Raw genomic sequence first — 56,362 nt, forward strand, 5'->3', positions numbered from 1 at the left:
CAGTGCCTGGTTCGCGGTGACGAAGGGGCGCAGGACGCGTTCGTAGGCGGCGAAGGCCACGGTGTGGTCCTCGTACGCGGCCAGGGAGTCGGCGAGCACGTAGGCGCCGGCCAGGGCGAGGCTCGACCCCTGACCGGTGAGGAACGAGGGCGCGTACGCGGCGTCGCCGACGAGCGCGACGCGCCCTCTCGACCAGTGGGGCATGCGGATCTGACCGGCCGTGTCGAAGAACGGGTCGGCCGTGGCGCGCAGCGCCTTGACCAGGCCGGGGACCTCCCACCCCGCGTCCGCGAACACCGCGGCGAACAGCTCCCGTCGGGCGCCGGGGCCCCGCAGGACGTCGCGCGGCGGCTCCGGCCGGTGGAAGACCAGGAAGGCGTGCAGCTCGTCGCAGGACCCGACGGCGTAGAGGGCCGCGGCCCGCCCCGGGGTGTTCCACATCACCAGCTCGTGGGAGAGCCCCAAGGCGTTCGGCAGGGTGAAGACGGCGAAGGCGTAGCCGAGATAGCGGTGGAACTGTTCCTCGGGGCCGAAGAGCATTTCCCGGGTCGCCGCATGCGTGCCGTCGGCGCCGACCACCAGGTCGAACGTGCGCTGACGCCCGCCGCGGAACGTCACGTCGACGCCGTGCCCGCTCTGGTCGAGGGTGTCCACGAACTCGCCGAACAGGAATTCCACGTCGTCGCGGACCGCCGCGTGGAGGATCGCGACCAGGTCGCCGCGCCGCACCTCCAGGTCCCGCCCCGCGACACCGCCGGCGACGGCGTGCGGGCCGAGCGAGGCCACTTCGCCGCCCTCGGCGTCGAGGAAGGTGAAGCGGCGCGAGTCGACGTGCGCGTCCTGGAGCCGCGGCAGTATCCCCATCCGCCGGACCACCTCGACCGCGCTGCCGCGGATGTCGACCGGGTAGCCGCCGTCGCGCGGGGCGTCCGCCTTCTCCACCACGGTGACCGCGTATCCGGACCGGTGCAGCCAGTACGCGAGGGCGGGCCCGGCGATACCGGCCCCGGAGATCAGCACGCTGCGCTTCGCGGTCGTACGCGTGTCCGCCGTCAGGCCTGGGGGCGTCATGTCCGGGTTCCCTTCTTCGTGAAACGGACTTTCGTGAAACGGACTTTCGTGGAACGGGTCTTCGTGGAACGGCGCTTCGTGAAACGGGCCTTCGTGGAGCGAACCTTCGTGAAACGGGCGACGAGCAGGGACAGCGCGGCGACGAGCCCGGCGACCGCGAAACCCGTGACGAAGGCCGACTCCGCGGGCAGGCCCGTCGCCGGGTCGGTCCCCGCGTCGAGGATCGCGCCGCCGGCCTGGACGCCCAGGGCGATCCCGATCACACGGGTCACCACGAGCAGGCCGGTGGCGATGCCGGTGTCCTCGGGGCCGACGGCGGTGGCGGCGCCGGCGAGCAACGCCGTGGTGGCGGCGCCCGCGGCGCCCGCGGTCAGCGCCTTCGCGACGACGAGCTGCCAGGCCGCGGTGGGCGAGGACGCCAGGGCGAGCGTCGCGGCCGCCATGACGAGGGTGCCCGCGACGGCCACCGCACGCGGCCGGAAGCGCCGCGTCGCGCTCCCGCCGGCCCAGTCGCCGACCGCCCCCGCGACGGCCCCGGGCAGCAGGAACAGCCCGATGTCGGTGGTGTCGGCGCCGAAGCCGTACCCGTCGGCCGGCACCGCGAACAGCTGCGGGAGCAGGAAGAGCACCATCCCGGAACTGGTGGTGATGATGAGGGTGAACACGCACGCGGTCCACATCGCGGGCCGTGCCAGCATGCGCAGATCGACCATCGGCGCGGCGGCCCCGCGCTCCACCGCGACCCATCCGGCGGCGAGTGCGGCCACGGCAAGGGCGAGGCCGCCGACCGCGAGCGGCGGCAGGTCGCCGCTCGTCACCTTCACGAGCCCGGTCATGAACGTGAGCAACGCGCCGCTCAGCAGGACCACGCCGGGCCAGTCGACCCCGCCGTCCGCCCGGGCCGGCTGATCGTGCGGCATCACCCGGGCCACGACCACCGTCGCCGCGGCGATCACGATCGTCGGCAGGGCGAACATCCACTTCCAGGACAGGCCTTCGGCGATCGGCCCCGCGAACAGCGTCCCCACCATGCCGCCGCCCGTGAACAGCGCCATGACCAGGCCGATCGCGACCTGTGCCGCCCCGGCCGGAAGGTGGGCGCGCACCAGGATGAAGGAGAGGGGCAGCGCGCCCACCATGACGCCCTGGAGGACCTGACCGAGGAGCAGCACCGGCAGGTTCGGCGCCAGACTGGCCAGCAGGCCACCGGCCGAGACCACGGCCATCAGCCGGACCAGCACCCGCTTGCCGCCGTGGCGGTCGCCGAGCTTGCCCGCGAGGGGCGCGACGACCGCACCCGTGACGAGCAAGGCGTTGGCGACCAGGGCCCCTTCACCGGGGCTCACCCCCAACTCCCGCTGGAGCAGCGGGAGCGCGGGGTCCAGGACCGACTGGAGGGCGCCCAGGGCGAGCGCCAGCACTCCGAGGGCGCCGAGGGCGCCGACCTTCCCGGCACGGGCGGTCCGCCCGCGTGGTGGAGCCGTGCCCGCGGTCTCGTCGTCGAGGAACGCCGCCACCTGTCACTCACTCCAGACACCGCTCGGGCCAGGGGAACCACGTGGGATCCACGCGGTTCCCCAGCCTTCCTTCCGGTGTCCGGCGGGGCATCGTCTCCCGCCGCCGTTCCGCCCTGGTGCGCGCGGACCAGCCGCCCGGGCACCCTGGTGCCCGCGCACTACGGCGGCGGCGCCGACCGGGCTAGTCGCGCTTGCCGCCGCCCGGCAGGAACTCCTGCACCTTCGCCTTCAGCCCCTGCTTCACCACCGAGCCCCGGTCGGCGTCGCCCTTGAGGAGCGCCTTCGCCGTGGACTCCAGCTGCTCCCAGGTGGCGTGCGGCGGGATCGGCGGCACCGCCGGGTCGGTCAGGAACTCCACGACGGCGGGGCCCTCCGCGTCGAGGCCCGCGCGCCACCCCGCGGCCACGTCCTCGGGCTTCTCCACCCGCACCCCCGTCAGCCCGATCGAGCGCGCGAAGTCCGCGTACGGCACGTCGGGCAGGGACTGCGAAGGCTCGAACGACGGGGCGCCGCCCATGGCCCGCAGCTCCCACGTCACCTGGTTGAGGTCCCGGTTGTTCCACACCCCGACGACGAGGCGCGGATCGTCCCAGCGGTGCCGGTACTTGGCCGCCGTGATCAGCTCGGCCATGCCGTTCATCTGCATCGCGCCGTCGCCGACGAGCGCGACGACCGGCCGGTTCGGGTGCGCGAACTTCGCGCCGATCGCGTACGGCACCCCGCAGCCCATCGTCGCGAGCGTGCCGGACAGCGAGGCCCGCATGTCGCCGCGCAGCGTCAGATGGCGCGCGTACCAGTTGGCCGTGGAGCCCGAGTCGGAGGTGACGACGGCGTCCGCGGGAAGCAGCGGATCCAGGGCCCGCGCCACGTGCTCCGGGTTGAGGGGGTCCGCGGCGAGGCCCGCGCGGTGCTCGAGGACGCCGCGCCACCGCTCCACGTTCGCCCGCACCTGGGCGTGCCAGTCGCGCCCGGCCGCCGCGCGCTCCTCGGAGATCATCGGGATCAGCTGCCGCAGTGTGGCGCGCGCGTCGCCGACCAGGTTCACCTCGTACGGGTAGCGCATGCCGACCATGTGCGGGTCGATGTCGATCTGCACGGCCCGGACCTTCCCGTACTCCGGCAGGAACTGCGAGTACGGGAAGCTGGAGCCGATCGTCAGGAGCGTGTCGCAGTCGCGCATCAGCTCGTACGAGGGGCGGGTGCCGAGCAGTCCGATCGCGCCCGTGACGTACGGCAGCTCGTCGCTCAGCGCGTCCTTGCCGAGCAGGGCCTTGGCGACGCCTGCGCCGAGCAGCTCCGCCAGCTCCTCGACCTCGGCGCGGGCCCCCGCCGCGCCCTGGCCGATCAGGACCGCCGTCCTGCTGCCTGAGTTCAGCACGTCCGCGGCCCGCTCCAGGGCGGTCGGCGAGGGCAGCGCCGTCCAGGCGCTGCGGTCCAGGCTGGAGGGCACCATCTTGAAGGCGTGCGTGGGCGGGCTGTAGTCCAGCTCCTGGACGTCACCGGGGATGATCACGGCGGTGGGGCAGCGGCGCGCGTACGCGGTGCGGATCGCGCGGTCGAGGACGTTCGGCAGCTGCTCGGGGACCGTCACGGTCTCCACGAAGTCGGAGGCCACGTCCTTGAACAGCGTGTGCAGGTCGACCTCCTGCTGGTACGAGCCGCCCATCGCGGAGCGGTGCGTCTGGCCGACCAGGGCGAGCACCGGCACGTGGTCCAGCTTCGCGTCGTACAGGCCGTTGAGGAGGTGGATGGCGCCCGGCCCCGAGGTCGCCGCGCACACGCCGAGCCGCCGGCCGAACTTGGCGTAGCCGACCGCCTCGAACGCCGCCATCTCCTCGTGCCGTGACTGGATGAAGCGCGGCCGGTCCTCGGCGCGGCCCCAGGCCGCGAGGAGGCCGTTGATGCCGTCGCCGGGGTAGCCGAAGACGCAGTCGACGTCCCAGGCCCGCAGCCTCTCCAGAATGTGGTCGGCGACCTTCGTGCTCATGACGGTGTCCTTCCGGTACCGGGCGCTGAATCCGTCCCGGCCGGGTTTCCTGCGGTGCCGGGCGAAAACCTTGGTCCCCCGACGTGGAGTTTGGTGCGCGAAGCGAGGGGCAGGCGGAAGAGCAGTGCTTCGGAACGGAGGCACGTCCGTGGGAGAGGCCTCACTCGCCCCGGGTGTGCCCTGACGCGGCACGTGCCCGCACTCCCACGGTGACCGTGCGAACCAAAGCACCGGCAAGGGAGTTGTGACGCACTATGCCAACGGACGCAGCACGTCCCGAGGAAGCCGCGGCGGTCGACGAGCAGACCTCGTCGGGTACGAAGCGCCGCGAGCGCCCGCACCACGGCCGACCCACCCAGCACACCCAGCGCGCGCAGCGCGTCGCGGCGCCCGCGCGCCTGTCCCCCAGGACGTCCCCCGCGCGGCACGAACCCGCCGCCCGCGACCGGTCCCCGGTACGCGCCGAGGCCGCCCCGCCCGCCCCGAGCCCCCGCACCAGGCGCTCGCGTTCCTCCCGGCACCCGCACGACGACGCCCCCGACACCGCCGCGGCCTTCGGCAGGCTGTGCGAACTCCCGCACGGGCCCGAGCGGGACGCCCTGCGCGAGGAGATCGTGCGGGCCTGGCTGCCGATGGCCGAACGGCTCGCGGGCCGCTTCCGCAACCGCGGCGAGTCCCTGGAGGACCTGCGCCAAGTCGCGGCCCTCGGCCTGGTGAAGGCCGTCGACCGCTACGACCCGGAGCGCGGCAACGCCTTCGAGAGCTACGCCGTGCCCACCGTCACCGGCGAGATCAAGCGCCACTTCCGCGACCACATGTGGACCCTGCACGTGCCCCGGCGCGTCCAGGACCTGCGCAACCGCGTGCGGTTCGCCTGCCAGGACCTCTCCCAGACCGTGTCCGGGCGGGCCCCCACCATCGCGGAGATCGCCGAGCGGGCCGGGATGAGCGAGGAGGACGCGGCCGCAGGACTTGAGGCCCTCGACAGCTTCACCGCGCTGTCCCTGGACGCCGAACTGCCCGGCAGCGACGACGGCTACGCGCTGCGCGACACGCTCGGCGGCCCCGACCCCGCGCTCGACGTCGTCGTGGACCGCGAGGCCGTCAAGCCGCGGCTCGCGGCCCTGCCCGAGCGCGAACGGGCCATCCTCTACATGCGGTTCTTCGGCGACATGACGCAGAGCCGCATCGCCGAGCACCTGGGGATCTCCCAGATGCACGTGTCCCGGCTCATCAGCCGCTGCTGCGGGCGGCTGCGGGACGAGATCACCCGCGACATGGCGCGGCACGCACCACGCCCGGTGCCCGCCGCGTCCGGTGAGATCACCCAGGACGCCGCATAGCGAGACCGATGTGACGGGACATCACATCCACGGCGCGCGCCTCCGCCATCGAGAAGGCGAGGCGCGCGCCGGTCCTGAACAGGCTGAGCACTCCCTCGGGCGGGCCCTCGGTGCCCGCCGTCAGCGGGACGCACAACAAGGACGTCACCTGGGCCCGCACGAGCACCGGCACGCCCGACGCGTCCTGGCCGAAGCCGTCCTCGGGGTGCGGCCGCACCTGGAAGGCGGGCGCCCCGCAGCGCACCGTCTCCATGACCAGCGGGCAGTCGGCGGGGTCCTGCGCGAGGACGTCCGCCACCGGCGCGCCCGGGGGCCCGAGGACCGTGACGCGGCGCGGCCCCGGGGAGCCCTCGTCGGCGATCACCCAGTCCGCGAACGTGCCGTGCAGCACCCCCGCGGCGCGCCGCAGCGCCTCGGCCGGTTCGCCCGGCGGGGACGCGAGCAGCGCCGTCGTCATCACGTCCGACAGTTCGAGCAGCTCGGCGTGGCGGGTCGCCTCGGCCAGGTCGGGGACGCGGCCCAGACGGGAGCCGAAGACGCCGTGCCCGTCGACGCGGGTGTCGTCCGTGCCCACGGGCTGGAGGACGACGAGCACGACCGTACGGGGCTCCGTGCCGGGCCGCAGCGCGGTCAGCGTCGCCCGCAGCGGCTGCTCGGGGCGCTGCTGGAGGCGCACCGTCAGGCTCCGGTCGCCCTCGCCGCGGGCGACCGCCGCGGCCTGCGAGCGGATCGCGATCCCGTCGGACGGCGTGAGGAACCCGGACAGCGGCCTGCCGGTCGCGTATCCGCCGCGCACGCCCGTCAGGCTCGTCGCCGCGACGTTCATGCGCCGCACCACGGTCTCGCCGTCGACGAGTACCACCGGTAGCGGGAGCCGCTGGAAGACCGCGCGCAGCAGCCGCTGCTCCTCACGGTCCGACGAGACGGCCGCCGCGGGGCCGTCCACCGCGAGCCGCTCGACCCCGGGCCACAACCGCTCGGCCGCGTGGTCCAGTTCGAACAGGGCCGCGTCGAGCATCGTGCCGAGGTCTCCCGACGGCACCGCGCGCGACGCCTTCAACTCCGCGACGCGGCGCACGAAGTCCGCGAGTTCCTCACCGAACTCCCCAGTCTGGGTCATGTGTCGAACGTAGCCGCTGTGCCCGTTTTCCGGAGGCTTCCGAGGGAAGCCGCACAGGTGGGAAGCAAGGAGGAGAGCGCCATGCCGATGCCGATCGGACCGGAAGGACCGGAATCCGCGCTGCCGCAGCGCAGGCTGTCCGAACTCGCCGAGCAGGCCGTGCGGTGCACCGCCGCGTGCTGCGGCGCGGGCACCACCGTCACCGACGGCGGCGACGAGCTGCCCACCGCCGTCACCCACCCCGACCTCGCCGGGCTCGTCTCCGTCCAGCTCCGCTCCGGCGAGGGGCCCATCCCGGCCGCGCAGGAGCGCGGCGCGCCGGTGGACGCGGCCGACCTGCTGCGCGACGAGCGCTGGCCCGAATACCGTGCCCTCGCCCTGGACTCCGGCGTCCGCGCGAGCGTGACGCTGCCGTTCCGGCGCTCCGGCCTCACCCTCACCCTCAGCCTGTTCAGCTTCCGCCCCGGCAGCCTGGACGACGTGCCCTGCGGCCCCGCGCAGGCGCTCGGCGACCTCGCGACGACCAGCCTGGTCCGTGACCGCCACTACCGCGCGGCCCTCACCGAGCTGGACCACCTGGGCGAGGCACTGCGCACCCGGCCCGTCGTCGACCAGGCGCGCGGCATCATCATGCATGTCCTCAGCTGCGACGCGGACCAGGCCTTCGGCCTGCTGCGGCGCATCTCGCAGACCACGAACCGCAAGCTCTCCGAGGTCTCGGCCGCCCTCGTGGACACGCGCGGCCGCGGTCTGGAACGGGAGCTGGCCAGCCTGGCGCGGGAGACCCGGACCGACTGAGGGCACCCGCGCGCGTCGCGCTTTAGCCCGTCCGGCGCGGGAGGACGAGCGCGAAGCGCGGCGGGCGGCTCGAATGTGTGCATGCGCACTTCCGCCCCCCTGACCCTCGCCCTCCCCCTGGCCCTGTACGCCCTCGCCGTCGCGCCGCCCGCCCACGCGGAGGGCGGCGCGGCCGCCGAGGTCACCCCGGCGCGCGCCGCCCCCGGCGAGCAGGTCACCGTCTCGGTCGCCTGCCCGGCCACCGGCACCGCGCCCCCGCAGACGATCGCCGCCGACTCCCAGGCCTTCGAGCAGGGCACCGTCACCCTCCAGCGCGTACCGGACCACCAGAAGCGGAACCCCGACGCCGTCGGCTACCAGGGCACCGCCCGCATCGCCCCCAGCAGCGGCTTCGAAGAGGACCGCCCGGACGCCGCGGGGCCCGCGCCGGAGTCGTCCGTGGACGGCGTCTGCCCCGGCGACGGCCAGTGGCAGGCGACGTTCACCGTGACAGGGGCCGCGCACACCGCGCCGGGCCCGTCGCACACGGCGCCCGCGCCCGCCGCGACGCACGGCGTGCGCGCGGGCCAGGGCGGCACGTTCACCGACTCACCCGCGGCCCTCGCCGCCGGCGGCGTCCTGGTGGCGGGCGCGTGCGCCGCCGCCGTCCACCGGCTGCGCCGCGACCGCGCCGCCACGCGCTGACCGCCGCACGGAGTAAACCTGACGGACCACCGCCCGCCCGACGATGGAGCGGCGCCGCCGTGGGTACGCACAGACCCGACAGCACGCGAACGGTCACACGGGTGGCCGGAGGAGCGCACGGAGGTGCCCATGCGGCGGACGGACCACGCGGGGCGCGGCCACGTCCGGTGGGGCCCGCCCCTGCCGGAGCCGGGCCTGCCGGTCCTGCCGGAGCTGGCCGCCGTGGTCGCGGCCGCGGCCGGCCACAGCCACGCGGCGCCGCCCGGCGGCGACCCGGCGCTGCGCGCGGCGGCGAGCGGCTACTGGCACCGCCGGGGCCTTCCGGCCGAGCCGGGGCACGTCGCCGCCGCGCCCGGCGCGGCGCCCCTGCTGCTCGCCGTCGCCGCGGCCCTCGGCGGCGACGTCCTGCTGCCCCGGCCGTGCGCCGCCTGGTGGGAGCCCCAGGTGCGGCTCCTGGGCCGTTCCGTCTACCACGTGCCGACGCCCGCCGAGTGCGGCGGCGTCCCCGACGCGTACGCCCTCCTGGAGACCGTCCGCCGCGTCCGCGACGAGGGCGGCGCGCCGCGTCTGCTCGTGCTGTCCGTCGCCGACGACCCGACCGCGACCGTGCCGCCGCCCGAGGCCGTGCACGAGGCCGTGGAGGCCGCGGCGGGCGAGGGCCTGCACCTCGTGAGCGACGAGACGTGGCGCGACACCCTGCACCGCCCGCACGACACCGTCCTGGTCGGCCCCGCCGAGATGGCCCCCGGCCGGGTCACCGTCGTCAGCGACCTCGCCGGTGCCTTCCTGCCGCCCGCCCTGCCCGCCGCCGTCGCCCGCTTCCCCGCGGACGGCCCGGGCGCCGCGCTGCGCGCCCGTGCCCTCGACGTGCTCACGGCCCTGGGCGCGACCCTGGCGGCGCCGGTCGCCGCCGCGGCGACGTACGCGCTCGGCGAGCCGGCCGAGGTCACCGCGCGCCTGGCCGCCGCGAACCGGCTGCACGCGCGCCTCGCCGCCGTCCTGCGCGAGACCGTCGTCGGCGCGGGCGCACTCGCCCGGCCACCGGCGGCGGGCCGGCACGTGTACGCCGACCTCGGCCCGCTGCGCGCCGGGCTCGCCGCGCGCGGCGTCACGGACGCGCAGGAGCTGGAGGACCACCTCCAGGAGCGGCTCGGCCTGCCCGCCCCCGGCGGCCACCGCTTCGGCGACGACATCGACGCGCTGCGCGTGCGCCTGTCCACAGGACCGCTCGTCGGGCCCGGCCCCGAGGGGCGGTCCGCCGCGCTCAGCGCCCCGGAGCCACAGGAATCGCCGCACGCGGAGCGGGTCCTCGCCCGGATCGGGTCGGTCTTCGACGACCTCCGCCTGGAAGCACAGCGATGGGAGCCTCCTCGGTGACGCAGACACAACAGCAGCCCCAGGGCACGGAGCGGGCACGACGGGGGGACGCCACGGAGACAGCGGCAACAGCGGCGACAGCGGCGACAGCGGAAACGGAGGACACAGAGGACACGGCGGACGCGGCGGACACGGCCGAGACGGCCGACGCGGCGGATCCAGAGGCGGCCGGCGCCGCGCGCGGGCGGACCGGCCCCGCCGCCCCACCCGGGCGCGGCCCCGCGACCGCCCTCTGCCCCGCCGCCCCGGCACGCGGGCCCGGCTCGCCGCGCCGGTGGCCCACGTCGTTCGCGGACCGGCTCACCGCGCCGCTGCCCGGCCTGCGCGCCTTCGCGCGGTTCGCCCGCGAAGGCGCCCTGCGGCCGGGGCCCGCGGGCCTCGCCGACATCCCCCGGCTGCCCTTCGCCCCCGGCCCGCTGCCGCGCGTCGACGCCCGTACGGTCGCCGTGACCTGGGCGGGCCACGCCAGCTGGGTCGTGCGGATCGGCGGCCTCACCGTGCTCACCGACCCCGTATGGTCCCGGCGGATCCTCGGCACCCCCGCCCGGGTCACCCCCGTCGGCGTGGCCTGGAACGCGCTGCCGCGCGTCGACGCCGTCGTCATCAGCCACAACCACTACGACCACCTCGACGCGCCCACCCTCAAGCGGCTGCCGCGCGACACCCCGCTGTTCGTGCCCGCCGGGCTCGGGCGGTGGTTCGCCCGGCGGCGCTTCACGCGCGTCACCGAACTCGACTGGTGGGAGAGCGCCGAACTCGATGGCGTCCGCCTCGGCTTCGTGCCCGCGCACCACTGGTCCAAGCGGGGGCTCCGGGACACGTGCCGGAGCCTGTGGGGCGGGTGGGTCCTCACCGACGGCGCGGGGCAGCGGGTGTACTTCGCCGGGGACACCGGCTACGGGCACTGGTTCGCGCGCATCGGGGAGCGCTACCCGGGGATCGACCTCGCCCTGCTGCCCATCGGCGCGTACGAGCCGCGGTGGTGGCTGCGGGACGTGCACTGCGACCCGGAGGAGGCGGTGCGGGCCGCGCGCGACGTCGGGGCGCGGCGGATGGCCCCCATGCACTGGGGCACGTTCCTGCTGTCGGCCGAGCCGGTGCTCGAACCCCTGGAGCGGGCCAGGGCCGCCTGGGCGGCGGCCGGGCTGGACCCGGGTGACCTCTGGGACCTGCCGGTGGGCGGGTCGCGGGTGCTGGGGCCCGGCTAGGGCCTGTCCGAGGCCTCCTGCGGGCGCAGCCGGCGCCAGGCCGCCGGTGCCGCGCTGATGACGACGGTGAGGCCCACGGCCAGGGCGACGCCCTGCCAGGGCTCCTTGAAGAGGGAGCCGCCGAGGATGCCGATGAGCTGGTAGGTGAGCGCCCAGGCGAGACACGCGGGGAGGTTGCCGCGGGCGAAGCGGCGCAGCGGCATCCGGGCGAGGAGACAGGCCAGCATGACGGGCAGCCGGCCCGCGGGCACGAGGCGGGACAGGACGAGGACCAGGACGCCGTGGTCGCGGAGCTTGTCCTGGGCGCGGGCGAGCCGCTCCTCGGGCGCGCGGTCGCGGATCGCCGCCAGCCAGCGCGACCCGTTCCTGGAGCGCATGCCGCGCTGCCCGAGCCAGTACAGGCCGACGTCCCCGGCGAACGCCGCGAGCGAGGCCACCCCGAACACGATGAGCAGCCCGAAGGGCGCCGTGTCGGTCCGGTGGAAGGCGACCACCGCCGCCGAGCTGACCAGCGCCCCCGTCGGCACCACCGGCACCAGCGCGCCGACCACCACCAGCAGGAACAGCGACGGGTAGCCGACCGCCTGCTGCGTGGAGTCCGGCGACACCTGGGCCGCCGCGGCCAGCATCACAGGGCGGCCTCGGGGCGGACGCTCTCGCCGTGCGCGAGGCGGTGCACCGCCACGTCCGGCGCCCGGCGCGCGGCCTGCCGCACGAACTCGTCGCCCGGCGTGTGGAACTCGTGCGGGCGCACCGCGTCCATGCCGATCGGCCAGTACGTGCCGTAGTGCACCGGCACCGCGCTGCGCGGCGCGATCCGGGCCAGGGCCTCGGCGGCGCGGACCGGATCGAGATGGCCGTGGCCGAGGTAAGGGCCCCAGCCGCCGACCGGGAGCAGGGCCACGTCGACGGGGCCGACCTCGTCGGCCATCGCGTCGAACAGGCCGGTGTCCCCGGCGAAGTACGTACGGGCCGCGCCCTGGACGACGTACCCGAGCGCGGGGGAGCGGCGCGGGCCCACCGGAAGGCGGCGCCCGTCGTGCAGGGCGGGCACCACCCGCACGACCACGCCGCCGTCCCCGACGGGCACCTCGTCACCCGGCGCGACCTCGGTGAACCGCAGGTGCGACAGGCGGCGCAGGCCCGGCACGGAACGCGAGGCGCCGCGCGGTATCAGGGCCCGGGTGCCGGGCGCGAGCCGGGCGAGGGACGGCACGTGCAGGTGGTCGGCGTGCAGATGGGAGAGCAGGACGACGTCGGCGACGGCGGCCTCGGGGGGTGGGAGCGCGCCACGGCGGCGGCGCAGGTGCGCGAGCCGGCGCGCGAAGAGGGGATCGGTCAGGACCCGTGTCCCGGAATCCTCGACCGTGCAGGTGGCATGGCCCCACCAAGTGACCGTGACGTCCGGCCGCACCCGTTCCTCCTTCGTGTGACTGTCTCCGAGCCTACGGCCAGGAGTAGTGTCGTCGGCTGACGCCAGAGGTCAGGGGGACGCCATGGGAAACACCTGCGGGGGGCCGGCCCGTGCGGTGCGGGTCGCCGCCATCGCCAGCCTGACGCCTCTGGAGGAGCTGGACAGCGATCCGTTCCTCGTCGACTCGCGCAGCCAGCACGCCATGTGCGCGCGCTGGGCCGCCGCCCACGGCTACGTGGTCACGCGCGAGCTGGTCGTGCGCGGCCTGCGCGCCGACCACGCCGTCTTCTGGAACGACGTCGACGCGGGCCTCGTCGACCTGTTCGTGGTCCCGTGCCGCCGCGTCCTGGAGCGGGCCCTGCGGTCCGCCGACGAGTTCACCGCGGAGTGCGCGCGGCGCGGCGTCCGCATCGAGACCGCGGGCTTCGAAGAGCCCTGCTACGACTCGCACATGAAGGCCCGCGTCCACCGCCGCCTCTCCATGCCGACGGCCGGCTACGACGGCTGCTGACCCCGCCCGCCTGCCCCGGCCCCCGCGCTGTGACAGGCTGAGGCGAAGGTCAGATCGTGAGGCGGGCGGAACGCGGTGCGTGGTGGTCGGTGGCGGACGGTGGGGCGCGGCCTCGGGCGGGTGATCGCCGTGTGGGCGGTGAGCACGCTCACGATGCTGGTCCTCGCCGGCATCCTGCCCGACTTCAAGCTCCAGTCCGACGACGGCGACAGCGCCACCCGCATCGCCGTGACCGCGGCCCTCGGCGCGGGCGCCTTCGGCCTCCTCTCCGCCCTGGTGTGGCCGCTGCTCGTGCGGGCCCTGCTGCTCGTGCCCGCCCTGGTCCTCGGCCTGCTCACCTTCTTCCTCAACGGGTCGCTGCTGCTGCTCGCGCTGCGGCTCATCCCCGACGGGCGCGGGGACGCGAACGCCGAGACCGCCGTCGTCGTCGCGGCCGTGATGTCGGCGGTGGCGTCCGCGACGGGCGGCGCGCTCGCCGTCCGCGACGACGACGCCTACCGGCGCCGCCTGTACCGCCTCGCGGACCGAAGACGCCGCCGTACCGAGGGGCCGCACGGCCCGAGCACCCCGGGCACGGTCTTCCTCCAGCTCGACGGCGTCGGCCACGACGTCCTGTGCCGCGCGGCCCGCAAGGGCGTGATGCCCACCGTCGCCCGCTGGCTCGGCGCCGACGACCGGCCCGGCGCGCGCGCCACGCACCGGCTCACGCCGTGGCGCACCGACTGGTCGAGCCAGACCGGCGCGAGCCAGCTCGGCATCCTGCACGGCAGCAACCACGACGTGCCCGCCTTCCGCTGGTACGAGAAGGACACCGGCGAGGTGATGGTGTCCAACCGCCCCGCGTCCGCCGTGGAGCTGCAGCGGCGCGCGATCGCCCGCACCGGCGACGGCGGACTGCTCACCCACGACGGGGCCAGCCGCGGCAACCTCTTCAGCGGCGGCGCCGAGCAGCTCGCGCTCGTCCTCTCCATGGCCGCGCGGCGCGGCAGACAGACCCGCTCGCGTGCCGGGTACTTCGCGTACTTCTCCGACCCCGCCAACGCCGTCCGCACCGCCCTGTCCTTCGTCGCCGAGGTCGGCCGCGAGATCGGCGAGTCCACCCGCGCCCGGATCCGCAGGCGCCGCCCGCGCGTGAGCCGGGGCGGCCTCTATCCCTTCATCCGCGCCTTCGCGACCGTCGTGGAGCGCGACGTCGTGGTCGCCGCCGTCATCGGGGACATGCTCGCCGGGCGGGCCGCCGTGTACGCCGACCTCGTGGCGTACGACGAGGTGGCGCACCACTCCGGGCCCACGAGCGGCGACGCCGAGCGGGTCCTCAGACGCCTCGACCGGTCCCTCGCGCTGCTCGCCCAGGTCACCGAGCACGCGCCCCGGCCCTACCGCCTCGTGCTGCTCTCCGACCACGGCCAGAGCCCCGGCGAGACCTTCCGCGCCCGCTACGGCCTCACCCTCGGCGACCTGGTGCGCGCGGGCTGCGGCCTGCCCGTGCCGCGCCGGGCCCATCGCACGCACAGCGGCGCCGAGGCCCGCGCGGCCGTCCGCGCCGCCCTGCGCAGGCCCGTCGAGGAGGGCACGGGTGAGCACCGGCCGCGCCGCCGCGCCGAGCCCGTCGTGCTCGCCTCGGGGAACCTGGGGCTCGTCTCCTTCCCCGACGTGCCCCACCGCATGACGCGTAAGGAGATCGACCGGCGCCACCCCGCGCTCCTGCCGACCCTCGCCAACCACCCGGGCATCGGCTTCCTGCTGGTGCGCGACGCCGACCGCGGGCCCCTCGTCCTGGGCGCGCGCGGCGCCGAGGTGTACCTGGACGAGCTGCCCGCCGACCCGGGCCCGGAGGACCTCGGGCCGCTCGTCGACTTCGGGCCCGGCGCCGTCGACGCCGTGCGGCGCACCGACGGCTTCCCGCACACCGCCGACATCATGGTCAACTCCGCCTACGACCCGCTGGACGGCGAGGTCCTCGCCTTCGAGGAGCAGATCGGCTCGCACGGCGGGCTCGGCGGCGCCCAGTCCCGGCCGTTCCTGCTCTCCCCGCTGGTGCTGTCGCCGCCCGTGGCCGAGGGCGCCGAACTCGTCGGCGCGGAGGCCGTGCACCGGGTCCTGCGGCGCTGGCTGCGCGAGGCGCACGGCCCGGAAGTGCCCCGCGTCACACCTGCGGATGATCGCCTTCCGGACCTTGCGGCACCGACAGCATTTCCGGCCCCCGACCCCGTCGTACAGGACAAAACGCAGTGATTTTGCGCCGTGCGGCCGGTGCCCGACCATGGGCCCGCGCCCGGTGATCCCGGGCGATCGGCACGACGAGAGGCGCACCACCCCATGCACGACACCGGAACCGCACCACCGTCGGCTCCGGCCCAGCGGCAGGACGCGGCTGCCGCGCCGCACACCGAAGGCAAGCACGCGCGCCGCTTCGGACTCCCCATCGCCACCTGCCTGGTCATGGGCAACATCATCGGCGGCGGCATCTTCCTGCTCCCGGCCTCCGTCGCGCCCTTCGGGACCGTCAGCCTCGTCGCGTTCGCCGTCCTGACCGCCGGAGCCATCGCGCTCGCCCTGGTCTTCGGCCGCCTCGCCGAGCGGGACCCGCGCACCGGCGGGCCGTACGTGTACGCGCGGGAGGCCTTCGGCGACTTCGCGGGCTTCCTCGCCGCCTGGTCGTACTGGATCACGACCTGGGTGTCGAACGCGGCGCTCGCCGTCGCCGCCGTCGGCTACCTCGACGTCCTGATGCCCGTGACCGACCACAAGTGGACCGCCTGCCTCGCCGCGCTCGTGCTGCAACTGCTGCCCGCGCTCGCCAACCTCGCCGGGACGCGGTACGTCGGCGCCGTGCAGCTCGTCGCCACCGTGCTCAAGTTCCTGCCGCTGCTCCTCGTCGCCTTCGGCGGGCTCTTCTTCTTCGACCCGGCGAACCTGGGGCCGTTCCGAGCCGGTGACGGCAGCGCAGTCGGCGCGGTGTCCGCGTCCGCCGCGATCCTGCTGTTCTCGTACCTGGGCGTGGAGTCCGCGGCCGTCAGCGCGGGCGAGGTGCGCGACCCGCGGCGCAACGTCGGCCGGGCCACCATCCTCGGCACGCTCGGCGCCGCCCTCGTCTACCTGCTCGGCACCCTCGCCGTCTTCGGCACCGTCGCGCACGACAAGCTCGTCGAGTCCACCGCGCCGTTCTCCGACGCCGTGAACGTGATGTTCGGCGGCTCCTGGGGCGGCACCGCCGTCGCGGTCGCCGCGCTCGTGTCCATGGTCGGCGCGCTCAACGGCTGGACGCTCCTGAGCGCCCAGACGCCGTACGCGGCGGCGAAGGACGGCCTGTTCCCGAGCGCGTTCGCCACCAAGCGGCGTGGCGTGCCCACCGTCGGCGTCCTCGTGACCGTCGTCCTCGCCTCGCTCCTGACCGTGTACAACTACACGGCGGGGCCTTCCGGGGTCTTCGAGGTCCTCGTGCTCGTCACGACGTTCACGGCCACCGTGCCCTATCTGCTCGCCACCGCCGCGCAGATCTACTTCCTGGTCTCCGGGCAGCGCGAGCGGGTGCGCCGCGGGCGCCTGGTGCGCGACGCCGTGCTGGCCTGCGCCGCGTTCGGCTTCTCGCTGTGGCTGGTCGCGGGGGCCGGGTACGCGGCCGTCTACCAGGGCGTCCTGTTCCTCTTCGCGGGCGTCCTCGTGTACGCGGTGATGGCGGCCCGCAGACAGCGGACCGCCGACCACGCTTCCGCATAGCTCCCCACCGCGCCGGCCACCGGCCGAGCCCCGCGTGCCCCGCCGGGACCGCTTCCGCGCGGCTCGTCGCCCTCGCGGGAGACGCCCGTACAGGGGCCGTCGGGCCCAGGTGCGCGGTGCGAGTCCGCCAGGTAACTGCCCTTGGTGAGGCGGAGCTTGACGGTTCCGGAGGGGTGGTGCGGTCAGGGGTCCCGCCCCTTGTCGTGCCGTCGACCGCGCCGCCGGGCCGGGTGTCCGCGACGAGGGTTCCCCGTGGGACGGCGGGGCGCGGTCGGCGGGGCCCCGCCCGGGTGATCCTTCTTACGGTGGCGTACTGCCCCCGTACGCCGCGATTTCCCCCGGAGTGTGATCGGATGGAGGCCACGGAACTTCACTGAAGGGATTTGGCATCGTGGCTACCACGCGCTCCGCACACACGGTCTGGGAAGGCAGCCTGACCGAGGGCTCCGGCACGGTGACCTTCGACTCCTCGGGCATCGGGCAGCAGGCCGTGTCCTGGCCGTCCCGCGCCGAGGAGGCGAACGGCAAGACCAGCCCGGAGGAGCTGATCGCCGCCGCGCACTCCAGCTGCTTCTCGATGGCCCTCTCGCACGGCCTGACCGGTGCCGGCACCCCGCCCACCAAGCTCGTCACGTCCGCCGACGTGACCTTCCAGCCGGGCACGGGCATCACCGGCATCCACCTCACCGTCGAGGGCGAGGTGCCGGGCCTCGACGAGGCGGCCTTCACCGCCGCCGCCGAGAACGCCAAGGCCAACTGCCCGGTCAGCCAGGCGCTCACGGGCACCACGATCACGCTGTCGGCCAAGCTGGCCTGACCCGCCGCCGGCACCACGGCGAAGCCGCCGACCCCGCGCGCCGGGGCGGCGGCTTCGTCGTGTCCGCAGCGCCCCGCCCCGCCGCGCCCCGCAGCGCCCGCGCGAGCCCCGGCACCGTACGCGGCATTGACAAGGGACCGCTCAAGTTTTGTGCTGGAGGACGGAGTATCACCGCGTCGGAAGGGGTTGTTGGACATGGCACGTGCGGTCGGCATCGATCTCGGCACGACCAACTCCGTGGTCGCCGTCCTGGAGGGCGGCGAGCCCACCGTCATCGCGAACGCGGAGGGCGCCCGCACCACGCCCTCGGTCGTCGCCTTCGCCAAGAGCGGCGACGTGCTCGTCGGCGAGGTCGCCAAGCGCCAGGCGGTGACGAACGTGGAGCGCACCGCGCGCTCCGTCAAACGCCACATGGGCGACCCGGGCTGGCACTTCCCGGAGAGCGGCGCGGTCGACGGCCACCGGTACACCGCGCAGGAACTGTCCGCGCGCGTCCTGCAGAAGCTCAAGCGGGACGCCGAGTCCTACCTCGGCGAGGACGTCACCGACGCCGTGGTCACCGTGCCCGCGTACTTCGACGACGCCCAGCGCCAGGCCACCAAGGAGGCGGGGGAGATCGCGGGCCTGAACGTCCTGCGGATCGTCAACGAGCCGACGGCCGCCGCGCTCGCCTACGGCCTCGACAAGGGCGACGACCAGACCGTCCTCGTCTTCGACCTCGGCGGCGGCACCTTCGACGTGTCGCTCCTGGAGATGGGCGAGGGCGTCATCGAGGTCAAGGCCACCAACGGCGACACGCGGCTCGGCGGCGACGACTGGGACCAGCGGATCGTCGACTACCTCGTACGACAGTTCAAGAACGCGTACGGCATCGACCTGGCCCAGGACAAGATGGCCCTGCAACGCCTGCGCGAGGGCGCCGAGAAGGCGAAGATCGAGCTGTCCTCCTCCAGCGAGACCGACATCAACCTGCCCTACATCACCGCCTCCGCGGAAGGGCCGCTGCACCTCGCGGAGAAGCTCACCCGGGCCCAGTTGCAGGAACTCACCGCGGATCTGCTCGACCGCTGCAAGGGCCCCTTCCACCAGGCGGTCAAGGACGCCGGTGTCCCGCTCACCGCGATCGACCACGTCATCCTCGTGGGTGGCTCCACCCGCATGCCCGCGGTCACCGACCTGGTCAGGGAGCTGACCGGCAGGGACCCGCACAAGGGCGTCAACCCCGACGAGGTCGTCGCCGTCGGCGCGACCCTCCAGGCGGGGGTGATCCGCGGCGACGTCAAGGACGTCCTGCTGCTCGACGTGACCCCGCTGTCGCTCGGCATCGAGACCAAGGGCGGCATCATGACCAAGCTCATCGAGCGCAACACGACCATCCCCACGCGCCGCTCGGAGACCTTCTCCACCGCCGAGGACAACCAGCCCTCGGTCGGCATCCAGGTCTTCCAGGGGGAGCGCGAGATCGCCGCGTACAACAAGAAGCTCGGTGTCTTCGACCTGACCGGGCTTCCGCCCGCGCCGCGCGGTGTGCCCAAGATCGAGGTCACCTTCGACATCGACGCCGACGGGATCATGCACGTGTCGGCGAAGGACGAGGCCACCGGGCGCGAGCAGCGCATGACGGTCACGGGCGGCTCCGCGCTGCCCAAGGACGACATCGACCGGATGGTCCGCGAGGCCGAGCAGTACGCGGAGGAGGACCGCAAGCGGCGCGAGGCCGCCGAGTCCCGCAACCAGGCCGAGCAGCTCGTCCACCAGACCGAGCGGTTCCTGCGCGAGCACGGCGACCGGATCCCCGCCGACACCAGGACCGAGGTGGAGGCGGCGGCCGCCGAGGTGAAGAGCGCCCTCGACGGCGGCGAGACGCAGGTCGTCCGCGCCGCCGCCGAGAAGCTTGCCACGGTCAGCCAGAAGATGGGGCAGGCCATGTACGCGGCCGCGGACGCCGCCGGGGCCGGGGCGCGGCCGGAGGACTCCGGCGAACGGGGGCCGGCCGACGAGGGCGTGGTAGAAGCGGAGATCGTCGACGACGAGGAGAACGGCGGGAAACGGCAGGAAGGGACCGGCTAGCCCTGGCCCTGAAGGTACTTGACCGTCGCCGGGTCGGCGGGCAGCAGGGTCTCGACGGCCAGCTCGGCGACGGTCACGTCCATCGGCGTGTTGAACGTCGAGATCGAGGAGATGAAGGACAGCACCCGGCCCTCGTGCTCGATCCTGAGCGGCAGCGCGAAGTGCGGCACCTGTCCGTCCGCCGCCGTGTCCTCACCCGGGTCCGCCACCGGGTAGGCCGCCACCTCCTCGTACAGCGCACGCAGCGCGCGCGACCGCTGGAGCGCGATCTGACGCTCCATCTGGTGCAGCAGATGGCCGCGCCACTCCCGCAGATTACGGATCTTCGGGGCGAGCCCCTCGGGGTGCAGCACGATCCGCATCGCGTTCAGGGGCGGCGCGAGCAGCTGCTCGGGCAGGCCGTCCAGGAGCGCGGCTATGCCCCGGTTCGCGGCGACCACGTCGTACGTCGCGTCGACGACCAGCGCCGGATACGGCTCGTAGCCCTGAAGGAGCTGTTCGAGGCCCGTGCGCAGCGCGGCCATCGACGGGTCGTCGAGCGGGGTCTGCCGGAAGCGCGGCGCGTACCCGGCCGCGAGAAGCAGTGCGTTGCGCTCGCGCACGGGTACGTCCAGGTGCTCGGCGAGCTTCAGGACGAACTCCTCGCTGGGCTTCGAGCGGCCGGTCTCCACGAAGCTGATGTGCCGCGCCGACGACTCGGCGCGCAGCGCGAGTTCCAGCTGGCTGACGCGCCGCTCCTCGCGCCAGCCGCGCAGCAGCGCGCCCACCTCGGACGGCGTGCCCGCGCGCGGGGCCCCGCCTTTGCCGTTCCGCTTGCCAGGAGCGAGAGTTGTCATACCCCTGACGGTAATCGAGGAGCCCCGCATGGCGAACGCGAACGAGAGTGGTGCGTGACGGAGATGAACAACCCGTGGGACCCGCTGTCCTGGGAGGCCGCAGCCGGTTACCGCGCGCGGGTGCGCGGCTGTCTGCTGGGCGGCGCGGTCGGCGACGCGCTCGGCTACGCGGTCGAGTTCGACTCGCTCGCGGCCATCCGCGCCGCCCACGGCCCGCGCGGCGTGACCGGGCCGCTGCCTGACGCCGAGGGCGTGTGCCGGGTCAGCGACGACACGCAGATGACGCTGTTCACCGTCGAGGCCCTGGAGCTCGCCCACGCCAGGGAGCGCCGCAAGGGCATCGGCGGCGCCGCGCCCCGGCTCGTCCTGGAGGCGTATCTGCGCTGGCTGGACACGCAGAACCGGCCGGGCCCCGCGCCGGACGCCCGCGGCGGCCTCGCCGCGCAGCCCTGGCTCTACGCCCAGCGCGCGCCCGGCGACGCCTGCCTCAGCGGCCTGGCCCGGGCCCACGCCCCCGACCCGGGCGCCCCGCTCGGGCCGCCGGGACCGGTCAACCCCGAGTCCAAGGGCTGCGGCACCGTCATGCGCTCGGCGCCCTTCGGGCTCACCCGCGCCCCCGCGGGGCGGGCCTTCGAGCTGGCCGCGCGCTGCGCGCAGATCACGCACGGCCACCCCACAGGGCACTACGCCGCGGGCGCGCTCGCCGCGGTCGTGGCGCACCTGGTCGCGGGGGACTCGCTGGAGGGCGCGGTCCTGCGCGTCCTGCGGCTGCTCGCCCGCTACCCCGGGCACGAGGAGACGTCCACCGCGCTCGCCCGCGCCGTCGACCTGGCCGCCGCGGGGGACCCCGACGCGGCCACGGTGGAGTCCCTGGGCGCGGGCTGGGTCGCCGAGGAGGCCCTCGCGATCGCGGTGTACGCGGCCCTGGCCGCGCCCCGGGTCGAGGACGCCCTGACCCTCGCCGTGAACCACTCGGGTGACAGCGACTCGACCGGCGCGGTCTGCGGCAACCTGCTCGGGGCCCTGCACGGCGACCACGGCCTTCCGGGCGACTGGCTGAGGGTCACCGAGGGCCGGGCGGTGATCGCGGCGCTCGCGGACGATCTCGCGACGGAATGCGCGCGCCGCTGAGTGCCGCCCCCGCGAGGTGCTGTGGCAGGCTGACAGGAGACCCCCGGCACGAACGAAGGAGCGCGGCCATGCCTCTCGAACCGCTGTCGCAGAAGGAGATCGAGGACCGGCTCGCCGAGCTGCCCGGCTGGTCCGTCACCGAGCCCACCGAGCCCACCGGGACCACTGCGCGCACAGCCGCTTCAGGGGGCGGCCTGACCCGCTCCTACCGCCTCGGCTCGCACTACGCGGCCACCGCGTTCGTCGTCCACATCTCCCAGGCGCAGCAGGAGCTGGACCACCACGCGGAGATCACCCTCGGCTACGACACGGTGGCGCTCGCCGTGCGGACCCACAGCGCGGGCGGCGCCCTCACCGAGCGCGACTTCGAACTCGCCCGCAGGGTCGAGGAGCTGGCCCCCGGCCACGGTGCCGCGTGACCTCGGGCCCGTGCGAGGGCGTGATGCTCGACTACGGCGAGGAGGCCGTCCGGTACGACGCGTCGCGCGGCGGCGAGCCACGGGCCGCCGCCGCTGCCGCCGCGGTCCTGTCGCTGCTTGAGCCGGGCACCCGCACCCTGCTCGACGTGGCGTGCGGCACGGGCCTCGTCACCCGGCATTTCGCCGGCCGGCCGGGCCTCGGCGTGACCGGCGTCGACGTGACGTACGCGATGGCGCGCATGGCCGCCGACCGGGTCCCGGGCGCCGTCGTGCTGGCCGACAGCCGCCGGCTGCCCTTCCCCGACGCCACGTTCGACGCGGTGGCCACGGTGTGGCTGCTGCACCTGTTCGCCGAGCCGGCGGTGGCCGGGGCGGTGGTGGCGGAGTGCGCCCGGGTCCTCAGGCCCGGCGGCCGCTTCGTCACCACCGTCGACAAGGCCGCGTCCCACGACGTGGGCAGCGACATCGACGCCGCCCTGGCGGGCCGCCCCGTCCGCACGCCCGTGGACGGGGCGGCCCGCGTCGAGGGCTACGCCGCGGCGTGCGGGCTCGCGCCCGCGGGCCGCGCCCGCTTCACCGGCCACGGCCAGGGGCGCAGCCCGCGCAGCACGACCGAGGACCTGTTCCGCGGCTGGTTCACCAGCGTTCCCCGGGACAGCGCGATGGCGCGGGGGTACGCGGCGCGGCTCGCGGAGCTGCCGGACCAGGACGTGCCGCGGCCCGACCCGGAGTTCACGCTGCGCGCGTTCACGAAGACCGCGGCGGGGTGAGCGCGACCGGGGCGGCGTCGCCGAAACGACGTCTGCCGAAACAGTGTTTGCCGAAACGGCAAGGGAAGTGGCCGCCCCGGGAAAGCCGACGCAAGCTGGCAGCGTTCGCGAAGACCAGCTGAGAGGGCGGCGGAACGATGACGGCGTACGAGACCGAGACCGGCGCGCACGGCCATGACCACGGCCACGGCTCCGGCAAGGGGCACGGCCACGGCCACGGGCACGGGCACGGTGATCACGACATCGACTGGGCCGACATGGCCCCCGTCCTGGAGCAGAACGCCGAGGTCACGGCCCCGGTGTACCAGCAGGTCGCCGCGTGGCTGCGGGAGCTGCGCGCCGAGGGCGCCGAGCCGTCCCTGGTCGTCGACGCGGGCAGCGGCCCGGGCGTGGTCACGTGTCTGCTCGCGGAGGCGTTCCCCAAGGCCGAGGTGGTCGCGGCGGACCCGGAGCGGGCCCTGCTCGACCGGGCCGAGGCGCGCGCGGCCCGGCTGGGCCTGGCGGGCCGGGTGCGCGCGCACCGGGCGGAACTGCCCGACGGCCTGGGCGCGTTGCCGCCCGCCGACCTGATCTGGGCGGCGCGCTCGGTGCACCACGTGGGCGACCAGGTGGCCGCGCTCACCGCGCTCGGGGAGCGGCTCGCGCCGGGCGGCGCGCTCGCGGTCCTCGAAGGCGGCCTGCCGCCGCGCAGCCTGCCGCGTGACATCGGCGTGGGCCGCCCCGGCCTCCAGGCCCGCCTGGACGCGGCCAACGAGGAGTGGTTCTCGGGCATGCGCGCCGCCCTGCCGGGCGCGGCGGAGGTCACCGAGGACTGGGCCGCGCTGCTCGCGGCGGCGGGCCTGCGCCACGTGGCCACCCGCTCGTTCCTGCTCGACCTGCCCGCGCCCCTGGACGAGCGGGCCCGGGCGCACGTCATCTCCACCTTCGAGCGCTACCGCGACCTGGCGAACACCGAGGGACGAGAGGGACTCGCGGCGGACGACGCGGCCGTCCTGAACCGGCTGCTCGACCCCGAGGACGCACAGAGCCTGCACCGCCGAGGGGACGTCTTCCTCCTCGTCGCGCACACGGTGCACGTGGCGGTGAAGGAGGGCTGAGCCGGGGCCCCGCCCGCCCCGGAGCCCGCCCGCCCCGGAGCCCGCCCGCCCCGGGGCCCCGCGCCCGCCCTACGACCGCAGCTCTCCGAGGCGCGCCACCGCGTCGCGCACCAACTCCCGCTCCTCCTCGGTGAGTTCGTCGGCCCCGCCCCCGGCGGCGTCGTCGACCTCGATCCCCGCGGCCTGCTTCAGGAGGCGCTCCGCCAGCGCGTCGTCCCCCTGCCGCTGGGCGATGTCCCCGCGCAGCACGAGCAGCCGCAGGTGCTGCGCGGGCGTGGGCCGCTCGTCCTCCCGGGTCAGGGCCCGGTCGATGACCTTGGCGGCGCCCGTCAGGTCCTGCTTGGCGTCGACGAAGAGGTCGGCGATGTGCAGCGCCCGCGCGAAGGTCTCCTTCGGCACGGGCCGGTGGCTCTGGTCCTCACGGGTCTGCTGCCCGACGCGGACGCAGTTGCCCGCGGGGTCGGTCACCAGGAACTGCCGCACGCCGTACGACATGTCCTTCAGCGGCCCGATCCGGGGCAGCCCCCGCCGCGGCACCTTCCCGTACGCGGCCTTGAGCCCGGCCCGGAACGCCGCGTACAGCGTGTCCACGTCGTCCGTGAAGACGTAGCACCCCGAGTAGGACTCGGCGGGGTCGTACTGCCTCATGCCGAAGAAGTGGAGTTCCACGGAGCCGCGTTCGACGACGGCGTACGCGTATGGGCTCTTCTGGAGGAAGGTCGTCTCGAACCCGAGCGCGGTGTAGAAGTCGACGACCGGCTGGAGGGACTGACAGGGCAGCATCGGAACGGTTTTCTCAGCCATCCCGCCATTCTAGTCAAACTTGAGTAGCTGGGGTGAGGGGAGGCGTATCCCCTGCGCGCCGACGGACGTAGATTTCCCTGTGGCGGGAGTTCCTGGAGCTGCGTACGCTCACCCTCCGCGGAGGGGCTGCCCGACGCGATCAACGCGTACGGCGAGGCACTGCGGCGCAGCCGCGAGGTGCTCGGCGAGGCCGCCCCGGAGACCTGGGAGTCGTGGACCGGGCTCTGCCGATGTTCGAGAACGCGCTGCTGGCGCGGCAGGCGCGGTGGGGGGACAGCTACCTCGGTTACACGCACCTGGAGGCGGGGGAGTACAGGCGCGCCGCCGCGACGTACCGGACCGCGCTGCGCCGGTGCGCCGAGCTGTTCGGCGACGACGACGCGCGCACGGTGGCGATGACCAGGAACCTCGTCGAGGCGTACACCGCCGGGGGCCAGGTCCCGCGGGCCGTGGAGGTGCTGGAGGCGGCGGTGGCGGTGGCGCGTCTCGCCCCCGCGCTGGGCCCCGCGCACCGCGGCGTCCGGGCCTTCGAGGACGACCTGGCCCGCCTGGGCCGCCACCGGCGGACCGGTGGCGGCGCGGGCGGGCCGTGAGGCGCCCGGGGAGTCCCGGGCGGGTGATTGCGCTCAGGCGACGTGGAAGTCCGCCGGGTCGGGGCCGAGCCGGCGGTCCTCGTTCAGCGCGCTGATCGCCGCCATGTCCTCCGGGTCAAGGTCGAAGTCGAACACCGCGATGTTCTCCTCGATGCGGGACGGGGTCACCGACTTGGGGATGACCACGTTGCCCAGCTGGAGGTGCCAGCGCAGGACGACCTGCGCCGGGGTGCGGCCGTGCTTCTGGGCGATCGCGACGATCGCCGGGACCTCCAGGAGGCCCTTGCCCTGGCCGAGCGGCGACCAGGCCTCGGTGGCGATGCCCTGCTGCGCGTGGTACTCACGGGCCGCGCGCTGCTGGAGGTGCGGGTGCAGCTCGATCTGGTTCACCGCCGGGATGACCGAGGTGGCGTCGATGAGGCGCTCCAGGTGCTCCGGCAGGAAGTTGGAGACGCCGATCGACTTGGCGCGGCCGTCCGCGAGGATCTTCTCGAAGGCCTTGTACGTGTCGACGTACGTGCCCTTGTCCGGCATCGGCCAGTGGATCAGGTACAGATCGACGTAGTCGAGGCCGAGCTTGCCGAGGGAGTCGTCGAACGCACGGAGCGTCGAGTCGTACCCCTGCGCGCTGTTCCAGAGCTTCGTCGTGACGAACAGCTCCTCGCGGGCGACGCCGGAGGCCGCGATGGCCTTGCCGGTGCCCGTCTCGTTCTCGTAGACGGCCGCCGTGTCGATGCTGCGGTACCCGGACTCCAGGGCCTTCGCGACCGCCCGCTCCGCCTCGTCGTCCGGCACCTGCCAGACGCCGAAGCCGAGCTGGGGCATCTCGATGCCGTTGTTCAGGATGATCGGGGGGACCTTGCTCACGAGCTCTCGATCCTTATGGTCGTCGGGTGGTACGTCCATGGTCAACGATCAGAGGCCGTGCCGCATTCCTGGGGGGCCCGGGCCGCACGGAAATAGGCACAGCGCCTGGAGATTGGCCGGATATGGCTCCGACCTCATCGGTCCGAACCATTGACCGCGTCCCGTCAGGCCGCGACTCTGTTGCACGTCACTGAACGCAGGCCATCCATGTGAACACCCTCCACACACCCATGGTGGTGTATCCCAGTGGCTCCTGAACCCCCACTTCTTCAGGAAGGCAGGACATGCCCATGAACAGCCACGACCCTGAGACGTCGGAGCTTTCCCCGGGCCCGGTCGACCCCACGGCCTGGCAGACACCCGAGTACACGGTCGTCGAGACCTCGCTGGAGGTCACCGCGTACCGCCTCGCCGACCGATAAGCACCGGCCGTGCTGCTGCACGTGCTCGGCACCGCGGCGGGCGGCGGGCTGCCCCAGTGGAACTGCGCGTGCCCCGGCTGCGCCGGGGCACGCGCCCACCCGGGGCGCCGCCGGCGCCACGCCTCGCTCGCCGTCGGCGCGGGCCCGGGCCGCTGGTACCTCGTCAACGCCACCCCCGACATCGGGGAGCAGATCGAGGCCTGCCCCGAACTGCTGCCCGACCCCGGGGCCGACGTCCGCGGCTCCCCGGTCGCGGGCGTCCTGCTCACCGACGCGGAACTCGACCACACCCTCGGGATCGCCCGGCTGCGGGAGGCCCGCGACGGCGTGGACGTGTTCGCCACCGCGCCGGTGCTCCGCGCCGTCCGTGAGGGGCTCGGCCTCGGGGCCGTCCTCGGCCCCTACACCTCGCTCCGCTGGCGCGAACTGACCGGCGCGGGCACGCCCCTGGACGAGGGCGGCGGGATCGAGGCCGGGGCGGTGCCCGTTTCGGCCAAGCGCCCGCGCTACGCGGCCGACGCCACCGGTCCGGCGGCCGACGCCACCGGTCCCGCGGCCGACGGGGACGCCTGGTCCGTCGCCCTGCGCCTGCGAGACACCGGCACCGGCGCCACCGTCCTGTACGCCCCGGCCCTCGCCGCCTGGACCGACGCCTTCGAGGACGCCGCCCGCGAGGCCGACGTGGTCCTCGTCGACGGCACCTTCTGGGACGACGACGAGCCGCTGCGGGCCGGGTTCTCGCGCACCACCGCCACCGGGATGGGCCATCTGCCGATCACCGGTCCGGGTGGTACCGCGCACCGGCTCGCCCGCCTGCCGGGCCGCTGTCTGTACACGCATCTGAACAATACGAACCCCCTCGGGGACCCCGGCGCCGAGCAGCACGAGCAGCTCGCCGCGTGGGGCCTCGACGTCGCGGCGGAGCGGATGGTGATCGAGCTGTGAGGACAGCCACCCTGGACGGCACGGTGCCCGGCGAGCGCGAGCCGTGGACGCCCGACGAACTCACCGAGCGGCTGCGGGCCGTCTCCGCCGAGCGCTACCACGACCGCCACCCCTTCAACGTCCGGATGCACGAGGGCGCCCTCAGCCCCGGCGAGCTGCGCCGCTGGATCGCCAACCGGTTCCACTACCAGCGCCACATCCCCGTCAAGGACGCTTTGATCCTGGCCAAGTTCGACGACCCCGCGCTGCGCCGCGGCTGGCTGCGGCGGATCCGGGACCACGACGGCGAGCGCCCCGGCGAGGGCGGCATCGAGCGCTGGCTGCGGCTCGGCGAGGCGGCGGGCCTCGGCCGCGACGAGCTGGGGGACGCGTCCCGGGTGCTGCCGGGGGTGCGGCTCGCCGTCGAGGGATACGTCAACTTCTGCCGGCTGCGGCCCGCCCTCGACGCCGTGGCGGCCTCGCTCACCGAGCTGTCGGCCCCGGACCTGATGCGCACGCGGATCGCCGCGTTCGAGAGGCACTACCCGTGGATCGACGCCGAAGGACTCGCCTACTTCCGCGGCCGGGTGGAACAGGGCGGCCGCGACGGACAGGAGGCGCTCGGCCTGGTCCGCGCCTGGGCCCGCACCCGCGAGCAGCAGGAGCGGGCCGTGGCCGCGCTGGCCTTCAAGTGCGACGTGCTGTGGACACTCCTCGACGCCGTCGACCGAGGCCCCGCCGGGGCCGCAGCGAAGGGGTGAGTCCCGTGACCGACCTCGTACGACTCGACTGGCGGCCCGTGCTCGCCCGCTCGGTGATGCTCCGGCACGACCGGGTGCGCGGTGTCGACCTGCTCGTCCTGCCCGAGCGGGTGGTGGTCCTGCGCGGCGCCGCGGGCGGCATCGTGGCGCTGTGCGACGGCGAGCGCGACGTGGAGGAGATCGTCGCGGACCTCTCGCGGCGCCACCCGGGAGCCCCGGTCGCGGCCGAAGTGCCGGTGTTCCTGGAGAAGTTGCGCGACGAGGGGTGGCTGCGATGACCACCGCCCCACCGCCGCCGGAGCCGCCCCCGCCTCCGGAGCCGCCGCCGGAGCCGCCCCCTCCGGAGCCTCCCTGGGCGCTGCTCGCCGAGCTGACGCACGGCTGCCCGCTGCGCTGCTCCTACTGCTCCAACCCGACCGAACTGGTCGGCCGGTCAGCCGAGTTGTCCGGTGAGGAGTGGGCCGACGTCTTCCGCCAGGCCGGTGACCTGGGCGTCGTCCAGACCCATCTGTCCGGCGGCGAGCCGCTGCTGCGCCGCGACCTGCCGGACATCGTGGCCGCCGCCGACGGCGCCGGGATCCACACCCAGCTCGTCACGAGCGGCGTCGGCCTGCACGAGGCCCGGCTCGCCGCCCTCGTGGCCGCGGGCCTGCGGAGCGTCCAGCTGTCCGTGCAGCACACCGACCCGCGCGCCGCCCAGCGCATCGCCGGGGCGCGGGCGACCGCGGCCAAGGAGCGGGCGGCGCGCCTCGTCCGCGACGCCGGGCTGCCGCTCGGCCTGAACGTGGTCCTGCACCGCGCCAACCTGGACGCGCTCGACGCCCTCGTGGAACTCGGCCTCGCCTGGGGCGCGGAGCGCATCGAGCTGGCCAACACCCAGTTCTACGGCTGGGCCCTGCGCAACCGCGACGCCCTGCTCCCGCACCCCGGGCAGGTGGCCCGCGCCCGCGCCGCCGTCGAGCGGTGGCGGTCCTGCCTCGCCGGGCGCATGGAACTGGTGTGGGTGGTGCCCGACTACGTCGACGCCACCGCCAAGCCGTGCATGGGCGGCTGGGGCGCGGTGTCCCTGACCGTCGCGCCCGACGGCACGGTCCTGCCCTGCCCGGCCGCCGCCGGACTCCTCGGCACCGCCGCCCCCAGCGTGCGGGACCGGCGGCTCGACTGGATCTGGCGGTCGTCGCCCGCCTTCACGCGCTACCGCGGCGAGGCCTGGATGCCCGAGCCCTGCCGCTCCTGCGAGCTGCGGACGGTCGACTTCGGCGGCTGCCGCTGCCAGGCGTACGCCCTGACGGGTGACGCCGCCCGCACGGACCCGGCCTGCCACCGCTCGCCCGACCACGGGGTCGTGCGCGCCCTCGTCGACGCCGCGCGGCAGCCCGCGCGGGCCAAGGGCGGCTACGCCTACCGCGAAGGAGGATCATGAGACGTCCCGGCACAGCCCTGGCGGCGTGCGCCCTCGCCCTGGCGGGACTCGTGGGGGCGGCCCCCGCGGCCCCCGCGACCCCGGCCGCCGCCTCACCGACACCTGCCGCCGACGACTGGTCCGTGGCCCTCGTCGAGTCCACCATGGCCCGCCACACGCCGACGTCCATCGGCGGCTGGTCGTACCCCGTCGGGCTCTACCTCTACGGCCAGTACCGCACCTATCTGCGCACCGGCGACGAGCGCTCTCTGACGTACATCAAGGAATACGTCGACCGGTTCGTCGACAAGGACGGGAACACCGCGCAGAAGTACAACAGCCTCGACAGCGTGCAGGCGGGGCGCCTCCTGGTGATCCTGCACCACGAGACGGGCGAGGACCGCTACCGGATCGCCGCGGCGAAGATCCGGGAGCGCCTGAAGACCTACCCGCGCACGTCCGACGGCGGCTTCTGGCACGCCGACACCGCGAGCCGCGCGCACCAGCTCTGGTCGGACGGCGTCTACATGGTGACCCCGTTCCTCGTCGAGTACGGCGCGGAGTTCGACGACGAGGCGTACACCGACCGGGAGGCCGTCGAGCAGCTGAACACCTACGCCCGCCACCTCCAGGCGGACAACGGCCTGTTCCAGCACGCCTTCGACGAGTCGCGCGCCGCCGCCTGGGCCGACAAGGAGACCGGGCGCGCCCCCGAGCAGTGGTGCCGGGCCATCGGCTGGTACGCGATGGCGGCCGTCGACGTCCTCGACGCCACCGCGAAGGACCGGCCGGGCCGCGACCGGCTCATCGGCGTCGTACGCAAGCTCGCGGCGGGCATCGCGCGCGCCCAGGACCCGGCCACCGGCCGCTGGTTCCAGGTCGCCGACCAGGGCGGCCGGGAGGGGAACTGGACCGAGACGTCCTGCTCCAGCATGTTCACCTACGCCCTCGCGCGCGCCGCGGAGAAGGGCTACGTCTCCGCGGCGTACCGCGAGGTCGCCCGGCGCGGTCACCGGGGCGTCCTGGAGAAGATCTCACGCGGCCCCGACGGCCTGACCGACCTCACCGACATCTCCGTCGGCACGAACGTCGGCGACTACGCCTTCTACGTCAACCGGCCCCGGCGGACCAACGACCTCCACGGGCTCGGCGCCTTCCTGCTCATGAACGAACAGCTGCGGAAACAGAGGTGAGCCGGGCATGACCCCGTCGCGAAGGGCCGTACTGGGCGCGGCACTCGGCGCCGCCGCCACGGCCGCTGGAGCACCGCCCGCCGGGGCGGCGACCGCCGCCGGATGGCAGCTGCGCTGGGCGCCGTCCGCCCGTGAGGTCGGGACCCGGGCCTTCGAGACCCTGGAGGACGACCGCGCGGGCTCGCACCCGGAGGCCAGGCCGCACATCCGCGCCGACGGGGACACCTTCCGGTTCGACATCCACACCGTCGACCGGGACACCAGCACCGACCGCCAGCGCCAGGAGGTCACCGGCTGCCGCACCGGCGACACCTATCTGACGTGGCGCAAGGGCCAGACCTGGCGGCTCACCTACCGCATGTACCTGCCGAGTTCACTGATGGCCACCACGACGTTCACGCACATCATGCAGATGAAGCAGCCCGGCACGGGCAGCGCGCCGATCGTCGTGCAGTCCCTGCGCCGCACCGGCGGCAGACAGACCGTCGAGCTGAAGGTCTTCGAGCGGGACGTCCTGGTCGGCCGCACGGACCTGGAGCCGCTGCACGACCGGTGGACCGACGTCGACTTCCGGATCACGATCGGCGACGGTTCGGCGGGCTCCGTGCGCTGGATCCTGACGAGCGGCGGTACGACGGTCATCGACCGGGAGGCGTCCGGCGTGGACACCTTCCTCGCCGACCGGGTGCGGCCCAAGTGGGGCATCTACCGCTCCCTCGGCGACACCTCCGGCTCGCTCCGGGACACCTACATGCGCCTGTCCGACCTGCGCGCCTACCAGCTCGTCTGACGCGTCGTACCGGTATCTCCCACCCCCCCAGCCCAGGAGGCACCCATGCACGGCACCAGCAGGCCGACCGCCCGGAGGGTGGCCCTCGCGGCCACCGCCGTCCTCACCGCGGGACTCCTGACCCACGCCCCCGGGGCGGCGGCCGCGCCGCCCGCCCCGGCAGGCGAGCCCACCGGCGTCAAGACCCTCTCCAGCGGCTGGACCATACCGTGGGGCACCTCCTGGCTGCCCGACGGCAAGTCCGCGCTCGTCACCGAGCGGGACGACTTCCGCCTCTGGTCGGTGTCGGCGGACGGCACCGCGAAGAAGCAGGTCGGCACGGTACCGGAGGCGCAGACCACCGGCGGCGAGGGCGGCCTCATGGGCGTCGCCGTCGACCCGCGGTGGGCCGCCAACCACTACGTGTACGTCATGCACACCGCGGCCGAGGGCAACCGCATCGCCCGCATGACCTACGACGGCTCCTCGCTCAGCGGCTACACGATCCTGGTCAAGGGCATCAAGAAGGCCAAGTACCACAACGGCGGCCGTCTCGCATTCGGCCCCGACGGCTTCCTGTACGCCACCACGGGCGACGCCCAGGACCGCGGCCTCGCCCAGGACAAGAACTCCCTCAACGGCAAGGTCCTGCGCCTGACCCGCGACGGCGATCCCGCCCCCGGCAACCCCTTCGGCACGCTCGTCTACAGCCTGGGCCACCGCAATCCGCAGGGCATCGCCTTCGACCCGCAGGGCCGCCTGTGGGAGGCCGAGCTGGGCGACGCCACCAGGGACGAGCTGAACCTCGTCAAGCCCGGCAAGAACTACGGCTGGCCCACCTGCGAGGGGCACTGCGACGTGTCAGGGATGACCAACCCGAAGAAGACCTGGGGCGTCGCCGAGGCCTCACCGAGCGGCATCGCCGTCGTGGACGGGGCGGTCTACATGGCGGCCCTCAAGGGCGAGCGCCTGTGGCGCGTGCCCCTCAACGCCGACAGCGAGAACGTGGGCTCCGCCAAGGCGTTCTACGTCGGCCGGTACGGCCGCCTGCGGGCCGTGACGGCCGTGCCGGGCGCGAAGGCGCTGTGGCTGACCACCACCAACGCCGACAACAACGGCGGCGAACCCGACGGCGCGGACAAGATCCTGCGCGTCTCGATCGGCTAGCCCGCGCGTCACCGGCGGGCCGCCACGGGCCCACCGTCCCGTCCGAGGCGGACACCGTCCCGTCCGAGGCGGACACCGGCCCGTCCGAGGCGAACACCGGCCCGTCAGGGGTACAGCGCCGCGACCTCGTCCGCGTACGCCTGCTCGATGGCCTTGCGCTTCAGCTTGAGCGAGGGCGTGAGCAGGCCGTGCTCCTCGGTGAACTGGTGCGCCAGGATCCGGAACGTACGGATCGACTCGGCCTGGGAGACCAGGGTGTTGGCGGCGATGACCGCGCGCCGCACCTCGGTCTCCAGGTCCGGGTCGCGCACCAGGTCGGCGGGGGAGAGCGGGGGCTTGTCGCGCATGGCGAGCCAGTGGTCGACGGCCTCCGCGTCCAGGGTGACGAGCGCCGCGACATAGGGGCGGTCGTCGCCGACGACGATGCACTGCGCGACAAGCGGATGGTCGCGCACCCGCTCCTCCAGCCGGCCGGGGGACACGCTCTTGCCGCCGGAGGTCACCAGGATCTCCTTCTTGCGGCCGGTGATCGTGAGGTAGCCGTCCTCGTCGAGGGCGCCCAGGTCGCCGGTGGCGAGCCAGCCGTCGTGCAGGGCCGCGTCGGTGGCCTTGGGGTCGTTGAGGTAGCCCTGGAAGACGTGGGGGCCGCGCAGCCACACCTCGCCGTCGTCCGCGATGTGCACGGTCGTGCCGGGGACGGCCTGGCCGACCGTGCCGTAGCGGGTGCGCTCGGGCGGGTTGGCGGTCGCGGCGGCCGAGGACTCGGTGAGGCCGTAGCCCTCGAAGACGGTGACGCCCGCGCCCGCGAAGAACAGGCCGAGGCGCCGGTCCATGCCCGAGCCGCCGGACATCGCGTGCCGCACCCGGCCGCCCATCGCCTCGCGCACCTTGGCGTACACCAGCTTGTCGAAGAGCTGGTGCTGCATCCGCAGGCCCGCCGAGGGGCCGGGCCCCGTGCCGAAGGCCCTGGCCTCCATCGCGTCGGCGTACTTCACGGCCACGTCCACGGCCTTGTCGAAGGGGCCCGCCCTGCCCTCCCGTTCGGCCTTGCGCCGGGCCGCGTTGAAGACCTTCTCGAAGATGTAGGGCACGGCGAGGAAGAACGTGGGCCGGAACGCGGCCAGGTCCGGGAGCAGTTCCGCCGCGCTCAGGCTCGGCTGGTGCCCGAGCTTGACCCGGCCGCGCACCGCGGCCACCTGCACCATGCGGCCGAAGACGTGCGCGAGCGGCAGGAAGAGCAGCGTCGAGGCCTCGTCGCCGCGCTTGGAGTGGAACACCGGCTCCCAGCGCCGGATGACCGTGTCCACCTCGAACATGAAGTTCGCGTGGGTGAGCACACAGCCCTTGGGGCGGCCCGTGGTGCCGGATGTGTAGATCACCGTGGCGACGGAGTCGGGCGTGACCGCGCGGCGGTGGCGGTGCACCACCTCGTCGTCCAGGTCGCGGCCCGCCTCGCCGAGGTCGCGCACCGCGTCCTCGTCGAGCTGCCACAGGCAGCGCAGCAGCGGAAGGCGGTCCACGACCGAGCCGATCGTCATCGCGTGGTCCTCGTGCTCGACCATGGCCGCCGTGACCTGCGCGTCGTGCAGCATCCAGAGGACCTGCTCGGCCGACGACGTCGGGTAGACCGGCACGACCTGCGCGCCCACCGTCCACAGGGCGAAGTCGAACAGCGTCCACTCGTAGCGGGTGCGACACATGACGGCGACCCGGTCGCCGAAGCGTACGCCCCGGGCGAGCAGGCCTTTGGCGAGCGCGAGGACCTCGTCGCGGAACTGTGCCGAGGTCACGTCCCGCCAGCGGCCGTCGGGGCCCTTGCGCCCCAGCGCGACGCGGAGCGGATCCTCCAGGGCATGGTCGAAGACGGCGTCGGCAAGGCCGCCCACCCTCGGAGCCGACGCCAGGGGAGGGTTCGTGAACTCGCGCAATGGTGCTCCTTGTGGCGCTCCGCACAGCGCCGGTGACGGTACCCCACCCCGGTCCCTTGCGGGAGGGGGGTGGGGAACGGGCCGATGGGCACGATCGTCACAGGTCAGCCGGTGAAATGCGGCCACAAGGGGAAGGGCCGGACAGTTTCCTGACGGATGAGTAAGTTCCGGTGGTGTGATCTCCACCGAATCTGTACGCGGAAGTTACGCCTGGAGCTGCTTCTCGGGCGTGCTCCCGGCCGCGCTTCCGGGCGTGCGTTCGAGCCCGGCGGCCTCTTGACCCGCGTCGGCCGCCCGCTTGGTCCGGACCATCACGAGGACGGCGACCCCGGCCACGAGGCCGGTGATGCCCGCCGTGAGCGAGGCACCGTTGAGCCCGGCCGCGAACGCCTCGCGCACGCTGTGCTCCGTTATCGCGCCTCGCACGGCGTCCGCCCCGCCGCCCGCCACGGTGTGCGCCGCGTCGTGGCCGAGGGTGTCCTGCATCCGGGAGGTGAGGACCGTGCCGAAGACGGCGACGCCGAGGGCGTAGCCGAGCTGCCGGAAGGTGTTCACCGCGCCGCCCGCCATGCCCGCGTCGCGCGGCGGCACCGCGGCGAGCGCGGCGCCCGCGAGCCCCGGCGAGACCAGGCCGATGCCCACGCCCGCGATGGCGAGGCCCGGCACGAGCGCGCCCCAGGACGAGCCCGCGTCGAGCACCGCCGTCGTGAGGCCGCCCGCGCCGATGAGCAGCAGGCCGACGCCGATGACGTACCGCCCCGGCACCCCGTGCAGCAGGCGCCCGCAGACCGCCGCCACCACGAACGACGTGAGCGAGAGCGGCAGCAGGACCAGGCTGCCGCGCACCGGGCTCATGCCGAGCACCGTCTGCAACCAGATCGAGAAGTACGGGATCACGCCGAACGCGGCCGCGTTGTAGCCGATCGCGCCGATCAGGACGCCCGTGAACGCGGGCTTGCGCAGCAGCCGCAGATCGAGCAGCGGATGCGCGGCCCTGCGCTCCACCACCACGAAGGCGAGCAGCGCGAGCGCCGCCACCGCGAGCGTCACACCGGTGCGCGCCGAGGCCCAGCCGACCGTCGACGCCCGCACCACGCCGAAGGTGAGCGCGCCCGCGAAGAGCACGAACGTCGCCGTGCCCGCCCAGTCCACGCGCCGCTCCGCGCGCCCCCGCGACGGCGGCACCGCGCGCAGCGTGAGCCACACCGCGGCCACGCTCACCGGCAGGTTGACGTAGAAGATCCAGCGCCAGCCGGGACCCTCGGTGAGCAGCCCGCCGGCGATCGGCCCGAGCGCGGCGGCGGCACCGCTCACCGCGCCCCACACGCCGAGCGCCATCGAGCGCTCCTTGCCCTGGTAGGCGGCGCCGAGCAGCGGCAGCGTCGTGGCGAACATCGCGGCGGCCCCAAGGCCCTGCACGGCGCGCGCCGCCACGAGCAGTTCCGCGTTCGCCGCGAGCCCGCAGCCCAGCGACGCCAGTGCGAAGACGACCGTGCCCGCGACCTGCACGCGCCGGTGGCCGATCACGTCGGCGGCGGCGCCGACGCCGAGCAGCAGCGCGGCGAGCGCGAGCGCGTAGCCGTCGATGACCCACTGCAGATCGCTGAGCGAGGCGTCGAGGGCCCGAGCCATGTCGGGCAGCGCCACGACCACGATCGTCACGTCGAGCAGCAGCATGAAGGTACCCAGGCACACCGCGGTCAGCGGCCCCCATGAGCGCATGGTGTCTCTCCCGTTTCCTGATCCGTCTGATCCGTACGCCACCGGGCGGTGGCTCCGATGTCGTACGATCCGTGGGCGCCGGACGATCGTGATGGTTGATCATCTTCTGGCGGTGGAATTCGACATCTCAGGGGCGTGCAGCGATGGAATCCTCCACTCTCGACGACTTGGACCGGAAGCTGCTCCAGGCTCTGGAGACCGACGGGCGCGCCCCGTTCAGCAAGTTCGCCGCGGTGCTCGGCGTCTCGGACCAGACCGTCGCGCGCCGCTTCCGGCGGCTCACCGCCGAGGCCGGCCTCAGGGTCGTCGTGCTGCGCAACGCCGAGCGGCTCGGCCAGGACCACTGGATGCTCCGCCTTCGCTGCGCGCCGGACGGCGCGCAGACCATCGCGCACGCGCTCGCCCGCCGCCCCGACACGTTCTGGGTCGGCCTGGCCTCCGGCGGCACGGAGGTCCTGTGCATGACCAAGCCCCGCACCCAGGGCGATCACGACCTGCTCCTCGGCAAGCTGCCGCGCACCCCGCACATCGTGGACATCCGCGCCCACCAGCTCCTGCACACCTTCTTCGGCGGGCCGTGCGGCTGGCTGGGCAAGCTCGCGCCGCTGAGCGCGGCCGAACTGGCGGCGCTGACGCCGAAGCTCCCCGCGCGCCCCGACGGGCCGGTCCACATCGCGCCGGAGGACGAGCCCCTGGTGGCCGCGCTCGAAGCCGACGGCCGCGCCGGATACCCCGAACTCCAGCGCGCCACCGGCCTCTCGGAGTCCACGGTCAAGCGCCGCCTGACCGCGCTCCTGGAGTCCCGGGCGGTCTACGTCGACATCGAGTACAGCGCCGAGGCCCTCGGCTACCACACGGGCGCGCTCCTGTGGATCACCGCGGCGCCCGCCGCCCTGACGTCCGTCGGCAAGGCCCTGGCCGGGCACCACGAGATCGCCTACGCCGCCGCGACGGCCGGCCCCTCCAACCTGGTGGCGACGGCCGTCGCCAAGGACACGGCGGGCCTGTACGCCTACCTCAGCGAGAAGCTCGGCCGCCTGGAGGGCGTCCAGCACGTAGAGACGACGCCGTTCCTGCGCCGGGTGAAGCAGCTGACGTACCAGCCCACGCGCTAGCCGCGACCGCGCTGCAACCGGTCCCCGCCCGCCAGGATCGCCGCCGCGAGGGCGTCCGCAGCCGCGTGGGCGCCGGGCCCGGCCGGGCGCCGCTCGCCGTGCCTGAGGACGAAGTCCACCGCGCCCAGCTCCGGCAGGCCGAGCCGGTCGGAGACCCGCACCAGGCCCGGCGGGATCAGGCCGCGCGAGTGCGCCATCACGCCGAGCCCGGCGCGCGCGGCGGCCACCAGGCCGTTCAGGCTGCCGCTGGTGCAGGCGATCCGCCAGGGCCTGCCGCTGCGCTCCAGGGCCCGCAGGGCGAGCGCGCGTGTGATGCCCGGCGGCGGGTACACGATGAGCGGCACCGGGCGCCCCGGCTCCAGGCGCAGGCGCGGCGCGCCGATCCACACCAGGCCGTCGTGCCAGACCAGTTCGCCGCGCGGGTCCTCCGGGCGCCGCTTGGCGAGGACGAGGTCGAGCTGGCCCGCGTCCAGGCGCTCGTGCAGCGTGCCGGACAGCTCGACCGTCAGCTCCAGGTCGACCTCCGGATGGCCGCGCCGGAAGGACTCCAGGATGTCGGTGAGACGGGTCAGGACGAAGTCCTCGGACGCGCCGAAGCGCAGCCGCCCGCCGAGCCGGGCACCGGTGAAGTGCGCCGTCGCCTGCTCGTGCGCCTCCAGGATGCGGCGCGCGAAGCCGAGCATCGCCTCGCCGTCCTCGGTCAGCTCCACGCTGTGCGTGTCCCGCGCGAACAGCGGCCGCCCGGTCGCGTCCTCCAGGCGGCGCACGTGCTGGCTGACGGTCGACTGGCGCAGGCCGAGACGGCGCGCGGCCTGCGTGAAGCTCAACGTCTGGGCCACCGCGAGGAACGTACGCAGCTGAGCGGGGTCGTACACCGCGCCAGGTTATCGCGGTACGTGATGACAGTCAGAGCGGTGTACGGGATTCCCGATCGCGCCGAGGAGGAGGACCATGGAGAGGGCACGTACCGGGCCCGGCCCGTGGACGGGCCCGAGGAACCGAGACCCCCGAGAGCACGGAGCACTGTGAAACGCCCGTCCTGGCCGTCGTGGATGCCGGTCGACCCCTTCATCGCGGTGCTGCTCGGCACCGTCGGCCTCGCCGCGCTCCTGCCCGCCCGCGGCACCGCGGCCGACGTGGCGTCCGGGGCCTCCACCACGGCCGTCGCGCTGCTCTTCTTCCTCTACGGCGCCCGCCTCTCGACCCGGGAGGCCCTCGACGGGCTGCGGCACTGGCGGCTGCACCTCACCGTGCTGCTCTGCACGTTCCTGGTGTTCCCGCTGCTCGGCCTCGCCGCCAAGGGTCTTGTGCCGCACGTCCTGACGCCCGCGCTGTACAGCGGCTTCCTGTTCCTGACCCTGGTGCCGTCGACGATCCAGTCCTCGATCGCCTTCACCTCCCTCGCGCGCGGGAACGTCCCGGCGGCGATCTGCGCGGGCACCTTCTCCTCGCTCGCCGGGGTGGTGCTCACGCCGCTGCTCGTGGCCTGGCTGCTCGCGGACACCGGCGGCGGCTTCTCCGCCGACGCGTTCCTGAAGATCGTGCTCCAGCTGCTCGTGCCGTTCCTCGCCGGGCAGCTGCTGCGGCGCTGCGGAGAATGGAGGAGCCGCGCGAAGCGCGTCAGGCAGGGTGGTGGCGGGCGACGGGAGGGATTCGTCGCCCGGCACAAGAAGGTCCTGAGCCTCGTCGACCGCTGCTCGATCCTGCTCGTCGTCTACACCGCGTTCAGCCAGGGCATGGTGCGCGGCATCTGGAGCCAGGTCACCCCGGCCCGGCTCGCCGCGCTGCTCGGCGTGGAGGCGGCGCTGCTCGCGCTGATGCTCACGCTGACCTGGTACGGCGCGAAGCGGCTCGGCTTCGGCCGCGCCGACCGGGTCGCGATCCAGTTCGCCGGGTCGAAGAAGTCCCTGGCGGCGGGGCTGCCCATGGCCAGCGTCCTGTTCGGCGCGCAGGCCTCGCTCGCGGTCCTGCCCCTGATGCTCTTCCACCAGATGCAGCTCATGGTGGGCGCGGTGATCGCCAAGCGCCGCTCCCACGACCCGGAGGAGTTCACCCCGGCCGCGAGAGCCGCAGCGTCACGAACCGCGGCCGGTACAGCTCCACGTTCCGGTTGACGTTCGCCTGCCCGCCCGCCGTCGCCGTGGCGTCCGGCGCGTTCACGTCGTAACTCAGGACGAGGCGCCCGCCGCCGCTCAGGGCGGGGTGCGCCTGCGGGTTGTACGCGGCCGCGTCCGCGGGCAGCGGCGGCGAGAAGCCCTTGGCGGGGCCGTGCCAGGGCCCGCTCGGCGCGCACGCCCAGTACGACGTGACGGTGGTCAGGCCCCGCGCGCCCGCGGCCATCGTGAACAGCACGTACGTGCCGCCGTCCCGGACCACGGTGAACGCGCTGCCGACGCCTACCTCGTCGTTGTTGCCGAGGACCGAGCGCGGCCTCGCGCCGCCGCCCGACCACCGGGAGCCGTCCCAGTAGCGCCAGGCCGAGGGGTTCCCGAGGCCGCCGTGCGGGACGCGGGCGACGTAGGCGTGCGAGGAGGGGCGCGAGGCGGTCTGCGCGTCGTTGCCGCCGAAGACGTACGTCCAGCCGTCGTCGTCGACCGTGGTGGTGCCGTACAGCACCCGCCGCTCGGGGTCGGGGACACCGCGCTGGTCGGAGATCTGCGTGATGCCTTCGAGGGCGAGGTCGGGCAGGGTGAGCGTGGCGACCTCGGTGGCGGCGGGCACCCCGAAGATCCACGGCTTGGGGCCGGCGGCACGGGTCCACAGCAGGACCCGCACGACCTTCTCGCCGCCGCCCGGCGTGCGCGGCTCGACCTTCGCGGCGACCGGCCAGCGCCACTGCCCGGGCCCCGGGTCGTGGAACAGGGGCGTGGGCAGGGTCCTCTCCAGGGCTCCCGAACGGGACCGCACCACGCCGGAGTTGCGGACCATCGGAGCGCCGCCGTCGCGCCACTTGTGCGGCTGGCCCTGCTGGTTGGGCGGCGGGTGCACCCGGCCGAGGAAGGTGTCGGAGAACAGCCACAGGACGCGCCCGTCGGGCAGCTCCACCGAGTGGGTGCCGTCGCCGCCGCTCCAGTCGTCGTCGCGCGCCGCGTCGTCGCCGTACGCGGCGAAAGCGCGGGTCAGGTCGTCCTCGGGCTGCCAGGAGTCCACGCCGCGCGCGGTGCACGCCGCAGGGCCCCTCCGGTCGTCCTCGTCGTCCGGAAGGGCCCTCAGGAGCACGGCGGCGCAGACGAGCACCAGCAGCAGGGCGACCCACAGCACGGGTGAACCGGGGCCGCCCCGCTGCCGGTTCGCCTCCGTCGGACCGGTGAGCGGGCGTGTGGCTTGGGACACGCCCGGGACGCTAGTTCCTCGGGCGCACGCGGTCCATGGGGAGCCAGGCGACGGTGTCCGGTGTCACAGCGGAACGGCCGGTCCGCCCCCGGCCCGACCCGCCGGGCGAACCCAGCTCGTCGACCTCCGTGTCGGACAGGGCCCGCTTGAAGACCCGCACCTCGTCGATGGATCCGGCGAAGTGGGCGCGGCTGTCCATGCGCTGCCCGATGTGCACGCCGAACGGCGAGTTGCGGCTGACCGTCCCCGGCACGTCGGGGCGGGACTGCGCGGTGCCGTCCACGACCAGCGTGAGCGTCCCGGCGCCGCGCCGCAGCACGGCGTGGTGCCAGGCGCCGTCGTTGTACGCGCCCTGGGTGCTCAGGGAGGCCGAGCGGGGCGGCGTACCGCCGTCGCGGGTGGTGATCAGGCCGGTGACGCGGTTGGCGGCGGGTTCGCCGCGCAGCCACACCTGGGGCTGGTTCGTGCCGACGCCGCCCATCCACAGCATGGGCTGCTCCCCGCTGGTGGCGGAGTAACGGAACCACAGGGACAGGGTGAAGTCCCGGGTGCCGAGCGGAAGCTGGGGGCGGTAGCGCAGACGGACCGCGTCGTCGGTGCCGTCGAAGGCGAGCGCGTCACCGGTGACGCCGTCCGTGGAGCGCGCGCCCCCGAGCACCGCGGCGCCGGGTGCGCCGGGTGCCCAGTCGCTCGTGTGCGGGTCGGGTCCGCGCCGCGGCTTCAGCCAGTCCTCGGTGAAGCGCGCGAAGCGGATCTCGTCGCGGGCGTCGACCGGGCCGCCCTCGTACATCAGGCCCACGTGGTCGGCGTCGGCGTGCACCATGTCCGAGTAGCCGGACCAGTCGGTGGAGACGACGGTGCCGCGGTCGAAGCTGTCCCAGGTGCGGCCGCCGTCGTAGGAGGACCGGACGGTCATGGTGCGGCGCCGGTCGGGGTCGCCCGGGCTGGCGAGCAGGAGCCGGTCGCCGAGCCGCAGGGTCGAGCCCTGCACCTGGGGCGTGTACAGGTCGGGCTGGGGGCGGAAGGGCGCGATGAAGCTGTCGCCGCCGTCGCGGCTGACGGTGTGGGAGCGGTGCCCGAGGTCGGTGCCGTCCTGCTCGCGCCCGCTGACGTAGATCGAGCCGTCCTTGCGCTCGGTGACGGTCATCTCCGACGGCTTCTGCCTAAACGTTCCGTCGGTGGCGTCGACGGGGTAGGAGTCGGTGGCGCCGAGCCGCCAGTCGTCGCCGCCGTCGTCGCTGACGACGAGCGCGGCGTGGTTGGCCGTGACCCGGCCGTCGCTCCACGTCTCGGCGTTCACGGCGAAGACGAGGCGGCCCTCGTGGCGGCCCCGGGTCAGCTGCAAGCCGTGCACGGGCCCCGTCGCGTACCAGGAGTTCCAGTGCGCGGGCAGGATCTCCTTGCTCAGGTCCCGCGGCTTCGACCAGGTCACGCCGTCGTCGTCGCTGTACTGGAGGTGCGGGGTGCGGTCGCACGGCGCCTCGCAGTTCTTGCCGTCCGTGCGTCCCGTGTTGTAGGTCTCCGCGAGCACGACCCGGCCCGTCTTCCGGTCCACGATCGGCGTCGGGTTGCCGTGGGTGTCCCCGTCGCCCTCGTTGATGACCCGCATGGGCCCCCAGGTGCGCCCGCCGTCGTGGGACCGCTTGAGGACGAGGTCGATGTCGCCCGCGTCGCTGCAGTCGTTGACACGGCCCTCGGCGAAGGCGAGCAGCGTCCCCTTCGTCGTCCTCACGACGGCCGGTATACGGAAGCACGTGTACCCGGGATCCTGGGAAGCCTTGAAGAGGACCTGCTGCTCGAAGGAGGCCACGGCCTTGTCCCCGGCCGCGGCCGGCCCGCCGAGGGCCGCGGGCAGGGCCAGCGCGGTGACGGTGGCGGTGGTCAGCGCGGCGACGGCGCGCCGGGGCGCGCGCGGGCGGGCAGGGTGGGCGCAGGGAGCGAGCCGGGCAGGTCCGGGGCGTGCGCGGTGTCTCAGCGGCATACGGCGGGCCCTTCGTAGTGACCATATAGACCGGACATATGGACATCCCATGTCCAAGGTGCGGGGCGCTGACGCTACTTGGGCCGCTGGGAGCGCACAAGAACCGTGCGGGAACCTGAAGCCATACGGGCGAGCGGGCCCGGAATCAACCCTCCCAACGGGTGAGAACGCCGCCGGGGCGGCCACCCGATCGGCCGCTACGGGACGAGGACGACCTTGCCGAGGTTGACGCGGGACTCGATGGCCTCGTGCGCCCCTGCCGCGTCCTCCAGGGGGAACGCGGCGTGCACGGCGGGCCGCAGCGCGCCCGTCCCGAAAAGGCGCCACAGCTCCTGGCGCCACGCCTCGTAGGTCTCCGGGTGGTCCCGGGCGATGAGTGCCATCTGAAATCCCGTCACGGACTTCGCGCCGACCAGCAGGTCGTACGCCGGCACGGTGCCGCCGCCGGAGCTGTACGCGACGAGGCGGCCGCAGGGGGCGAGCGCGGCCAGGGCCGGGGTGAGCAGCTCGCCGCCCACCGCGTCCAGGCAGTAGTCGACCGGCTCGCCCCAGCCCCGCCGGTCGTACGTGACCACGTCGGTGGCGCCCAGGGAGCGCACGAACTCGGCCTTGGCCGGGTCCGACACCGCGCCCACGACCCGCCCGGCGCCGCCCAGCGCGGCCAGCTGCACCGCCAGATGGCCCACACCGCTCGCCGCCCCCGTGATCAGCGCGGCCTCGCCCGGCGCGGGCCGTGCCGCCCGGAGCGCACCGAAGGCGACCAGGCCGCTGCGGACCAGGGCCACCGCCTCGGTCGCGCTCGCGCCGTCCGGCACGGGGGAGGCCATGGCGGTGCGCAGCAGGGCGTAGTCGGCGTAGCCGTGCCCGAAGACCAGGCCGGTGACGCGGTCACCGGGCGCGAAGCCGGTGACGCCCGGGCCGAGCCCGGCCACCTCGCCCGCGACCTCACCGCCGAGCGGGATCGGCTCGGGGGACTCGCGCACCTTGCGTACGACGGGCAGCGTCACACCGACCGCGGCGACGCGCACGAGCAGCTCACCGGGGCCCGGCTCGGGCACCGGGACCTCTTCGAGCCGCAGGACCTCCGGGCCACCGCTGTGGTCGTACCGAACGCGACGCATGTGTGCCTCCTCAAGGCAAAACCGTGGGTGGCCCCAACGATAATCACCATTTCATTGGGAAGTCCAACGGTTCTTCGGTACGCTCCTGCCATGCCCGAGACCCCGAGCGCTCCCTCCACCATCCGCACCCTGCCGAGCTGGCTGCTCGGCCGCGCCGCCGCCCGCGGGCGGGCCCTGGTCGCCGACGCCCTCGCGGCCGAGGGCCTGCGGATGTGGCACCACGTCGTCCTGTCCGCCGTCGCCGACCTCGGCCCCGTCGCCCAGGCGGAGCTGGGCCGCAGCGTGTCGCTCGACCCCAAGGACATGGTGGGCGTCCTCAACGACCTCCAGGACGCGGGCCTGGTCGACCGCACGCCGGACCCCGGGGACCGCCGCAAGAACGCGGTGACGATCACGGACGAGGGCCGCCGCGTGGTCCGGCGCTGCGCCCGCGCGGCCCAGCGGGCCAACGCCGAACTCCTGGCCCCGCTGTCGCCGGAGGAGCGGGACCGCTTCCAGGAGATGCTGGTCCGGGTGGCGGCAGTGGACGCGTGACGCCCGGGGCCCGGCTACCGCGCCGCGGGGTGCGCCCCGGCCCGCAGGGCGATCCGGTGCTCGCCCGCGTACACGTTCATGGAGGCCCCGCGCAGGAAGCCCACGAGCGTGAGCCCCGTCTCGGCCGCCAGGTCGACGGCGAGCGACGACGGCGCCGAGACGGCCGCGAGCACCGGGACGCCCGCCATCACGGCCTTCTGGGCCAGCTCGAAGGAGGCCCGCCCCGACACCAGCAGGACCGTGCGGGCCAGCGGCAGGCGTCCGCTCTGAAGCGCCCGCCCCACCAGCTTGTCGACGGCGTTGTGGCGGCCCACGTCCTCGCGTACGTCGAGCAGCTCGCCGTCCTCGGAGAACAGCGCGGCCGCGTGCAGGCCGCCGGTCCGGTCGAAGACGCGCTGGGCCGCGCGCAGCCGGTCCGGCAGGGCGGCGAGCAGCTCGGGGGTGAGGCGCAGCGGGCCGGGGCCGTCGTCGACGGGCCAGCGGGCCGTGGTGCGGACCGCGTCCAGGCTCGCCTTGCCGCACAGGCCGCACGACGAGGTCGTGTACACGTTGCGTTCCAGGGTGATGTCCGGGATGACGACGCCGGGCGCCGTCGACACATCCACCACGTTGTACGTGTTCGAGCCGTCCTGGGTGGCGCCCGCGCAGTACACGATGTTCCGCAGCTCGTCCGCCGCGCCGAGGACGCCCTCGCTCACGAGGAAACCCGCGGCGAGCGCGAAGTCGTCACCCGGGGTGCGCATCGTGATCGCGAGCGGCTTGCCGTTGAGGCGGATCTCCAGCGGCTCCTCGGCGACGAGCGTGTCGGGCCGCTCGCTGACCGCGCCGTCGCGGATGCGGAGGACGCGGCGGCGCTCCGTGACTCGTCCCATGTCGATCAGTCCCGGTTCTGTACGTGCTGGTGGCCGAAGCGGCCCTTGACGCAGAGGCTGCCGTGGGTCAACGGCCTGTCGTGCGGCGAGGTGACCTCCACGATCTCATTGTCCTGCACGTGCGGCGTGAGGCCACAGCCGAGGTCCGCGACCGCGATGGCGCCGGACCGAACGGTCCGGCGCCGCCCCGCACCGCTCGATCCACACATCGACTTGGGGAGTCATCGACAAGTCGATGCCGGAGGCGAGGAGTTCGAGGACCGGCTTGCGGCTGCGCCGGGCGCGGTCGGTATCGGTGCGCACCACCCTGCCGGGCTCGGCCCGCCGCGAGCAGGCCGGGGCGGGGGTGCGGGCGCCCTCGGCCTCGGCGGAGCCCGCACCCGGCGCCCGCTGCGGGGGCCCACGGCCTCGCCTTCCGTCACCCCATCGCATACCGTCGACGAATCCCGGCCCGGCCCCTTCCCAACGGCCCGTCGGATTCCTACCGTTCGGGATCATGAGGCCCCCCGTCGCACCTCCCGGCTGGAGCCGCTGGCTCGTGCCGCCCGCCGCCCTGTCGGTGCACCTCTCCATCGGCCAGGCCTACGCCTGGAGCGTCTTCAAGCCGCCCTTGGAGTCCGCGCTCGACCTCAGCGGCACCCAGAGCGCGCTGCCCTTCCAGCTCGGCATCGTCATGCTGGGCCTGTCCGCCGCGTTCGGCGGCACGTTCGTGGAGCGCAACGGGCCGCGCTGGGCGATGTCCGTCGCGCTCGTCTGCTTCTCCTCGGGCTTCCTGCTCGCCGCGCTCGGCGCCGCGACACGCCAGTACTGGCTCGTGGTCGTCGGCTACGGCTTCGTCGGCGGCATCGGGCTCGGCATCGGCTACATCTCCCCGGTGTCCACGCTGATCAAGTGGTTCCCCGACCGGCCCGGCATGGCCACCGGCATCGCGATCATGGGCTTCGGCGGCGGCGCGCTCATCGCCTCACCGTGGTCGGCGCGGATGCTGGAGTCGTTCGGCACGGACTCCTCGGGCATCGCGCTCGCCTTCCTCGTGCACGGACTGACGTACGCGGTCTTCATGGCGCTCGGGGTGCTCCTGGTACGCGTCCCGCGGCCGGACGGCACCCGCGGCCCGGGCGCGGCCGGGGTGGCCGCCGGGCCCCAGGTGTCGGCGCGCCAGGCCGTGCGCACCCCGCAGTTCTGGTGCCTGTGGGTCGTCCTGTGCATGAACGTGACCGCCGGGATCGGCATCCTGGAGAAGGCCGCCCCGATGATCACGGACTTCTTCGCGGGCTCATCGGCCCCGGTCTCCGCTCCGGCGGCCGCCGGCTTCGTCGCCCTGCTCTCGGCCGCGAACATGGCGGGCCGCATCGGCTGGTCGTCCGCATCCGACCTGCTCGGGCGGAAGAACGTGTACCGCGTCTACCTGGGCGCGGGCGCGCTGATGTACCTGCTCATCGCCCGCTTCGGCGACGACTCCAAGCCGCTGTTCGTCTGCTGCGCGCTGGTCGTCCTCTCCTTCTACGGCGGCGGCTTCGCGACCGTCCCCGCGTATCTCAAGGACCTCTTCGGCACCTACCAGGTGGGGGCCATCCACGGCCGCCTGCTCACGGCCTGGTCGCTCGCGGGGGTCCTCGGCCCGCTGATCGTGAACTGGGTGGCCGACCGGCAGGAGGAGGCGGGCAAGGAGGGCGCCGCCCTGTACGGCGCCTCCTTCTCGATCATGATCGGCCTGCTCGTCGTCGGGTTCGTCGCCAACGAGCTGGTCCGCCCCGTCCACCCCCGCCACCACCTCGCCGCCCCGAAGGAGGCCGCTGATGACGACGCCGCCGATGACGACGCCGCCGAGCCCGCCGCCCGCTGATCCGGGCGCTTCCGCACCGCGGCCGGAGCGCCCGCCACGCCGCCGCGCGCTGATCCTGGGGTCCTGGCTGTGGGTGACCGTGCCCCTGGCATACGGCCTCTACGAACTCGTACACAAGGCCACACAGCTCTTCACCGGGTGACGCGATGATGAGAAGCATCCAAACGAGCGGTCCCAATCCTGTCGCATTACGTCACCCGCTACCCGTGAGTCGCTCAGCAGACTGGACGGTCCCGTACATCCGGCACCACGAGGGGACCCGCCCATGCCCGGCTCACGCATCGCCGCCGTCGGCCACTACCAGCCCGCCAGGGTCCTGACCAACGACGACCTGGCGGGCATGGTGGACACCAGCGACGAGTGGATCCGCTCCCGGGTCGGCATCCGCACCCGGCACATCGCGGGCCCCGGTGAGCCCGTCGACGAGCTGGCCGCGCACGCCGCCGCCAAGGCCCTCGCGGCGGCGGGCCGGGCGCCCGAGTCCGTGGACCTGGTCGTCGTCGCCACCTCCACGGCGGTCGACCGCTCGCCGAACATGGCCGCCCGCGTCGCCGCCCGGCTCGGCCTGCCCTCGCCCGCCGCGCTCGACGTCAACGTGGTCTGCGCGGGGTTCACGCACGCGCTCGCCACCGCCGACCACGCCGTACGGGCCGGAGCCGCGAGCCGGGCCCTGGTCATCGGCGCCGACAAGATGTCCGCCATCACGGACTGGACGGACCGCACCACCTGCGTCCTGGTCGGCGACGGCGCGGGCGCGGCCGTCGTCGAGGCCTGCGCCGACGGCGAGGAGCCCGGCATCAGCCCCGTGCTGTGGGGGTCGGTGCCGGAGATGGGGCACGCGGTGCGGATCGAGGGCGAGCCCGCGCGGTTCGCCCAGGAGGGCCAGAGCGTCTACCGCTGGGCGACGACGCAGCTGCCGCCCCTGGCCCGGGCCACCTGCGAGCGGGCCGGGCTCGCGCCCGCCGACCTCGCCGCGGTCGTCCTGCACCAGGCCAACCTGCGCATCGTCGAACCGCTCGCCGAGCGCATCGGCGCCGTGAACGCGGTGGTCGCCCGCGACGTGGTCGACTCGGGCAACACCTCGGCCGCGTCCGTGCCACTCGCGCTCTCCAAGCTGGTGGAGCGCGGCGAGATCGTCACCGGCGACCCCGTGCTGCTCTTCGGCTTCGGCGGAAACCTGTCGTACGCGGGGCAGGTCGTGCGCTGCCCGTGACGGTTCCGCGCTGCGCGTGACGCTCCTGCGCTGCCCGCGGCGGTCCCGCGCTGCGCGTGACGCTCCTGCGCTGCCCGCGGCGGTCCCAACTCCCTCTGGTCCTGGTCACGGTGCTCGGTAAACTGTAGACAAAAGCCAATGCACTCCAGGCGTGTCGTGGCCTTCGCAGGGCTCAGGAGGGGGACCGGATGTTGTCCGCAGGACTGCCGCAGGGGACGGTGCCCAAGCTGGAACGGCCGGGACCGCTGCGCGAGCGCGTCTACGAGGCGCTGCTCGAACTCATCACCACCCGCGCCCTCCAGCCCGGCCAGCACCTCGTCGAGAGCGAGCTGGCCGGGCACCTCGGCGTGTCCCGGCAGCCCGTGCGCGAGGCGCTCCAGCGGCTCAACACCGAGGGCTGGGTGGACCTCAGGCCCGCCCAGGGCGCGTTCGTGCACGAGCCGACGGAGCAGGAGGCGGACCAGCTGCTCACGGTCCGTACGCTCCTGGAGGCGGAGGCCGCCCGCCTGGCCGCGGCGAACGCGGGCTCCGCGGGCATCGCGGCGCTCGAAGAGCTGTGCGCCCGGGGGGAGGCGGCCGTCGCCGACGGGGACGTGGACCTCGTCGTCGCCGCGAACGCAGCCTTCCACGCCAAGGTCATGGAACTGGCGGGGAACGTGGTCCTCGCCGAACTGGCGAGCCGGGTGGACCGCCGGGTGCGCTGGTACTACACGCCGGTGGCGCGGCAGCGGGGCATCCAGTCCTGGGTCGAGCACCGGGACCTGATCGCGGCGATCGCCGCGCGCGACGAGGAGCGGGCCACGGCGGTGATGCGGGCCCACACGGAACACACCCGCCGCACCTACCACGACCGGGCCCCGGCCTGAGGGGACGCTTCCCTCCCACCCGCCCGCCCCTCCATCGCGCTGACGCGCTCGTCCTCAAGGGGCGGGTCCGGGGCGCGCCGCGAGGCCCCGGCTTTGTCCTGCCGCAGGAGAAAGTGAAGGGTAATTCGCGCGCAAGTTCTTCCCAGCCCCGGCACCCGCTGCTACGTTCCCCTCGAAAGCCCAACGCGTACGAGGGACAAGGCCGATGAGGCGGGGAGGGGCGCGTGAGACGCATGACGGCTCGACCCGCCAACGCGCACCAGGCGCGCCTGCTCCGCCTGTTGCGTGACGGTGGCCCCAACTCCCGTGCCCAGCTGGGTGATCAGGTCGACCTCTCCCGGTCGAAGCTGGCCGTGGAGGTGGACCGCCTCCTGGAGACCGGACTCGTCGTGGCCGACGGCCTCGCCGCCTCCCGCGGCGGCCGCCGCTCCCACAACATCCGCCTCGCCCCGAACCTCCGCTTCCTCGGTGTGGACATCGGCGCCACCTCGGTCGACGTCGCCGTCACCAACGCCGAGCTGGAGGTGCTCGGGCACATCAACCAGCCCATGGACGTGCGCGAGGGCCCGGTCGCGGTCTTCGAGCAGGTCCTCGCCATGGCCGCGAAGCTGCGGGCCTCGGGCCTCGCGGAGGGCTTCGACGGGGCGGGCATCGGGGTGCCGGGGCCCGTCCGCTTCCCCGAGGGCGTGCCCGTGGCCCCGCCGATCATGCCCGGCTGGGACGGCTTCCCCGTGCGGGAGGCGCTCAGCCAGGAACTCGGCTGCCCGGTCATGGTCGACAACGACGTGAACCTGATGGCGATGGGGGAGCAGCACGCGGGCGTCGCGCGCTCCGTGGCCGACTTCCTCTGCGTCAAGATCGGCACCGGCATCGGCTGCGGCATCGTCGTCGGCGGCGAGGTGCACCGGGGCACGACCGGCAGCGCGGGGGACATAGGCCACATCCAGGTGGAACCCGAGGGACGCCCCTGCGCCTGCGGCAACAAGGGCTGCCTCGAAGCCCACTTCAGCGGCGCCGCGCTCGCCCGCGACGCCCAGGAGGCCGCCCACCAGGGCCGCTCGCCGGAGCTTGCCGCCCGCTTGGAGGCGGCCGGGGCGCTCACGGCCGCCGACGTCGCCGCGGCCGCCGCCGCGGGCGACCCCACCGCGCTCGACCTGATCCGCGCCGGCGGCAACCGCACCGGCCAGGTCATCGCGGGCCTCGTCAGCTTCTTCAACCCGGGTCTCGTGGTGATCGGCGGCGGCGTCACGGGCCTCGGCCACACGCTCCTCGCCGCGATCCGCACCCAGGTCTACCGCCAGTCCCTGCCCCTCGCGACCGGCAACCTCCCCATCGTCCTCGGCGAGCTGGGCCCCACCGCGGGCGTCACCGGCGGCGCCCGGCTCATCAGCGACCACCTGTTCTCACCGGCCTGACCCGCCCCGCGGCCACACCGACCGGGACTGCCCGCGCTGCGGCGGCCGCGGCCGTCCGGCTACGGCGGCCGGGAGCACGCAGGACAGTGCGTCCGACACGTAGGCGCATAGGCGCATAGGCGCATAGGCGCATAGGCGCATAGGCACATCGGCACATCGGCACATCGGCACCGCACGTAGGCACCTCGGCACATCCCGCACAGCGCTCACCCTGCTCTGCCCTGAAACCGGCCACACCCGTACGAGGGAACCGTCATGGCACCAGAACCACCGCTGCTCCGCATGTCCGGCATCACCAAGTCGTTCCCCGGCGTCCGCGCGCTCGACGGCGTCGACCTGCACGTACAGGCCGGTGAACTGCACTGTCTGCTCGGCCAGAACGGCGCGGGCAAGTCCACGCTCATCAAGGTCCTCGCGGGCGTCCACCAGCCCGACGGCGGCACCATCACCTGGCGCGGCGAGACGGTGACCCTGCGCTCGCCGATCGCCGCCATGCGGCTCGGCATCGCCACCATCTACCAGGAGCTGGACCTGGTAGGACACCTGTCCGTGGCCGAGAACGTCTTCCTCGGGCACGAGCCGACAGCGGCCGGTTTCCTCGTCCGCAGGGGGGCGGCCCACGCCTCGACCGCCGCCCTGCTCAAGCGACTCGGGCACGCCGAGATCAACCCGGCGCGCCTTGTGGGGGAGTTGTCGGCCGCCCAGCAGCAGATCGTGTCGATGGCCCGCGCGCTGTCGCACGACGTACGCCTCATCGTCATGGACGAACCGTCCGCCGCGCTCGACCCCGACGAGGTCGACAACCTCTTCCGCGTCGTCGGCGACCTCACGGCAGCGGGCGTCGCGGTCGTGTACATCTCGCACCGGCTCGAAGAGATCCGCCGCATCGGCGACCGCGTCACCGTCCTCAAGGACGGCCGGGCCGTCGCGCTAGGGCTGCCCGCGCGGCGGACGCCGACGCGCGAGATCGTCGCCCTGATGACGGGCCGCACCGTCGAGCACGTCTTCCCTCGGCGGTCCGACGGCGCGCGGCGGCCCCCGTCCGAGCCCCTCCTCACCGTCCACGGCCTGGCCAGGGAGGGCGAGTTCGCGCCCCTCGACCTCACGCTGCGCCCCGGGGAGATCGTCGGGCTCGCCGGGCTGGTCGGCTCCGGCAGGTCCGAGATCCTGGAGACCATCTACGGCGCCCGCAAGCCGACCGCGGGGCACGTCCGCGTGCGGGGCCGGGCACTGCGCCCCGGCAGCGTCCGCGCGGCCGTGCGCGCCGGGCTCGGCCTCGCTCCCGAGGAGCGCAAGGCGCAGGCCCTGCTGATGCTGGAGTCCGTCACGCGCAACGTGTCGGTGTCGTCCCTGTCCCGCTTCTCGCGCGGTGGCTGGCTGGACCGGGGCAAGGAGCGGGAGGCCGCCCGCGCCGCCACGCGGGAGCTGTCGCTCAGGCCCGACAACCCCACCGCGCCCGTGCGCACGCTGTCCGGCGGCAACCAGCAGAAGGCCGTCCTCGCGCGGTGGCTGCTGCGCGGCTGCCGGGTCCTGCTGCTCGACGAGCCCACGCGCGGCGTCGACGTCGGCGCCCGCGCCGAGCTGTACGCCGTGGTCCGGCGGCTCGCCGACGAGGGCCTGGCCGTCCTGCTGGTCTCCAGCGAGATACCCGAGGTCCTCGGCCTCGCCGACCGCGTCCTGGTCCTCCGCGAGGGCCGGGTGGTGCACACGGCCCCCACCCACGAACTGGACGAGCACCGCGTGCTCGACCTGGTCCTGACGTCGGACACGGAGGCGGGCGCGCCGGGGGTCGTCGCCGCCCCGCGGGACGCACGCCGCCTGCATGGGCCGCGCGACCGGGAGGGCCCGGAAGGGCCGGAAGACCCGGACGAGCCGGACGGCCCGGAAAACCCAGATGAGCTGGGAAGCCCGGAGGACCCGCGAAGCCGGGAGGAGCCGGGACGCCCGGAGAGCCCGCGAAACCCCCATGAGCCGGGACGCCCGGAGAGCCCGCGAAACCCCCATGAGCCGGGAAGCCCGGAGGACCCGCGAAACCGGGAGGAGCCGGGACGCTCGGAGAGCCCGCGAAACCGGGAGGAGCCGGGAAGCCCGAAGGACGCGCGAAGCCGGGAGGAGCCCGGACGCCCGAAGAACCCGCGAAACCCAGGGAACCCAGGGAACCCAGGGAACCTAGGGAACCCAGGGAACCCAGAAGACACCGTCACCGCGAAAGGGAGCCCGGCGTCATGACGCAGCCCGCATCGCCCGCCCGGCCCGTCACCGAGAAGAGCCCCCCGGCGGAGGGGGAGCGCAGCCCCCTGCGGGCCCTCGCCGGCCGCGCCGACCTGCGGACCCTGTCGCTGCTCGGCGTCCTCGGCGCGCTGATCGTCGTCGGCGGCGTCACCCAGCCCGACGCGTTCCTCGACACCGACAACGTCCAGCTCGTCCTCACCCAGGCGTCCGTCATCGGCGTCGTCACCGTCGGCATGACCTTCGTCATCATCTCCGGCGGCATCGACCTGTCCGTCGGCGCGATCGTCGCGCTCGCCTCGGTGTGGGCGACGACCGTCGCCACCCAGGAGTACGGCTTCGCGGGGATCCTCTTCACGGCCGTCGTCGTCGGCCTCGGCTGCGGGCTCGTCAACGGGCTGCTCATCGCCTACGGCGGCATGGTGCCGTTCATCGCCACGCTCGCCATGCTGGCCTCCGGGCGCGGCCTCGCCCTGGAGATCACCGACGGCAAGACCCAGATGGTCACCGTGGACGGCGTCCTGAAGCTGGGCGAGCGCGACGCCTACGTCCTCGGCGTTCCGCCGCTCGTGATGGTCTTCGCGGCCGTGACCGCCGTCGGCTGGCTGCTGCTCAACCGCACCACGTTCGGGCGCCGCTCGGTCGCCGTGGGCGGCAACGCGGAGGCCGCGCGCCTGGCCGGGATCGACGTACGCCGCCAGCGGCTCTACCTCTACCTCCTGTCGGGCCTGTGCTGCGGCATCGCGGCCTTCCTCCTGATCGTCCTGTCGGGCTCGGGCCAGAACACCAACGGCAACCTGTACGAACTCGACGCCATCGCCGCCGCGATCATCGGCGGCACCCTGCTCAGCGGTGGGCGCGGCACCATCACCGGCTCCGTGCTCGGCGTGCTGATCTTCACCACGATCACCAACATCTTCGCGCTCAACAACCTGGAGACCGCCGTCCAGCAGATCGCCAAGGGGGCGATCATCGTCGCCGCCGTCCTGGTGCAGCGCCGTACGGCCACCACCTGACCACCATCCGAAGGGGTCACCGCCATGCCACACACCACGAGCCGCAGAGGGCTGCTCTTCGGGGCGGCCGCCGTGTCCGCGGGGGCTGTTCTGACGGGCTGCACCAGCAACGAGCCGAAGGACTCCGACAGTGACGAGGCACCCGACAACCGGCCCGCCGCCGACAACGAGCCCGGCAAGGAGGTCACCATCGGCTTCGCCGGGCCGCAGGCCGACCACGGCTGGCTGAACGCCATCAACGACAACGCCAGGGAGCGGGCGAAGAAGTACGAGGACGTCACCCTGGAGGCCACCGAGGGCTCCAACGACACCGCCGCCCAGATCGGCCAGGTCGAGACCCTCATCAACAAGAAGGTCGACGTCCTCGTCATCCTGCCCGCCGACGGCAAGGCCCTCACCCAGGTCGGCCTGAAGGCCATGAAGGCCGGGATCCCCGTGGTCAACCTCGACCGGATCTTCGCCTCCGCGCAGGCCTACCGCTGCTGGATCGGCGGCGACAACTACGGCATGGGCCTCAACGCCGGGCACTACATCGGCGAGAAGCTCAAGGGCAAGAAGAACGCCCGCGTCGTGGAGCTGGCCGGGCTCGACAACCTGGAGCTGACCAAGCAGCGCACCAAGGGCTTCGACGACGCCCTGAAGAACTACTCCAACATCGAGAAGGTCGCCCGGCAGGCCGCCGAGTTCACCGTCGAGTCCGGCCAGGCGAAGATGTCGCAGCTCCTCCAGGCGCAGAAGAACATCGACGCCCTGTGGAACCACGACGACGACCAGGGAGTCGGCGCCCTGCGCGCCATCAAGCAGGCCGGACGCGACGACTTCCTGATGGTCGGCGGCGCGGGCGCGCTCTCCGCCTTCCAGGAGATCAAGGCCGACCGGGGGGTGCTGAAGGCCACCGTCCTGTACCCGCCGACGATGGCGGCGTCCGCGATCGACCTGGCCCGCGCGCTCGGCCAGGGCAACGGCGTCGGCGGCCTGGCCGAGTACGAGATCCCGGCCTCCCTCACGCTCTACTCGGCCGTCGTCGACAAGGACAACGTCGACCAATACATGTCCACCGGCTTCAAGTGAGGTGCCCGTGAGGTGCCCGCTCTCAGGTGAGGTGCCCGCTGACCCGCGAGGCAGGCGTCGACGCGTCCGACCAGGAGGAGTTACCGCATGAGTGAGAGGGAGCACGAGGCCGCTTCGGGGGCCGGGCCCGCAACGGGCCCGGGTGCCGCGCGGCGCCGCCTCGGCGTCGGGATGGTCGGCTACGCCTTCATGGGCGCCGCCCACTCCCAGGGCTGGCGGACCGTGGGGCGCGTCTTCGACCTGCCGGTCGAGGCACGGCTCGCCGCGGTCTGCGGGCGCGACGGCACAGCCGTGCGCGCCGCCGCGGACCGGCTCGGCTGGGCCGCCGCCGAGACCGACTGGCGCGCGCTCATCGCCCGGGACGACGTCGACCTCGTCGACGTCTGCACCCCCGGCGACAGCCATGCGGAGATCGCCATCGCCGCCCTGGAGGCGGGCAAGCACGTGCTGTGCGAGAAGCCGCTCGCCAACACCGTGGAGGAGGCGGAGGCCATGGTCGCCGCCGCCGAGCGGGCCCGCGCCCGCGGGCAGGTGGCGATGGTCGGCTTCAACTACCGGCGCGTGCCCGCGCTCGCGCTCGCCCGCGAGATGGTCGCCGCGGGCCGCCTCGGCGCGCTGCGCCACGTCCGCCTCACCTACCTCCAGGACTGGCTGGTCGACCCCGGCTTCCCCCTGACGTGGCGGCTGCGCAAGGACCGGGCGGGCTCGGGGGCCCTCGGCGACCTCGGCGCGCACATCGTGGACCTCGCGCAGTACCTGACGGGCGAGGCCGTCGCGGGCGTCTCGGCGCTGACGGAGACCTTCGTACGGGAACGGCCCCTGCCGCGGGGCGCGCCCGCCGGGCTCGCGGCGGCGGGCGGCGCCGGGAGCGGCCAGGTCACGGTCGACGACGCTGCCGTCTTCACGGCCCGCTTCCCCTCCGGCGCCCTCGCCACCTTCGAGGCCACCCGGTTCGCCGCGGGCCGCAAGAACGCGCTGCGCCTCGAACTCAACGGCTCCGACGGCTCGTTGGCCTTCGATCTGGAGCGCCTCAACGAACTCTCCTTCCACGACCACACCGAACCCGCCGCCTCGGCAGGCTTCCGCCGCATCCTCGTCACCGAGGCCACCCACCCCTACCTGGCGGCCTGGTGGCCGCCCGGCCACGGCCTCGGCTACGAGCACACCTTCGTGCACCAGGCCCGTGACCTGCTGCACGCCGTGGCCACCGGCACCGCGCCCGAGCCGTCCTTCGCCGAAGGCCTCGCCGTGCAGCGGGTGCTCGCCGCGGTGGAGGAGAGCGCGCAGAAGAACTCCGTGTACACGCTG

At 74.2% G+C, this 56,362-nt stretch carries 50 protein-coding genes and 3 pseudogenes (2 of these 53 running past the window's edge); 36 read left to right on the forward strand and 17 right to left on the reverse strand.

Going from position 1 to position 56,362, the window contains the following annotated elements:
- Positions 1–1,020, reverse strand: the 5' portion of a protein-coding gene (locus AC07GB_RS08765) for an FAD-dependent monooxygenase (RefSeq protein ID WP_478843294.1). It extends 159 nt beyond the left edge of the window; only the first 1,020 of its 1,179 coding nucleotides appear in the window; the start codon lies at positions 1,018–1,020; the stop codon falls past the left edge of the window.
- Here AC07GB_RS08765 and AC07GB_RS08770 point away from each other — a divergent pair.
- Positions 957–1,139, forward strand: a pseudogene (locus tag AC07GB_RS08770) (hypothetical protein); the annotation flags it as partial. The gene AC07GB_RS08765 and the pseudogene AC07GB_RS08770 overlap by 64 nt on opposite strands.
- On the opposite strand, the gene AC07GB_RS08775 reads toward AC07GB_RS08770, so the two are convergent.
- Both AC07GB_RS08775 and AC07GB_RS08780 read right to left on the reverse strand, forming a co-directional pair.
- On the reverse strand, positions 1,068–2,588 hold the full coding sequence (locus AC07GB_RS08775; protein WP_478842983.1) for an MFS transporter: 1,521 nt from the start codon (positions 2,586–2,588) through the stop codon (positions 1,068–1,070). The pseudogene AC07GB_RS08770 and the gene AC07GB_RS08775 overlap by 72 nt on opposite strands.
- 181 nt (positions 2,589–2,769) lie before the next feature.
- Complete coding sequence (locus AC07GB_RS08780; protein ID WP_478842985.1) at positions 2,770–4,575, reverse strand: thiamine pyrophosphate-requiring protein; 1,806 nt, start codon at positions 4,573–4,575, stop codon at positions 2,770–2,772.
- Positions 4,576–4,973: 398 nt separating this feature from the next.
- On the opposite strand from AC07GB_RS08780, the gene AC07GB_RS08785 reads away from it, so the two are divergent.
- Positions 4,974–5,918, forward strand: a complete 945-nt coding sequence (locus AC07GB_RS08785; protein WP_478843296.1) for an RNA polymerase sigma factor SigF — start codon at positions 4,974–4,976, stop codon at positions 5,916–5,918.
- Here the strand turns inward: AC07GB_RS08785 and AC07GB_RS08790 are convergent.
- Positions 5,899–7,038 carry a PAS domain-containing protein gene (locus AC07GB_RS08790; RefSeq protein WP_478842987.1) on the reverse strand — a complete coding sequence of 380 codons (1,140 nt, stop codon included), beginning with the start codon at positions 7,036–7,038 and terminating at the stop codon, positions 5,899–5,901. The two genes, AC07GB_RS08785 and AC07GB_RS08790, sit on opposite strands and share 20 nt — an antisense overlap.
- 81 nt (positions 7,039–7,119) lie before the next feature.
- Between AC07GB_RS08790 and AC07GB_RS08795 the strand changes: the two genes are divergently transcribed.
- From AC07GB_RS08795 to AC07GB_RS08810, 4 genes are all read left to right on the forward strand, one after another.
- Positions 7,120–7,836, forward strand: coding sequence for an ANTAR domain-containing response regulator (locus AC07GB_RS08795; RefSeq protein WP_478842989.1), 717 nt, complete (start codon positions 7,120–7,122; stop codon positions 7,834–7,836).
- Positions 7,837–7,917: 81 nt separating this feature from the next.
- On the forward strand, positions 7,918–8,520 hold the full coding sequence (locus tag AC07GB_RS08800; protein ID WP_478842991.1) for a hypothetical protein: 603 nt from the start codon (positions 7,918–7,920) through the stop codon (positions 8,518–8,520).
- A gap of 129 nt (positions 8,521–8,649) precedes the next feature.
- Positions 8,650–9,897, forward strand: a complete 1,248-nt coding sequence (locus AC07GB_RS08805) for an aminotransferase class I/II-fold pyridoxal phosphate-dependent enzyme (RefSeq protein WP_478842993.1) — start codon at positions 8,650–8,652, stop codon at positions 9,895–9,897.
- Complete coding sequence (locus AC07GB_RS08810; protein WP_478842995.1) at positions 9,894–11,105, forward strand: MBL fold metallo-hydrolase; 1,212 nt, start codon at positions 9,894–9,896, stop codon at positions 11,103–11,105. Before AC07GB_RS08805 ends, AC07GB_RS08810 begins: the two co-directional genes overlap by 4 nt.
- Here the strand turns inward: AC07GB_RS08810 and AC07GB_RS08815 are convergent.
- Entirely contained in the window at positions 11,102–11,734 is a 633-nt protein-coding gene (locus AC07GB_RS08815) for a DedA family protein (protein WP_478842997.1), read from the reverse strand. The genes AC07GB_RS08810 and AC07GB_RS08815 overlap by 4 nt on opposite strands.
- Complete coding sequence (locus AC07GB_RS08820) at positions 11,734–12,519, reverse strand: MBL fold metallo-hydrolase (RefSeq protein ID WP_478842999.1); 786 nt, start codon at positions 12,517–12,519, stop codon at positions 11,734–11,736. Before AC07GB_RS08820 ends, AC07GB_RS08815 begins: the two co-directional genes overlap by 1 nt.
- Before the next feature lie 82 nt (positions 12,520–12,601).
- Here AC07GB_RS08820 and AC07GB_RS08825 point away from each other — a divergent pair, with 82 nt between their 5' ends.
- The 5 genes from AC07GB_RS08825 (at position 12,602) to dnaK (ending at position 19,637) form a co-directional block, all read left to right on the forward strand.
- The gene (locus AC07GB_RS08825; RefSeq protein WP_030667826.1) at positions 12,602–13,030 is read left to right on the forward strand and encodes a recombinase family protein; all 429 of its coding nucleotides are present in this window, start codon (positions 12,602–12,604) and stop codon (positions 13,028–13,030) included.
- Positions 13,031–13,105: 75 nt separating this feature from the next.
- Positions 13,106–15,265: a phage holin family protein gene (locus AC07GB_RS08830; protein WP_478843001.1), complete on the forward strand. Its 2,160-nt coding sequence runs from the start codon at positions 13,106–13,108 to the stop codon at positions 15,263–15,265.
- An 84-nt stretch (positions 15,266–15,349) separates the two neighbouring features.
- Positions 15,350–16,750 carry an amino acid permease gene (locus tag AC07GB_RS08835; protein ID WP_478843003.1) on the forward strand — a complete coding sequence of 467 codons (1,401 nt, stop codon included), beginning with the start codon at positions 15,350–15,352 and terminating at the stop codon, positions 16,748–16,750.
- A 391-nt stretch (positions 16,751–17,141) separates the two neighbouring features.
- Positions 17,142–17,567, forward strand: coding sequence for an OsmC family peroxiredoxin (locus AC07GB_RS08840; protein ID WP_138962621.1), 426 nt, complete (start codon positions 17,142–17,144; stop codon positions 17,565–17,567).
- Between the two features lie 195 nt (positions 17,568–17,762).
- Positions 17,763–19,637: a molecular chaperone DnaK gene (dnaK, locus tag AC07GB_RS08845; protein ID WP_478843005.1), complete on the forward strand. Its 1,875-nt coding sequence runs from the start codon at positions 17,763–17,765 to the stop codon at positions 19,635–19,637.
- Here dnaK and AC07GB_RS08850 read toward each other — a convergent pair.
- Positions 19,634–20,473 carry a helix-turn-helix domain-containing protein gene (locus AC07GB_RS08850; RefSeq protein WP_478843007.1) on the reverse strand — a complete coding sequence of 280 codons (840 nt, stop codon included), beginning with the start codon at positions 20,471–20,473 and terminating at the stop codon, positions 19,634–19,636. The genes dnaK and AC07GB_RS08850 overlap by 4 nt on opposite strands.
- A 63-nt stretch (positions 20,474–20,536) precedes the next feature.
- On the opposite strand from AC07GB_RS08850, the gene AC07GB_RS08855 reads away from it, so the two are divergent.
- The 4 genes from AC07GB_RS08855 (at position 20,537) to AC07GB_RS08870 (ending at position 23,890) form a co-directional block, all read left to right on the forward strand.
- Positions 20,537–21,604: an ADP-ribosylglycohydrolase family protein gene (locus AC07GB_RS08855; protein WP_478843298.1), complete on the forward strand. Its 1,068-nt coding sequence runs from the start codon at positions 20,537–20,539 to the stop codon at positions 21,602–21,604.
- A 68-nt stretch (positions 21,605–21,672) separates the two neighbouring features.
- The gene (locus tag AC07GB_RS08860; protein WP_478843009.1) at positions 21,673–22,023 is read left to right on the forward strand and encodes a 4a-hydroxytetrahydrobiopterin dehydratase; all 351 of its coding nucleotides are present in this window, start codon (positions 21,673–21,675) and stop codon (positions 22,021–22,023) included.
- Positions 22,024–22,046: 23 nt separating this feature from the next.
- A complete protein-coding gene (locus tag AC07GB_RS08865; RefSeq protein WP_478843300.1) occupies positions 22,047–22,793 on the forward strand; it encodes a class I SAM-dependent methyltransferase in 747 nt (248 codons plus the stop codon).
- 137 nt (positions 22,794–22,930) lie between these two features.
- Positions 22,931–23,890 (forward strand): class I SAM-dependent methyltransferase, encoded by a 960-nt coding sequence (locus AC07GB_RS08870; RefSeq protein WP_478843011.1) that lies wholly within the window; start codon positions 22,931–22,933, stop codon positions 23,888–23,890.
- A gap of 69 nt (positions 23,891–23,959) precedes the next feature.
- On the opposite strand, the gene AC07GB_RS08875 is transcribed toward AC07GB_RS08870, so the two are convergent.
- The gene (locus tag AC07GB_RS08875) at positions 23,960–24,694 is read right to left on the reverse strand and encodes a bleomycin resistance protein (RefSeq protein WP_478843013.1); all 735 of its coding nucleotides are present in this window, start codon (positions 24,692–24,694) and stop codon (positions 23,960–23,962) included.
- A 212-nt stretch (positions 24,695–24,906) separates the two neighbouring features.
- On the opposite strand from AC07GB_RS08875, the gene AC07GB_RS08880 reads away from it, so the two are divergent.
- A complete protein-coding gene (locus tag AC07GB_RS08880) occupies positions 24,907–25,287 on the forward strand; it encodes a tetratricopeptide repeat protein (RefSeq protein ID WP_478843015.1) in 381 nt (126 codons plus the stop codon).
- A gap of 33 nt (positions 25,288–25,320) precedes the next feature.
- Here the strand turns inward: AC07GB_RS08880 and AC07GB_RS08885 are convergent, their stop codons facing one another.
- Positions 25,321–26,112: an aldo/keto reductase gene (locus AC07GB_RS08885; protein WP_478843302.1), complete on the reverse strand. Its 792-nt coding sequence runs from the start codon at positions 26,110–26,112 to the stop codon at positions 25,321–25,323.
- Positions 26,113–26,438: 326 nt separating this feature from the next.
- Between AC07GB_RS08885 and pqqA the strand changes: the two genes are divergently transcribed.
- From pqqA to AC07GB_RS08925, 8 genes are read left to right on the forward strand one after another with little or no spacing between them, the layout of a single operon-like run.
- Entirely contained in the window at positions 26,439–26,576 is a 138-nt protein-coding gene (gene pqqA, locus AC07GB_RS08890; protein ID WP_478843017.1) for a pyrroloquinoline quinone precursor peptide PqqA, read from the forward strand.
- Positions 26,577–26,585: 9 nt separating this feature from the next.
- Positions 26,586–27,521 (forward strand): pyrroloquinoline quinone biosynthesis protein PqqB, encoded by a 936-nt coding sequence (gene pqqB / locus AC07GB_RS08895; protein ID WP_478843019.1) that lies wholly within the window; start codon positions 26,586–26,588, stop codon positions 27,519–27,521.
- Between the two features lie 11 nt (positions 27,522–27,532).
- Positions 27,533–28,261: a pyrroloquinoline-quinone synthase PqqC gene (gene pqqC / locus AC07GB_RS08900; RefSeq protein ID WP_478843304.1), complete on the forward strand. Its 729-nt coding sequence runs from the start codon at positions 27,533–27,535 to the stop codon at positions 28,259–28,261.
- A gap of 5 nt (positions 28,262–28,266) precedes the next feature.
- Positions 28,267–28,539 carry a pyrroloquinoline quinone biosynthesis peptide chaperone PqqD gene (pqqD, locus tag AC07GB_RS08905; RefSeq protein WP_478843021.1) on the forward strand — a complete coding sequence of 91 codons (273 nt, stop codon included), beginning with the start codon at positions 28,267–28,269 and terminating at the stop codon, positions 28,537–28,539.
- Entirely contained in the window at positions 28,536–29,684 is a 1,149-nt protein-coding gene (pqqE, locus tag AC07GB_RS08910) for a pyrroloquinoline quinone biosynthesis protein PqqE (protein WP_478843023.1), read from the forward strand. The genes pqqD and pqqE overlap by 4 nt, the downstream gene beginning before the upstream one ends.
- Positions 29,681–30,856, forward strand: coding sequence for a glycoside hydrolase family 88/105 protein (locus AC07GB_RS08915; protein ID WP_478843025.1), 1,176 nt, complete (start codon positions 29,681–29,683; stop codon positions 30,854–30,856). Before pqqE ends, AC07GB_RS08915 begins: the two co-directional genes overlap by 4 nt.
- A gap of 7 nt (positions 30,857–30,863) precedes the next feature.
- Complete coding sequence (locus AC07GB_RS08920) at positions 30,864–31,646, forward strand: Tat pathway signal sequence domain protein (protein ID WP_478843027.1); 783 nt, start codon at positions 30,864–30,866, stop codon at positions 31,644–31,646.
- Between the two features lie 45 nt (positions 31,647–31,691).
- Positions 31,692–32,792 (forward strand): PQQ-dependent sugar dehydrogenase, encoded by a 1,101-nt coding sequence (locus tag AC07GB_RS08925; RefSeq protein ID WP_478843029.1) that lies wholly within the window; start codon positions 31,692–31,694, stop codon positions 32,790–32,792.
- A 104-nt stretch (positions 32,793–32,896) separates the two neighbouring features.
- Here AC07GB_RS08925 and AC07GB_RS08930 read toward each other — a convergent pair whose 3' ends face one another.
- Positions 32,897–34,720: an AMP-dependent synthetase/ligase gene (locus tag AC07GB_RS08930; RefSeq protein WP_478843031.1), complete on the reverse strand. Its 1,824-nt coding sequence runs from the start codon at positions 34,718–34,720 to the stop codon at positions 32,897–32,899.
- A gap of 204 nt (positions 34,721–34,924) precedes the next feature.
- Positions 34,925–36,442 carry an MFS transporter gene (locus AC07GB_RS08935; RefSeq protein ID WP_478843033.1) on the reverse strand — a complete coding sequence of 506 codons (1,518 nt, stop codon included), beginning with the start codon at positions 36,440–36,442 and terminating at the stop codon, positions 34,925–34,927.
- Positions 36,443–36,585: 143 nt separating this feature from the next.
- On the opposite strand from AC07GB_RS08935, the gene AC07GB_RS08940 reads away from it, so the two are divergent.
- Positions 36,586–37,557, forward strand: a complete 972-nt coding sequence (locus tag AC07GB_RS08940) for an Lrp/AsnC family transcriptional regulator (RefSeq protein WP_478843035.1) — start codon at positions 36,586–36,588, stop codon at positions 37,555–37,557.
- Here AC07GB_RS08940 and AC07GB_RS08945 read toward each other — a convergent pair.
- Positions 37,554–38,432 carry a LysR substrate-binding domain-containing protein gene (locus tag AC07GB_RS08945; protein ID WP_478843037.1) on the reverse strand — a complete coding sequence of 293 codons (879 nt, stop codon included), beginning with the start codon at positions 38,430–38,432 and terminating at the stop codon, positions 37,554–37,556. The genes AC07GB_RS08940 and AC07GB_RS08945 overlap by 4 nt on opposite strands.
- A gap of 150 nt (positions 38,433–38,582) precedes the next feature.
- Here AC07GB_RS08945 and AC07GB_RS08950 point away from each other — a divergent pair, with 150 nt between their 5' ends.
- Positions 38,583–39,671, forward strand: a complete 1,089-nt coding sequence (locus AC07GB_RS08950; protein ID WP_478843039.1) for a bile acid:sodium symporter family protein — start codon at positions 38,583–38,585, stop codon at positions 39,669–39,671.
- Here the strand turns inward: AC07GB_RS08950 and AC07GB_RS08955 are convergent.
- From AC07GB_RS08955 to AC07GB_RS08965, 3 genes are all read right to left on the reverse strand, one after another.
- Complete coding sequence (locus tag AC07GB_RS08955; protein ID WP_478843040.1) at positions 39,607–40,890, reverse strand: DUF4185 domain-containing protein; 1,284 nt, start codon at positions 40,888–40,890, stop codon at positions 39,607–39,609. The genes AC07GB_RS08950 and AC07GB_RS08955 overlap by 65 nt on opposite strands.
- A gap of 10 nt (positions 40,891–40,900) precedes the next feature.
- Entirely contained in the window at positions 40,901–42,871 is a 1,971-nt protein-coding gene (locus AC07GB_RS08960) for an exo-alpha-sialidase (protein WP_478843042.1), read from the reverse strand.
- Between the two features lie 197 nt (positions 42,872–43,068).
- The gene (locus tag AC07GB_RS08965) at positions 43,069–43,992 is read right to left on the reverse strand and encodes a quinone oxidoreductase family protein (protein WP_478843044.1); all 924 of its coding nucleotides are present in this window, start codon (positions 43,990–43,992) and stop codon (positions 43,069–43,071) included.
- Between the two features lie 90 nt (positions 43,993–44,082).
- Here AC07GB_RS08965 and AC07GB_RS08970 point away from each other — a divergent pair, with 90 nt between their 5' ends.
- A complete protein-coding gene (locus tag AC07GB_RS08970) occupies positions 44,083–44,526 on the forward strand; it encodes a MarR family winged helix-turn-helix transcriptional regulator (protein WP_478843046.1) in 444 nt (147 codons plus the stop codon).
- Between the two features lie 14 nt (positions 44,527–44,540).
- Here the strand turns inward: AC07GB_RS08970 and fdhD are convergent, their stop codons facing one another.
- Positions 44,541–45,398, reverse strand: coding sequence for a formate dehydrogenase accessory sulfurtransferase FdhD (gene fdhD, locus AC07GB_RS08975; protein WP_478843048.1), 858 nt, complete (start codon positions 45,396–45,398; stop codon positions 44,541–44,543).
- Positions 45,399–45,403: 5 nt separating this feature from the next.
- Positions 45,404–45,859 (reverse strand): annotated as a pseudogene (locus AC07GB_RS08980) (hypothetical protein); the annotation flags it as partial.
- 35 nt (positions 45,860–45,894) lie between these two features.
- Here AC07GB_RS08980 and AC07GB_RS08985 point away from each other — a divergent pair.
- From AC07GB_RS08985 to AC07GB_RS09025, 9 genes and pseudogenes are all read left to right on the forward strand, one after another.
- Positions 45,895–47,244 carry an OFA family MFS transporter gene (locus AC07GB_RS08985; RefSeq protein ID WP_478843050.1) on the forward strand — a complete coding sequence of 450 codons (1,350 nt, stop codon included), beginning with the start codon at positions 45,895–45,897 and terminating at the stop codon, positions 47,242–47,244.
- Positions 47,213–47,386, forward strand: coding sequence for an MFS transporter small subunit (locus AC07GB_RS08990; RefSeq protein WP_478843306.1), 174 nt, complete (start codon positions 47,213–47,215; stop codon positions 47,384–47,386). The genes AC07GB_RS08985 and AC07GB_RS08990 overlap by 32 nt, the downstream gene beginning before the upstream one ends.
- A gap of 123 nt (positions 47,387–47,509) precedes the next feature.
- Positions 47,510–48,457 carry a beta-ketoacyl-ACP synthase III gene (locus AC07GB_RS08995; protein ID WP_478843052.1) on the forward strand — a complete coding sequence of 316 codons (948 nt, stop codon included), beginning with the start codon at positions 47,510–47,512 and terminating at the stop codon, positions 48,455–48,457.
- 188 nt (positions 48,458–48,645) lie between these two features.
- On the forward strand, positions 48,646–49,323 hold the full coding sequence (locus AC07GB_RS09000; RefSeq protein ID WP_478843054.1) for a GntR family transcriptional regulator: 678 nt from the start codon (positions 48,646–48,648) through the stop codon (positions 49,321–49,323).
- A 233-nt stretch (positions 49,324–49,556) separates the two neighbouring features.
- Positions 49,557–50,738, forward strand: coding sequence for an ROK family transcriptional regulator (locus AC07GB_RS09005; RefSeq protein WP_478843056.1), 1,182 nt, complete (start codon positions 49,557–49,559; stop codon positions 50,736–50,738).
- Between the two features lie 255 nt (positions 50,739–50,993).
- Positions 50,994–52,496 (forward strand): annotated as a pseudogene (locus AC07GB_RS09010) (sugar ABC transporter ATP-binding protein); the annotation flags it as partial.
- 467 nt (positions 52,497–52,963) lie between these two features.
- On the forward strand, positions 52,964–53,983 hold the full coding sequence (locus tag AC07GB_RS09015; protein ID WP_478843058.1) for an ABC transporter permease: 1,020 nt from the start codon (positions 52,964–52,966) through the stop codon (positions 53,981–53,983).
- A gap of 24 nt (positions 53,984–54,007) precedes the next feature.
- A complete protein-coding gene (locus AC07GB_RS09020; RefSeq protein ID WP_478843060.1) occupies positions 54,008–55,054 on the forward strand; it encodes a substrate-binding domain-containing protein in 1,047 nt (348 codons plus the stop codon).
- Positions 55,055–55,141: 87 nt separating this feature from the next.
- Positions 55,142–56,362, forward strand: partial view of a Gfo/Idh/MocA family protein gene (locus AC07GB_RS09025; RefSeq protein ID WP_478843062.1) — the 5' portion only. The gene runs 27 nt beyond the window's last position; 1,221 of the gene's 1,248 nt are visible here — the first part of the coding sequence; it begins with the start codon at positions 55,142–55,144; its stop codon lies beyond the right edge, outside the window.

Source organism: Streptomyces sp. NPDC045778 (genome assembly GCF_056431945.1).

Bases quoted from the DNA above. Each gene is read 5' to 3' on its own strand.
- AC07GB_RS08780 (WP_478842985.1), bottom strand. From the start codon at position 4,575: ATGAGCACGAAGGTCGCCGACCACATTCTGGAGAGGCTGCGGGCCTGG.
- AC07GB_RS08960 (WP_478843042.1), bottom strand. From the start codon at position 42,871: ATGCCGCTGAGACACCGCGCACGCCCCGGACCTGCCCGGCTCGCTCCC.
- AC07GB_RS09000 (WP_478843054.1), top strand. From the start codon at position 48,646: ATGTTGTCCGCAGGACTGCCGCAGGGGACGGTGCCCAAGCTGGAACGG.
- AC07GB_RS08885 (WP_478843302.1), bottom strand. From the start codon at position 26,112: ATGCCCCAGCTCGGCTTCGGCGTCTGGCAGGTGCCGGACGACGAGGCG.
- AC07GB_RS08970 (WP_478843046.1), top strand. From the start codon at position 44,083: ATGCCCGAGACCCCGAGCGCTCCCTCCACCATCCGCACCCTGCCGAGC.
- AC07GB_RS08850 (WP_478843007.1), bottom strand. From the start codon at position 20,473: ATGACAACTCTCGCTCCTGGCAAGCGGAACGGCAAAGGCGGGGCCCCG.
- AC07GB_RS09020 (WP_478843060.1), top strand. From the start codon at position 54,008: ATGCCACACACCACGAGCCGCAGAGGGCTGCTCTTCGGGGCGGCCGCC.
- AC07GB_RS08860 (WP_478843009.1), top strand. From the start codon at position 21,673: ATGCCTCTCGAACCGCTGTCGCAGAAGGAGATCGAGGACCGGCTCGCC.
- AC07GB_RS08815 (WP_478842997.1), bottom strand. From the start codon at position 11,734: ATGCTGGCCGCGGCGGCCCAGGTGTCGCCGGACTCCACGCAGCAGGCG.
- dnaK (WP_478843005.1), top strand. From the start codon at position 17,763: ATGGCACGTGCGGTCGGCATCGATCTCGGCACGACCAACTCCGTGGTC.
- AC07GB_RS09005 (WP_478843056.1), top strand. From the start codon at position 49,557: ATGACGGCTCGACCCGCCAACGCGCACCAGGCGCGCCTGCTCCGCCTG.
- AC07GB_RS08915 (WP_478843025.1), top strand. From the start codon at position 29,681: ATGAGACGTCCCGGCACAGCCCTGGCGGCGTGCGCCCTCGCCCTGGCG.
- AC07GB_RS08920 (WP_478843027.1), top strand. From the start codon at position 30,864: ATGACCCCGTCGCGAAGGGCCGTACTGGGCGCGGCACTCGGCGCCGCC.
- AC07GB_RS08855 (WP_478843298.1), top strand. From the start codon at position 20,537: ATGAACAACCCGTGGGACCCGCTGTCCTGGGAGGCCGCAGCCGGTTAC.
- AC07GB_RS08795 (WP_478842989.1), top strand. From the start codon at position 7,120: ATGCCGATGCCGATCGGACCGGAAGGACCGGAATCCGCGCTGCCGCAG.
- AC07GB_RS08990 (WP_478843306.1), top strand. From the start codon at position 47,213: ATGACGACGCCGCCGAGCCCGCCGCCCGCTGATCCGGGCGCTTCCGCA.
- AC07GB_RS08875 (WP_478843013.1), bottom strand. From the start codon at position 24,694: ATGGCTGAGAAAACCGTTCCGATGCTGCCCTGTCAGTCCCTCCAGCCG.
- fdhD (WP_478843048.1), bottom strand. From the start codon at position 45,398: ATGGGACGAGTCACGGAGCGCCGCCGCGTCCTCCGCATCCGCGACGGC.
- AC07GB_RS08790 (WP_478842987.1), bottom strand. From the start codon at position 7,038: ATGACCCAGACTGGGGAGTTCGGTGAGGAACTCGCGGACTTCGTGCGC.
- pqqE (WP_478843023.1), top strand. From the start codon at position 28,536: ATGACCACCGCCCCACCGCCGCCGGAGCCGCCCCCGCCTCCGGAGCCG.
- AC07GB_RS08870 (WP_478843011.1), top strand. From the start codon at position 22,931: ATGACGGCGTACGAGACCGAGACCGGCGCGCACGGCCATGACCACGGC.
- AC07GB_RS08985 (WP_478843050.1), top strand. From the start codon at position 45,895: ATGAGGCCCCCCGTCGCACCTCCCGGCTGGAGCCGCTGGCTCGTGCCG.
- pqqA (WP_478843017.1), top strand. From the start codon at position 26,439: ATGCCCATGAACAGCCACGACCCTGAGACGTCGGAGCTTTCCCCGGGC.
- AC07GB_RS08825 (WP_030667826.1), top strand. From the start codon at position 12,602: ATGGGAAACACCTGCGGGGGGCCGGCCCGTGCGGTGCGGGTCGCCGCC.
- AC07GB_RS08965 (WP_478843044.1), bottom strand. From the start codon at position 43,992: ATGCGTCGCGTTCGGTACGACCACAGCGGTGGCCCGGAGGTCCTGCGG.
- AC07GB_RS08805 (WP_478842993.1), top strand. From the start codon at position 8,650: ATGCGGCGGACGGACCACGCGGGGCGCGGCCACGTCCGGTGGGGCCCG.
- AC07GB_RS08865 (WP_478843300.1), top strand. From the start codon at position 22,047: ATGCTCGACTACGGCGAGGAGGCCGTCCGGTACGACGCGTCGCGCGGC.
- AC07GB_RS09015 (WP_478843058.1), top strand. From the start codon at position 52,964: ATGACGCAGCCCGCATCGCCCGCCCGGCCCGTCACCGAGAAGAGCCCC.
- AC07GB_RS08995 (WP_478843052.1), top strand. From the start codon at position 47,510: ATGCCCGGCTCACGCATCGCCGCCGTCGGCCACTACCAGCCCGCCAGG.
- AC07GB_RS08925 (WP_478843029.1), top strand. From the start codon at position 31,692: ATGCACGGCACCAGCAGGCCGACCGCCCGGAGGGTGGCCCTCGCGGCC.
- AC07GB_RS08800 (WP_478842991.1), top strand. From the start codon at position 7,918: ATGCGCACTTCCGCCCCCCTGACCCTCGCCCTCCCCCTGGCCCTGTAC.
- AC07GB_RS08940 (WP_478843035.1), top strand. From the start codon at position 36,586: ATGGAATCCTCCACTCTCGACGACTTGGACCGGAAGCTGCTCCAGGCT.
- AC07GB_RS08935 (WP_478843033.1), bottom strand. From the start codon at position 36,442: ATGCGCTCATGGGGGCCGCTGACCGCGGTGTGCCTGGGTACCTTCATG.
- AC07GB_RS08835 (WP_478843003.1), top strand. From the start codon at position 15,350: ATGCACGACACCGGAACCGCACCACCGTCGGCTCCGGCCCAGCGGCAG.